This window comes from Kitasatospora sp. NPDC041917 (assembly GCF_055589745.1).
This window is the reverse complement of sequence record NZ_JBVJBI010000007.1, coordinates 57,538-114,516: the sequence shown is the minus strand read 5'-3', so window position 1 is coordinate 114,516 and position 56,979 is coordinate 57,538. Positions and strand designations below refer to the sequence as shown.

Below are 56,979 nucleotides of genomic sequence, written 5' to 3'. Positions count from 1 at the left end.
GAAGCAGGCGCCCCGGCCGGAGCGCACCGAGGGCGGGGACCCGTGGGCCGGGCCCTGGGGGGACAACGAGTCCTGGCAGCGCGCCAAGGAGGAGTTCGCCCAGTTCAAGCTGCAGGCCAAGGAGCAGGCCAAGCGCGCCCGGGAGCAGGAGAAGGCCGCCAAGGCCAAGGCGAAGGCCGCCGAGGCGGAGGCCCGCCGGCTGCGCGAGCAGGCCAAGGCCTCCCGCACCGCCGCGCAGCAGGAGGCGCTGCGGATCAAGCGGCGGGTCGAGCAGCAGGTGCGCGAGCACGCCGCGAAGGGCGACTGGCCGACCGGGCTGGCCGAGGGCCTCTCGGAGCTGACCAAGGGCCTGGCCGGGCTGGCCGACGCGGCCCGCTGGGGCCACGGTGCGCAGGAGGAGTCCACCGGGTCCGCCGAGCGGATCACCGTGTCCCGGATCGACCTGGACAAGGACGGGCCCGCCGCGGACGCCGCGGCCGACCTGCCGCCGTGGGCCCGCACCGACCCGGCCGGGGACCCGGCCCGCGAGCTGGAGCGGCTGCTCGACCGCTTCCGCGACCAGGTCCGCGACGCGGCCCGGGACGGCGGGGTGAGCGCGGACAAGCTGGCCGAGGCCCGTACGGTGCTGGGCGCCGCGGGCGAGCGGCTGAAGCGGCTGCTCGGCTGAGCCGGCGGTCCGGAGGGTGACGGCCCGGTGCCCCCGTTCGGGGGCGCCGGGCCGCCGCGGCGTCAGGGGGTGAGGACGATCTTCCCGAAGACGTCGCCCCCGGCCAGCCGGGCGAAGCCGTCCCGGGCCTCGGCCAGCGGCAGCACCGAGTCGATCACCGGCCGGACGCCGGTGTTGGCGCAGAACGCGAGCAGCCCGGCCAGCTCCTCCTTGGTGCCCATGGTCGAGCCGACCACCTTGAGCTCCAGGAAGAAGATCCGGTTCAGCTCGGTGGAGCTCGGGTTGGGGCCGGAGGTGGCCCCGGAGATGACCACGGTGCCGCCCGGGCGCAGCGACTTCACCGAGTGCGACCAGGTCGCGGCGCCGACCGTCTCCAGCACGGCGTCCACCCGTTCGGGCAGCCGGGCGCCGCTCTCGAAGGCCGCGTCGGCACCGAGCTCCACCGCCCGGGCGCGCTTGGCCTCGTCCCGTCCGGTGACCCAGACCCGCAGGCCGGCCGCCTTGCCGAGGACGATCAGCGCGGTCGCCACCCCGCCGCCCGCGCCCTGCACCAGGACGGTGTCCCCGGGCTTGACCCCGGCGTTGGTGAACAGCATCCGGTAGGCCGTCAGCCAGGCGGTGGGCAGGCAGGCGGCCTGCTCGAAGCTCAGCCCGGCGGGCTTGGGCAGCAGGTTCCAGGTGGGTACGGCCACCTTCCGGGCGAAGGTGCCCTGGTAACGCTCGGTCAGGATGGAGCGCGGCTCGGTCGGGCCGACCCCGTGGCCGCTCTGGCCGATCACGGAGTGGATGACGACCTCGTTGCCGTCCTCGTCGATCCCGGCGGCGTCGCAGCCGAGGATCATCGGCAGCCGCGCGGCGGCGGGCAGGCCGACCCCGCGCAGCGACCAGAGGTCGTGGTGGTTGAGGCTGGCGGCCCGGACGGTGACCACGCTCCAGCCGGGTCGGGCCTGCGGCTCGGGAAGCTCCCCGAGCTCCAGCCCGCTCAGCGGATCGTCGGCGTCGATGCGTGCGGCGTAGGCGGCGAACATGCCCCGGACGTTAGCCCGGTACGGCCGAGGCCGGGAAGCACGCGAGCATGTGACGCGTGTCCCGGCCTCGGAAGGCTCGGCCCCGGAAGGCTCGGCCTCAGGCCCGGGCGACGCCCTCCGCGCGGGCGGCCTCGGCGACGGCCTTGGTGACCGCCGGGGCGACCCGCTCGTCGAAGGGCGAGGGGATGACCTTCTGCGGGGTCAGCTCGTCGGCCACGACGCCGGCCAGCGCCTTGGCGGCGGCGAGCTTCATGCCCTCGGTGATCCGGGAGGCGCGGACCTGGAGGGCGCCCGCGAAGATGCCCGGGAAGGCCAGCACGTTGTTGATCTGGTTCGGGAAGTCGCTGCGGCCGGTGGCGACCACGGCGGCGTACTTGTGCGCGACCTCGGGGTGGATCTCCGGGGTGGGGTTGGCCATCGCGAAGACGAACGCGCCCTCGGCCATGGTCGCGACGACCTCCTCCGGCACGGTGCCGCCGGAGACGCCGATGAACACGTCGGCGCCGGCCAGCGCGTCGGCCAGCGAGCCCTTGAGGCCGGTTCGGTTGGTCCGCCCGGCGATCTCGGCCTTGACGTCGGTGAGGTCGCCGCGGCCCTCGTGGACGACGCCCTTGCGGTCGCAGACCGCCACGTCGCCGATGCCGGCCGCGACCAGCATCTTGGCGATGGCGATGCCGGCCGCGCCGGCACCGGAGATGACGGCCCGCAGCGAGCCGATCTCACGGCCGGTCACCTTGGCGGCGTTCCACAGGGCGGCGGTGGTGACGATCGCGGTGCCGTGCTGGTCGTCGTGGAAGACCGGGATGTCCAGGGCCTCCTGGAGCCGGCGCTCGATCTCGAAGCAGCGGGGCGCGGAGATGTCCTCCAGGTTGACGCCGCCGAACGAGGGCGCCAGCCGGACCACGGTCTCGACGATCTCGTCGACTCCGGTGCAGGCGAGCGCGATCGGCACCGCGTCCACGCCGCCGAACTGCTTGAACAGGATCGCCTTGCCCTCCATCACGGGCAGCGAGGCCTGCGGGCCGATGTCGCCGAGGCCCAGCACCGCGGTGCCGTCGGTGACCACCGCGACGGTGTTGGCCTTCCAGGTGTAGTCGTTGACCAGCTCCGGCTGCTCGGCGATGGCCGTGCAGACCCGGGCGACACCGGGGGTGTAGGCGAGGGACAGGTCGTCCGCGTCGCGCACCGGGACGGTCGCCCGGATCTCCATCTTGCCGCCGCGGTGGAGCGCGAAAACCGCGTCGACCGGATCGTCGGTGTCCTGGGTGCTGCTGATGATCTCCGCTGCCACGATGACCTCTTCGTCATTGATCTGGCGAGGACGCGCGGCCGACGGGCAGGACGACCCGGCCGGAAACCGGAAACCGGGTACGCCGAAGCGGACCCGGGGTCAGGGTCGGGGCGCTGCCGTCGGGCGGCGCCCTCGGATGAGGGTTTTATGGGGTCTTGTGTTGTCCGCGTTGTGCTTCCGGGCCGAGCGTAGGTCGGACGAAGGCATCGCACCTATGCCTTTTCGTCCTCGTCACGTGCGGTTCATCGCCGTGCCGTCGCGTCACAGGGCCCGGCGTCGGAAGCGCCGGGCACCGGCGGCGGCAACGGCATGAGCGCACGCGCACCCGCAGGAGTGAACGCAGATCCGAAGGGGAGTCGGCGCCCCGGATACGGAGCCGCGTGAGGACTTCCGTTCCCGGGCACCCCGAGCCTGTCGGGGCTCGTCGGTCTGGTTCGAGCGTTCGGGGGTCACCCGGTAACGAATTCTGACACACCCGCCGCCGGGCCCGGCAGGCCGGGATGGCAGGATCGCTTGTCCGCCATTTCGCGTACCCGCGCGACACCGTGGCGGCCGCTCGTCCCTCCCACAGGAGCCTCCCTCATGCTTCACGTCCGCCATGCCCGTCGTCCGATACCGGCCGCCGCCGCCCTGGCCACCGCCGGTGCCCTGCTGCTGACCGGCTGCGGCGGCGGGCAGGCCGCCTCGGACGACCCGGTCAAGGACCTCCGCGGCAAGCTGCCGAACGCCCAGCGGACGGCCGGGGCGCTGCGGGTCGGCATGGACGTCAACTACGCCCCGGTGGAGTACCGCGGCCCGGACGGCAAGCCGGCCGGCCTGGACCCGGAGCTCGCCGCCGCCCTGGGCCGGATCCTCGACGTGCGGGTCGAGTTCGTCGACACCCCCTTCGACAAGCTGGTGCCGAACCTCCAGGCCAAGCAGTACGACGTGGCGATGTCGGCGCTCAGCGACACCCGCCAGCGCCGCGACGCCCTGGACGAGAACGGCAAGCAGACCGGCCCCGGCGTGGACTTCGTGGACTACTTCATCGCCGGCACCTCGATCGTCGTCCCGAAGGGCAACCCCAAGGGGATCAAGGGCCTGGACGACCTGTGCGGCAGGACCGTCGCGCTCCAGCAGGGCACCACCCAGGACGAGATCGTCACCCGCCAGGTGGCCGTCTGCGCCCGGGCCGGCCGCCCGCTGACCCCCCACAAGCTGGACACCGACACCAAGGCGCTGGCCGAGGTCGCCTCCGGCGCCGCCGCGGCCGGCCTGAACGACTTCCCGGTGGCCGCCTACGCGGCGAAGACCACCGACGGCGGCGGCCGCTTCGAGGTGACCGGCGGGCAGTCCACCTCCAACCCGTACGGGATCGCGGTGCGCAAGGACGACGGGCAGCTGCGCGACGTGCTGACCAAGGCGATCGACCAGCTGATCCGCAGCGGCGAGTACGACAAGATCCTGGCCAAGTGGAACGTGAGCGCCGGCGCGGCGCAGAACGCGGTGGTCAACGGGGGCATCTGATCCGGCGGGCGACGGGCGCCGGGTGCGGCACGGACTGGTCTGCATACGTATGCGCAGGGTGACAGGGGCACGGAATAAGTCCGAATAGCGGACAGTGCGACCCCTCGTTATCCGATTTTGATCTGGATGAGGGCCACCTGACTGTCATCAGATGGCAGGATTCCCCCCATCTCGGATCGAGCCGGCCACTGGTCGAGGCCGTCCGGTCAACGTCCACCTCGGCGGAGGGTGGCGGAAGCAGTACCGCGTACGACCCCGGGCGGCTCCCCCCGCGCCCGGGAAACTGCACGACCCGGCCTGCACGTACGACGACGTACGGCGACACGCACCCGTACCGAGCCGCGCGGCTCGCCGGTCCGGTGCGCCGCTCCCGCGGCGCGCTCCGCCCGACCTCTCTCCCCCAGGATGGAGATCCCCCTCATGACCACCCGTACCCAGCGCAGCCGGCTCCTCGCAGCCGGTGTGGTCGCCGCGTCGGTCTCCCTCGTGCTGACCGGTTGCAGCAGCAGCAAGAGCGACGGCGGCGGCGCCCCCAACGCCTCCGCCACCGTCAACGAGGTCAAGGCCGACCCCAAGCTGGCCTCGCTCGTCCCGGAGGACGTCAAGTCCGCCGGCAAGATCGTCGTGGGCGCGGACGCCTCGTACGCCCCGGACGAGTTCAAGGACGACAGCGGCAAGATCATCGGCATGGACGTCGACCTGGCCAACGCCATCGCCGCCAAGCTCGGACTGAAGGCCGAGGTCCAGGACTCCGGCTTCACCGCGATCATTCCCGGCATCCAGTCGAACAAGTTCCAGCTCGGCATGTCGTCCTTCACGGACAACAAGGAGCGCGAACAGATCGTCGACATGGTCACCTACTTCAACTCCGGCAGCGCCGTCGCGGTGAAGAAGGGCAACCCGGAGAAGGTCGACCCGAAGGACCTCTGCGGCAAGAAGATCGCCGTCCAGACCGGCACCACCCAGGCCGACGAGATCAAGGACACCCGCGACCCGGACTGCGCCAAGGCCGGCAAGCCGGGCATCCCGAACGGGGGCGACAAGTTCGACCTCCAGACGGACGTCACCAACGCCGTGGTGTCCGGGCGCGACCAGGCGATGATGGCCGACTCCCAGGTGATCGACTACGCGATCAAGCAGTCCGGCGGCCAGCTGGAGAAGGTCGGCGAGACCTACGGCACGGCCCCCTACGGTGTCGCCCTGGCCAAGGGCTCCAAGCTGACCCCGGCCGTCCAGGGCGCCGTCCAGTCGCTGATCGACGACGGCACCTACAAGCAGATCCTCACCAAGTGGGGCGTCGAGGCCGGCGCCATCTCCACGTCGGCCGTCAACGGTGCCGTCAGCTGACCCTCGTACGCTCCATCTTCTCCCCCGAGGCCACACCGTGAACTCTTTGGACAAGGGGACGGCGGAGAAGGGGCGGCCTGACATCATCAAGGCCGTCCCCGTCCGCCACCCCGGACGCTGGGCGGGCGCCGTCGTCATCGCCCTGCTCGCGGCGATGCTGCTGAGCGCCCTCCTCACCAACCCCGCTTTCAAGTGGGACATCGTCGGTCAGTACCTGTTCCACGACAGCATCATGCACGGCCTGCTGGTGACGCTGGAACTGACCGTGCTCGCCATGCTCATGGGTGTGGTCGGCGGCATCATCCTCGCGGTGATGCGCCTGTCCCCGAACCCGCTGCTGGCCGGCGTCGCGTGGGTCTACATCTGGATCTTCCGCGGCACCCCGGTGCTGGTGCAGCTGGTGTTCTGGAACTTCCTCGGCCTGATCTGGGCCAAGCTGTCGATCGGCGTCCCGTGGGGGCCCGAGTTCTGGTCCGAGCAGACCAACGTGCTGATCCCGACCTTCGTCGCCGCACTGCTGGGCCTCGGCCTCAACGAGGCCGCCTACATGGCGGAGATCGTCCGCGGCGGCATCCAGTCGGTGGACGAGGGCCAGAGCGAGGCCGCGCACGCGCTCGGCATGAGCCGGTTCCAGACCATGCGCCGGATCGTCCTGCCGCAGGCCATGCGGGTGATCATCCCGCCGACCGGCAACGAGACCATCTCGATGCTCAAGACCACCTCGCTGGTCTCCGTGATCTCCCTGGAGGAGATCTTCCGGGCCGGCCAGGTCATCTACTCCCGGAACTACCAGAACATCCCGCTGCTGATCGTGGTCAGCCTCTGGTACCTGTTCTTCACCTCGGTGCTGACCATCGGCCAGTACTACATCGAGCGCCACTACGCCCGAGGCTCCAACCGCACCCTCCCGCCCACCCCGCTGCAGCGACTGCGGGGCCTGTTCGCCGGGAAGCCCGCCCCGAGGACGACCGCCGACGTCGTCCCGGGGATCGAGGGAGGTGGTCACGTATGACCGATCTGACCAAGACCCCCGCCGACGCCGCGGCCCCGGCCGAGCCCATGGTCCGCGCCGAGAGCGTGCACAAGTCCTACGGCCCGGTCGAGGTGCTCAAGGGCATCGACCTGGAGGTGGCGAAGGGCGAGGTGTTCTGCCTGATCGGCCCCTCCGGCTCCGGCAAGTCGACCTTCCTGCGGTGCATCAACCACCTGGAGAAGATCAACGGCGGCCGCCTCTGGGTGGACGGCGAGCTGGTCGGCTACCAGCAGAAGGGCGACCGGCTGCACGAGCTCAAGGACCGCGAGGTCGCCCTCAAGCGGCGCGACATCGGCATGGTCTTCCAGCGCTTCAACCTGTTCCCGCACATGACCGCCGTCGAGAACGTCATGGAGGCGCCGGTCCAGGTCAAGGGCGAGAGCAGGGCCGACGCCCGCGAGCGCGGCATGGTCCTGCTGGAGCGGGTCGGCCTCGCCGACAAGGCGAAGAACTACCCCTCGCAGCTCTCCGGCGGCCAGCAGCAGCGCGTGGCGATCGCCCGCGCGCTGGCCATGAAGCCCAAGCTGATGCTCTTCGACGAGCCGACCTCCGCGCTCGACCCGGAGCTGGTCGGCGACGTCCTGGACGTCATGCGCGGCCTCGCCGAGGAGGGCATGACCATGGTGGTCGTCACCCACGAGATGGGTTTCGCCCGCGAGGTCGGCGACGCGCTGGTGTTCATGGACGGCGGTGTGGTGGTCGAGTCCGGCAACCCCCGCGAGGTGCTCACCAATCCCCAGCACGAGCGCACCAGGGCCTTCCTGTCCAAGGTGCTCTGAGCCCGTACCGTCGGCGCCCGGCAGGCCACTCCTGCCGGGCGCCGACGCCCTCCCGCCGGGGAAAAGAGGCCGGAGCTCCGCCCAGGTAATAGGCTGGAGGCAGTCAGCCCGTTACCGAACCTGGAAGGACCCCTGTGGAGCTCGCCGCCTACGCCGATCTCGCCGTTCGGCTGGTGAACACCGAGGAGCCCGAGCGCGGCACCGACACGCTGACCTCCGTGGAGGCCGTGCGCGGCCTGTTCTCCGACTCCGCGCGGGCCGCCGCGCTCGCCGACGAGTCCGACCTGCCCCGGCTGCGGGCGGTGCGGACCCGGCTGCGCGGGGTCTTCGAGGCCGCCGCGGAGGGGGACGAGATCCGCGGCGTCGACCTGCTGAACAGCCTGCTGATGGAGTACCCGGTCAGCCCGCTGGTCTCCGGGCACGACTACCTGGACGACGCCGGACGACCGCGCTGGCACCTGCACCTGGCCGACAACTCCCCCACCGCCACCGCGCACTTCACCGCGGTCGCCTGCATGGGCCTGGCCGTCCACCTGACCGAGCTGGGCGCCGACCGGCTCGGCATCTGCCAGGCCGCGCCCTGCCGCAACGCCTACCTGGACACCTCGACCAACCGCTCCCGCCGCTACTGCTCGGACCGCTGCGCGACCCGCGCCAACGTGGCCGCCTACCGGGCCCGCAAGCGCCAGGAGGCGGAGGCGGCGGCCCGGGGCGGATCCTAGACGTCCTCCACCCAGGCGCCGAGCCGGCGGGCGAGGCCCGGCACCCGGGCCAGCCGCGGGGTGAGCAGCAGCCGCTCCAGCCGGCGCCCCGGCGCCAGCCAGACCGGGCTCGGGCGCAGCCGCAGCAGCACCCGGCCGAGCACCAGCTCGTCCGGCACGGCGCCGTAGCTGCGGCTGTCGCTGTCCACCGGGCGGTTGTCGGAGAGCAGCCACCAGCCCGTGGCCCGGCGCTCGGCGGCCCGCTTCACCACCAGCAGGTCCTGCTGGAAGGGGTGCCGGAAGACCACCACCGCGCCCGGCCGGATCGGCGCGCCGTAGCGGACCAGCAGCTGGTCGCCCTCGCGCAGGGTCGGGACCATCGACGGCCCCGCCACGTCGACCAGTCCGAACGGCAGCGCGCCGCCCCGGTCCGGCCCCCCGGCCCCGGCGCCCTGCGGTCGCGTGCTCCGCGCCACGACTCCTCCTCCTGCTCCGCCCGCCCCCAGTCTGCCGTACGGACCGTCACCGGTCCGATGTCCGGATTACCCCGGTTCCTGGTCCGTCTTTTGCCCTAGGCCCGCCGCCCGATCGCGAAACGGCGAGGCCGGAAGGGTAATCTCGGGCGCGGGAAGACGATCTAAGGAAGGACTCCCATGTTCTCTCGTCTGTTTGCACCTCGCGCCACCGCCCACGCCCACTGCGACCTGCCCTGCGGCGTGTACGACCCGGCGCAGGCCAAGCTGGAGGCCGAGTCGGTCAAGGCCACCCAGGAGAAGTACCAGGCCAACGAGGACCCGCACTTCCGCGCCCGCGCCATCATCATCAAGGAGCAGCGCGCCGAGGCCGTCAAGCACCACATCTCGGTGCTGTGGAGCGACTACTTCAAGGCCCCGCACTTCGAGAAGTACCCGCAGCTGCACCAGCTGATCAACGACACCCTGAAGGCCGCCTCGGCCGCCAAGGCGTCCACCGACCCGGCCACCGGCCAGGCCCTGCTGGACCTGATCGCCGAGGTCGACAAGATCTTCTGGGAGACCAAGCAGGCCTGAGCCTGACGCGTCGCCACCCGACCGCCCCCGTCCGCACCGCCGGACGGGGGCGGTCGCGCGTTCCCGGCCCGCCCAGGGCCGGTAAGGGTTGCCTGCCCTGAGTGGCTGTTATGCTGCCAGGGCGTCCGAGGGGGAAGTCCGGTGTGAATCCGGCGCTGACCCGCAACGGTGAGCACGGCCCGTACCAACCCGTACGGCCCGCGCCAGCCCGATCGCCCCCGGCCGCTGAACTCCCGACAACTCGCCGCGGACTGCGAGGGGAACGGCGCCGCGGCACGCCTTCGGCCGGCGCCCGCCCCGGCGCACCCGCGGCCCGAGGCAAGGCGCACCCGTGGACCGTGCAGTCGTGGACCGTGCAGTCGGCCCGCCCACCCGTCGAATACCCGTCGTCCCGCTCGCCGCCGGCCTCGTCGCCGCCCTGCTGCTGTCGCTGCTCTGCGGGGTCGCCCTCGGCTCCTCCGGACTCGGCCTGCCCCGGGTGCTGCGGCTGCTGGGCGCCGGGCTGACGGGCGGACGGCTGGACGCGGGCGAGGCGGCCGCGTACGCGATCGTCTGGGAGATCCGGCTGCCGCGCACCGTGCTGGCCGCCGTCGTCGGCGCCGGCCTCGCCGCCTGCGGGGTCGCCGTCCAGGCCCTGGTGCGCAACGCGCTGGCCGACCCCTTCGTGCTCGGCATCTCCTCCGGCGCGGCCGTCGGTGCCAACGCCGTCCTGCTCTTCGGCGCCTTCGCCTCGCTCGGGGTGTGGGCGATCTCCGCCTCCGCCTTCGGCTCCGCGCTGGCCGCCATGACGCTCGTCTACCTCGCCGCCCGCACCGCGTACGGACTCACCCCGCTGCGCCTGGTGCTCACCGGCACCGCGCTGTCCTACGGCTTCTCCGCCGCCACCACCCTGATGGTCTTCGCCGCCGACCGCGGCGAGGCCGCCCGGGACGCCATGATGTGGCTGCTCGGCAGCCTCGGCGGCGCCACCTGGGGCAAGGTGCCGATCGCCGCCGTCACGGTGGTGGCCGGCCTCGCGTACCTGGCCTGCGCCGCCGGGCGGCTGGACGCGCTCGCCATGGGCGACGAGACCTCCGCCTCGCTCGGCGTGGACCCGGACCGGCTGCGCCGCGAGCTGTTCGTGGTGACCGCCGCCGTCACCGGCACCGTGGTCGCGGTCAGCGGGGCGATCGGCTTCGTCGGGCTGCTGGTGCCGCACCTGGCACGGATGCTGGTCGGCGCCGGGCACCGCCGGGTGCTGGTGATCGCGCCGCTCGCCGGGGCACTGCTGCTGGTCTGGGTGGACATCGCCTCGCGCACCCTGCTGGCACCCGCCGAACTGCCCGTCGGGGTGTTCACCGCGGTGCTCGGCGTGCCCGCCTTCCTGCTGATGATGCGCCGCCGCGGCCAGGCCCTCGGAGGAACCCGGTGACCGACGTGACCACGGCGACCGGCCCGGCCGACCCGGCCGCGCCCACCCCGGCGCGGGCCCAGGACCTCGCCGTCGACGCCGTCTCGGTGGAGCTGGCCGGCACCCGGCTGGTCCACGAGGTGACCCTGGCGGCCTCCGCCGGGCAGGTGGTCGGACTGGTCGGCCCGAACGGCAGCGGCAAGTCGACCCTGCTGCGCTGCGTCTACCGGGTGCTGAAGCCGGCCGGCGGCGTGGTCCGGCTGGCCGGCGACGACCTGCACGCCCTGAGCGCCCGCGACACGGCCCGCCGGGTGGCCGCGCTGACCCAGGAGCACTCCGCCGAGTTCGACTTCACCGTCGCCGAGGTGGTCGCCATGGGCCGGCTGCCGCACCGCCGCGGCTTCGGCGCCCCGGCCGACGGGGACGCGGAGCGCTGCGCCGGGGCGCTGCGCAAGGTCCGGGCCGGGCACCTCGCCGAGCGCGGCTTCCTGAGCCTGTCCGGGGGCGAGAAGCAGCGGGTGCTGTTCGCCCGCGCGCTGGTCCAGGAGCCGCGCCTGCTGGTGCTGGACGAACCCACCAACCACCTCGACATCGCCCACCAGCTGGAGGTGCTGGCGCTCGCCCGCGAGGCCGGCCCGACGGTGCTCACCGCGCTGCACGACCTCAACCTGGCGGCCGGCCACTGCGACCTGGTCTACGTGCTGCGGGCCGGGCGGATCGTCGCCTCCGGCCCGCCCCACGAGGTGCTCCGCCCCGCCCTGCTGGCCGAGGTGTTCGGCGTCCGCGCCACCCCGGTACGGCACCCGGAGACCGGCGCCCTCCAGCTGCTGTTCGACCGGCTCGCCCCCTCCTCCTGACCCGTCCCGCCTGCCCAGAGGAACCACCTTGCGCACCAAGGCCGTTGCCACCGCCGCCCTGCTCGTCCTCGGGCTCACCGCCTGCGGCGCCGAGATCGCCCCGAAGGAGGCCGCCACCGCCTCCGCCCACTACCCGGTGACGGTGGACAACTGCGGGCAGAAGCTCACCTTCGCGCGGAAGCCCGCCCGGGTGGTGACCAACGACGTCAACATCACCGAGCTGATGCTCTCCCTCGGCCTCGCCGACCGGATGGCCGGCTACGTGATGCCCGACGACAAGGGCCGGATCGACAAGGTGGCCTGGAAGGACGGCTACCAGCAGACCACCTGGCTCTCCAAGAAGGTGCTCACCAAGGAGATCGCCCTGGACGCCCGGGCCGACCTGGTCCTCGCCGGCTGGCACTACGGCTTCGACGAGGGCGCCGGCGTCACCCCGCAGGCCTTCAAGGCGCTCGGCGTCGACTCGTACGTGCTCAGCGAGTCCTGCCGCAGCGGCAAGGGCACCGAGCGCGGCGTGATGGACCCGCTGGAGGCCCTCTACACCGACCTGGCCAACCTCGGCGAGATCTTCGACGTCGAGGACCGCTCCGACCGGCTGATCGCGGACTTCAAGGCGCAGATCGCCGCCGTCCCGCAGCCCGAGCGCCGCCCGTCCGTCTTCCTGTACGACAGCGGGCAGGACAAGCCGTACACCGCCGGGAAGTTCGCCGCCGCCAACGAGATCATCGCCAAGGCCGGCGGGAGCAACATCATGGGCGACCTCGCCGACACCTGGGTCACGGCCGGCTGGGAGGGCGTGGTGCAACGCGACCCGGAGGTGATCGTGATCAACGACTACGCGACGCCCGGGGCCGAGGAGAAGCGGAAGTTCCTGAAGTCCTTCCCGCCGCTGGCCAACGTCTCCGCGGTCAGGAACGACCGGATCTTCGTCATGGACTACGTCGACCTGGTGGAGAGCCCGCGCAACCCGGCAGCGGTCGGCGCGCTGGCCGAGTACCTGCGTACCGTGCCGGCCCGCTGACGACCCCCGGTCCGCTCCTCCGGGGCGGTGGCCGCGGGCGTACGCTCAAGGTACGAGCCGACGGAACCCGACCGGAGGAGCGAGATCATGACCACGATGGCGGCCCCCGGCGCCTTCGACACCCGCGCCCTGCGCGAGGGCATCGAGCGCTGCGACGCCGAGACCCTCCTGGCGCTCTACGCGCAGGACGCCGAACTGCGCATGGTCGATCGCAAGACCCAGCCCAGCCACCCCCTGGTGATGCACGGCCGGGAGGAGATCGGCGCCATGCTGGACGACGTCTACGGCCGCGAGATGACCCACAAGCTGGAACAGGTGGTGGTCCAGGGCGACCACGCCGCCTTCCTGGAGTCCTGCCGGTACCCCGACGGCGTCCGGGTGCTGATGTCCTCGATGGCCGTGCTGCGGGACGGCCGGATCGTCGACCAGACCTCCGTCCAGGCCTGGGACGAGACGGGTCCCGAGCAGTAGGCTCACAGGCATGATCCGCACCGCCGTCGCCACCGACGTTCCCGTCATCCACGCCATGATCCGCGAACTCGCGGACTACGAGCAGGCCCTGCACGAGGCGAAGGCCACCGAGGAGCAGCTGCACGACGCCCTGTTCGGCGAGAACCCGGCCCTGTTCGGGCTGATCGCCGAGGACGACGCCACCGGCGAGCCGGTCGGCTTCGCGGTGTGGTTCCGCAACTTCTCGACCTGGCGCGGCACCCACGGGATCTACCTGGAGGACCTGTACGTCCGTCCGCAGGCGCGCGGCGGCGGCCACGGCAAGGCGCTGCTGCTGGAGCTCGCCCGGATCGCCGTCGAGCGCGGCTACTCCCGGGTCGAGTGGTCGGTCCTGGACTGGAACCAGCCCTCGATCGACTTCTACAAGGCGATCGGCGCGGTGCCGATGGACGAGTGGACGGTCTACCGGCTCACCGGCGAGGCCCTGGCCGAAGCCGGGCGGCGCTGAACGGCCGTCCGGAGACCGGCGAAAGGGTCTGCCACCCTGCGTCGCAATGCCTTACCATGAGTAACTCCCGAACCGGGGTGCGGAAGGCAGAGCGATGGTGGATGCGTGACGCCGGGCCCCCTTCGGGGGTAGCAAGCGGTAACAAGCGGGGTACCAAGAAAGCACAGCGCGCCACCCAGGAGGCAAGGGTGTCCCAGATCGACGGCGATCTCGGTGTTCAGGACTTCGTGGAGGTCCGGCTGCCCGCAGCGGGGGCCTACCTCTCCGTCCTGCGAACAGCGACGGCCGGGTTGGCGGCCCGGCTGGACTTCACGCTCGACGAGATCGAGGATCTGCGGATCGCGGTCGACGAGGCCTGCGCCATCCTGCTCCAGCAGGCGGTGCCCGGGTCCGTACTGTCCTGCGAGTTCCGGCTGGTCGGCGACTCGTTGAAGGTCACCGTCTCGGCCCCGACCACCGACGGCAAGGCCCCCGAGCGGGACACCTTCGCCTGGACGGTGCTCTCCGCCCTGGCCGGCGAGGTCGACTCCTCGGTCGGCGCGGACAAGACCGTGTCGATCAGCCTGAACAAGAAGCGCGGCGGGTCCCCCGCCCACTAGCCGGGCGCCGGACCGAACCGCACGACCGAGCAGCACCGAGCACCACCCGCGCAAGGGCCGTCCGCCGCTCCCCCGACCGGGGTTCCGACGGACGGCTCCCGGTACCGCCACCCACGCGGTACGACCAACGAGACGATTCCGGGGCCACCGGCCCCGGTGCTCCCGGAACGGAACGGGGGAATGGCCGTGAGTGATCTGGACCGTACCGGCCTCGCGACGGCGGGACCCGCCGTACCGACCCAGGCGAGCGTTCCCGGCCTCGCCGCCAACGACGAAGCGCACCCGAAGGACGCCCAGCGGATGAGCCACCCCACCGAGCCGACGTCCGAGCCGACGCCTGCCTCCGTGCCCCCGCCGGACCCGGCGGGCGAGACGGACCCGGCGGTCGAGGCCGAGCCGCACAGCGCCGTGCCCGCCCAGGGCTCGCACCGCACCGGCGCCCCGGACCGGGAGGCCGCCCGCGCGCTGTTCGTCCGGCTGTCCGTACTGCCCGAGGGCTCCCCGGAGCGGGTCGAGTTGCGCAACCAGCTGGTGCGGATGCACATCCCGCTGGTCGAGCACCTGGCCCGGCGCTTCCGCAACCGGGGCGAGCCGCTGGACGACCTGACCCAGGTCGCCACCATCGGCCTGATCAAGTCCGTGGACCGCTTCGACCACGAGCGCGGGGTCGAGTTCTCCACCTACGCGACGCCGACCATCGTCGGGGAGATCAAGCGGCACTTCCGCGACAAGGGCTGGGCGGTGCGGGTCCCGCGCCGCCTCCAGGAGCTGCGGCTGTCGCTCACCACGGCGACCAGCGAGCTCTCCCAGCGGCACGGCCGCTCCCCCACGGTGCACGAGCTGGCCGAGCACCTGGGGATCTCGGAGGAGGATGTCCTGGAGGGCCTGGAGTCCGCCAACGCGTACTCCACGCTCTCGCTGGACGTGCCGGACAGCGACGACGAGTCGCCGGCCGTCGCGGACACCCTGGGCGCGACCGACGAGGCGCTGGAGGGCGTCGAGTACCGCGAGTCGCTCAAGCCGCTGCTGGCCCAACTGCCGCCTCGGGAGCAGAAGATCCTGGTGCTGCGGTTCTTCCGGAACATGACCCAGTCGCAGATCGCCGCCGAGGTGGGGATCTCCCAGATGCACGTGTCCCGGCTGCTCGCCCGGACCTTGGCCCAGCTGCGGGAGAAGCTCCTGGTGGAGGAGTAGGACTGACGGCCGCTCAGCTCCGGCTCGGCGGCCGTCCGATCCCCTGCCCTGCGACCCCCGGCCCTGTACGCCCCTAGTCCTCGGACGGGGCGTACAGGGCCGCCGTCGACTTCGGGTTCAGCAGGCAGCCGATGCCCACCAGGCCGAGCACGCCGATCAGCACGCCGAACGCGATCGCCGTGCCGCCGCTCTCGAACATGTAGTAGGCGACCGGCAGGCAGATCGAGTTGGTCAGCACCGCCGGGCTGCGGCCCCAGCGGCGCTCCTTGAGCAGTGCGAGGGCGGCCAGCACCGGCAGCACGCCGAGCAGCACGATGACCGCTCCGCCGAACTCGTTGAGGGCCAGCTGCTTGGCCTGGCCGGACACTGCGGCCACCATGTCCAGGACGCCGACGACGGCCAGCGCGATGCCCTCCAGGGCCGTGATGGCGGCGCCCAGGGTCAGGGAGGCCGGTCGGCCGGCGCCGGCCGTGGGTGCGGGTGCGGAGGTTTCTGCGGTCACTCCAGCAGGGTAGCCGCCGGTCGGTCCGTACCGACCCGTAGGCTTTCCCCATGCGCGCTCTCCTGGTCGTGAACCACAAGGCCACCACCACCAGTGGCCGGACCAGGGACGTCCTGATCCACGCCCTGCGCAGCGATCTCAAGCTGGAGGTCGCCGAGACCCAGTACCGGGGCCACGCGCGCGACCTGGCCCGCGGGGCGGCGGAGGACGGCACGGTCGACCTGGTGGTGGCGCTGGGCGGGGACGGCACCGTCAACGAGGTGGTGAACGGGCTGCTGGCGCACGGCCCGGGCGAGAAGGTCCCGCGACTGGCCGTGGTGCCGGGCGGTTCGACCAATGTGTTCGCCCGCGCGCTGGGCCTGCCCAACGACCCGGTCGAGGCGACCGGCGCCCTGCTGGACGCGCTGGAGCACGGCCGGGAGCGGCCGATCGGGCTGGGCAAGGCGATGACCGACGGTCTGCCGGACCGCTGGTTCACCTTCACCGCCGGCCTCGGCTTCGACGCCGGCGTGGTCGGCCGGGTCGAGGAGCAGCGCCGGGCCGGGCGCAAGTCCACCCACGCCCTGTACGTCGGCCAGGCCCTGCGGCACTACTTCACCCAGCGTGAGCAGCGCCGCTCCGGCCCGATCTCCCTGGAAATGCCGGGCCGCGAGCGGGTTCCGGGCCTGGTGCTGTCGATAGTCAGCAACACCTCGCCCTGGACCTTCCTCGGCAACCGGCCGGTCTACCCCTCACCGCTCGCCTCCTTCGACACGGATCTGGACGTCTTCGGCATCACCCGGATGACGACGTTCGGCACGGCTCGAACGGTCCGTCAGATCCTGCGGTCGTACGCGCCTTCGGGTGACGGCGCCCCTCCGATGGGCCCTTCCGGGAAGCACGTCGTCTCCTATCACGACGTCAGACACTTCACCTTGGTTTCGGAGGAACCGGCGCCGTTCCAGGTCGACGGGGACCATCTTGGAGACAGGAGTCGCGTCAGTTTCACAGGCGTACGGCGGGCACTGCGTGTGATTGTGTGACTGGAAGGGGGGTTCCTCCTTCTTCTCGAACGCACAAGCCCCCTTCACTCCATAGAAGTACTGGCTGTGAGCTAGGCGACACCGAAGAATCCAAAATTCCTCCCCGAAGGGGGTTGTATCCGAGCCCGAGGTTTGCGAACCTCTACATGGCGATCGGGACACATCGCAGCGACGGCAACTCCGGAACCACAGGAGCGCCGACCGCGGGGTGTCCCTCGAATCGCCGAATCCCCCCCAGCACAGACCACCCGGGCCCGACGGGCCTTTGGTCTCTTTTGCTGTTGCGGGATTCGTGAAAGCGTTCACATTCACAAGCCATTCGATTGTGCCGATCGGGCCACCCCCCGCGGCAGGAGGAGTTGGACGACCATGGACTGGCGCCACCGCGCTGTCTGCCGCGAAGAGGACCCGGAGCTGTTCTTCCCGATCGGGAACACCGGTCCTGCTCTGCTGCAGATCGAGGAAGCCAAGGCCGTGTGCCGCCGCTGTCCGGTGATGGAGCAGTGCCTCCAGTGGGCGCTTGAGACCGGCCAGGACGCCGGCGTCTGGGGCGGCATGAGCGAGGACGAGCGTCGCGCGATGAAGCGCCGCGCCGCCCGCAACCGGGCCCGCACCGCCTGATCGCCCAGCGATCACACGCCGTAGCACCAGCAGTGACCGCAGTACCGATCGACACATGATCAAAGGCTTCCCTGCACCTCCTGGTGAAGCCTTCCGCACAAAGGACCTTGCCCTGCCGGGTCCCGCGACACCGGACCCGCCCAGACACTTGATACTGTTCACTGAGAGCAATATCGTGGAGCTGTGGCGCTCACCGTGTGCAACGCACCGGCGAGGTGTCGCACCACCCAGAGCCCCCGCTCCGGCCGACTCCCCCCGACGGCCGGAACGGGTTGAGAGGCCCTGTCGACCCACCCCCCCCGGTCGACAGGGCCTCGTTTCTGTTTCCGCACCCCGGTTGCGCGCCCCGACTCGGCGCCCCGGTTGCGCGTCCGGCCCCACGCTCTGGTTCCGCACTCCGGAGTGCGGAGCGCGGACCCGGCGCTTGATCCGAGCACGCGCCCCCGCCACACACCTTCGCGCACCGGGCCTCAGCGGACCGGGATCTCCAGGACCACCTTGGTCCCGCCGTCCGGGCCGGCCACCATGTCGAAGGTGCCGCCCAGCTCACCGGTGGCCAGCGTCCGGACGATCTGCAGCCCGAGGTTGCCCGCCGTCTTCGGGTCGAAGCCCTCCGGCATGCCGCGGCCGTCGTCCTGCACCGTGATCAGCAGGTACTCCTCCGGCCGGGCGCCGCCGTTCCAGCTCTCCGACCAGCCCGCGCCGGTCGCCGGCGCCCGCCCGCGCAGGGCACTGACCTCCAGGTTCCCGGAGGCGGTTGGCCCGAACGCGTGTTCAAGGGCGTTCTGGAGCAGCTCGGTCAGCACCATCGACAGCGGGGTGGCCACCTCGGCGGACAGGATGCCGAAGCTGCCGGTGCGCCGGGTCGCCACCCGGCCGTCCTGGGACAGCTCCATCACCATCGCCAGCACCCGGTCGGCGATCTCGTCGAAGGCCACCTGCTCGTCCAGCGCCTGGGAGAGCGTCTCGTGCACGATCGCGATCGAGCCGACCCGGCGCACCGCCTCGTCCAGTGCGGCCCGGCCGGACTCCGACTCCATCCGGCGGGACTGCAGCCGCAGCAGGGCCGCGACGGTCTGGAGGTTGTTCTTCACCCGGTGGTGGATCTCCCGGATGGTGGCGTCCTTGGTCATCAGCTCGCGGTCGCGGCGGCGCAGCTCGGTGACGTCCCGGCAGAGCACCAGCGAACCGGTCAGGGTGCCCTTGGGCTTGAGCGGGATCGCCCGCAGGGTCACCACTCCCCCCTGCGCCTCCACCTCGGTCTGCCGGGGCGCCCAGCCGCTCGCCAGCTTCACCAGCGCCTCGTGGACGGCCGAGCGGGACGGCGGGGCGAGATCGGCGGTGGCCCGGCCGAGGTGGCTGCCGACCAGGTCGGTGGTGAGGCCGAGGCGGTGGTAGGCGGAGAGGGCGTTGGGGCTGGCGTAGGTGACGATGCCGTCCGCGTCCAGCCGGATCAGGCCGTCGCCGACCCGGGGGGCGGCGTCCATGTCGGCCTGCTCGACGTTGGGGTAGGGGAAGGAGCCGGCCGCGATCATCTGGGCCAGGTCGGAGGCGCTCTGGAGGTAGGTGAGCTCCAGCCGGCTCGGGGTCCGCACGGTCAGCAGGTTGGTGTTGCGCGCGATCACGCCCAGCACCTTGCCCTCGCGCCGGACCGGGATCGACTCGACCCGGACCGGGACCTCCTCGCGCCACTCCGGGTCGCCCTCGCGCACGATCCGGCCCTCGTCGAAGGCGGCGTCCAGCAGCGGACGGCGGCCGCGCGGGACGAGGTGGCCGACCATGTCGTCCTGGTAGGAGGTGGGCCCGGTGTTGGGCCGCATCTGCGCCACCGAGACGTAGCGGATGCCGTCCCAGGTGGGGATCCACAGCACCAGGTCGGCGAAGGAGAGGTCGGAGAGCAGTTGCCACTCCGAGACCAGGTGGTGGAGCCATTCCACATCGGCCCCGGTGAGGGTGGTGTGGCGGCGGACGAGTTCGTTCAGCGAGGGCACATGGCGAGGGTAGCGCCGCCGGTCCGGGCGGGGCGCGGCGGACCGGTGGGCGGGCCCCGCGGGACCCTGCCGCACGCCCTTCCGTACCCCCTCCCCCACCGCCTTCCGTGCACCCTCCCGCGCACCCTCCGGAGTTGTTTAGACCAATTTTCCGAGAGGCCTGGACAACCGAGATTGGTCTAGTCCACAATGAAAGAGCACCAAGGAGAGGCCCCCGCGCAACTGCCCTGACCGCGCGCGGCCCCTCCTCGGTCGGACGCCGACGATCGAGGACCCCGCACAGTTCTCGACCGGATCCGGTGCCCGACGACAGCTCCGGGCTGCGGTGCCGCATGGGTTGAGGGTCCCGTGTCGGCGCCGTGGCCCGTAGTGTTTTCGGCCCCCCTGAACCACGTCCGGCCGCTCAGCGATTCGGCCCCGGTCCACAGCCTGTGGACCGGGGCCGAATCGCGTCCGCGGGGGGACCTACCTGGTCTCGGTGACCTTCGCCAGGGCGCGCGGGGCATCCGGGTCCTGGCCGCGGGCGATGGTGATCTCGTAGGCCAGCAGTTGCAGCGGCAGGATCTCCAGGATCGGCTGCACCTCCTCCGGCACGCCGGCCGGCAGCGCGAAGCCCGCCGAGGCGGCCTCCACCTGCGCCTGCTGGCCGACCACCATCAGGTCCGCGCCGCGCCCGCGCAGCCGGTCCAGCACCGGCTGGAGGGCCTCGCCGCCCTTGCCGTCCGGGACGATCGCGATGACCGGCGAGACGTTGTCCACCATGGCCAGCGGGCCGTGCAGCAGGTCGGCGCCGGAGAACGGGGTGGCCGGGATGTAGGTGGTCTCCATCAGCTTGAGCGCCGCCTCGCGGGCGGTCGGGTAGCCGTAGCCGCGCGAGGTGATGACCAGGCGCTGGGCGAAGCGGTAGCGCTCGGCCAGCGCCTTCACCTCCGCCTTGCGGGCCAGCACCCCGGCGGCCAGGCCCGGCAGCTCCTCGGCGGCCGAGCCTCCCCCGGTCCTCGGCCCGGGGTACCCCCATGCCTCCGCGAGGCCCTCGACCAGCAGGTAGAGCGCCAGCAGTTCGGCGGTGTAGGTCTTGGTGGCCGGCAGCGCCTTCTCCGGGCCGGCCAGCACGTCGATGTGGAACTCGGAGACCTCGGCCAGCGGCGAGGCGGCGTTGTTGGTCACCGCGAGCGTGATGGCGCCGGCCTCGCGGGCCGCCTTGGTGGAGGCCACCAGGTCGGGCGAGCCGCCGGACTGGCTGACGGTGACGACCAGGACGTCGGTGAGGTCCGGCTTGGCGCCGTACGCGGTGGTGGTGGACATCGAGGTCAGGCCGGCCGGCTTGCCGAGCAGGATCTCGATCAGGTACTTGGCGTACAGCGCGGCGTTGTCGGACGTGCCGCGCGCGGTGAGCAGGACGAAGCGCGGGTTGCGGGCGGCGATCTGCGCGGCGACCTCGCGGATCTTCGGGGCGCCCTCGTCGAGGATGCGCCGGAGGACGGCCGGCTGCTCGGCCATCTCCGCCGCCATGATCCGGCCGGGGACGGAAACAGTCTGCGGGTCGGACATCTGGGTCTGCCTCCGATGAGACGGTTCGACCCCGCTCGGGCGGCTGCCCGGCGGGGACCTCCACGGCGGCGAGTCCGCACACTCGCTGCGGTCCTTCGTGCGGCAATCCTACGGTCGCACCTGCCGCCGGGCACCTCCGTCCGCACGCCCGCGCGCACCCGGCGCGCCCCAGCGGCGCACGCCCGCGGCACGCGCCCGCACGGTCGGGAGGGGCGCGTGGCCGCGGGCGCGACGGAAGGTCAGGACGCCTTGTTGATCAGCTGGTCGATCGCGGCGTCGGCCTCCTTGGTGGCCTGGTCCACCGACTTCCCCTTGAGGATCGCGGTCAGCATGTCCGGGATGACCTTCTGCTTCTCGACCGCGGCCCAGCCGGGGGCCAGCGGGGTGAACCAGGCGTCCGGGACGGCGTTGGCCGCGGCGGCGGTGGTCGGCTTGTTCTTCAGCGGGTTCAGCTGGGTCAGGTTGTTCGGCAGGATGTCCTTGTCGGCCAGCGCCTGCTCGGACTTGGTGCTGGTGAACATCCGGATCCAGTCGGTGGCCAGCGCCACCTGCTGGGACTTGGCGGTGACGGCGAGGTCGGAGCCGCCGATGAAGGTCGGCAGCGGCTTGCCGTCGGGGCCGGGCATGGTGGCCACCTTGACGGCGTCCTTGAGGCTCGGGTCGCCGGTGACCGGGGCGGTGACGCTGGCCGCCTCGTAGCCGTTGCCGTAGAAGGACGCGGCGTGCCCGCGGGCCATCGACTCGAACTGGTTCTGCTCGTTCACCGTCAGGTCGCCCTTGTTGTACTTGCGCACCAGGTCGACGAAGTGGCTGACGCCCTGCTGGGACTTGGGATCGTGCAGGGTGCCGTGCCAGTTGCCGGAGCTGTCGAACTTGGCGATGCTGCCGCCGTACGCGGCCACGTAGCTCATCGCGGCGTACCAGTACGGGCCGGGCAGGTAGAGCGGGGAGTAGGTCTTGTCGGCCTTGTTGCGGTCCGCGACCTTGTCCAGCGCGGCCAGCAGGTCCGCCTCGGTCTTCGGGAAGTCGGCGCTGCCGGTGGCCTGCTGGAAGGCGGCGGAGTTGTAGATGGCGACCCGGGAGCCGGCGTAGTAGGGCACGCACCAGAGCTTGTCCTGGTAGGTGCAGGTGTTGGCGAGCGCCTTGATCCAGCTGTCGGAGTTGTCGAAGGTGCTGCGGTCCACCGGGGCCAGCGCGCCGGAGAGCACGTACTTCATGGTCTCGGTGTTGCCCAGCTCGACCACGTCGGGGGCGTTGCCGTCGGCGATGGCCTTGTCGAGCTTGCCCACCTTGTCGGCCCAGCCCTGGTACACGAGCTTGAGGCTGACGTTCGGGTACCTCGCCGCGAACTCGTCGTTGACCCGCTGGACCAGGTCCGGCCAGTTCTTCTGGGCGTCGTCCATCAGCCAGACGGTGACGGTGCCGCCGGCGGCCTTCGGGTCCGCGGAGCCGCCCGCGCCGCTGTCGCCCGCCGGCTTCGCGGTCGAGGAACAGGCCGTCAGACCGACTGCCAGTGCCATGGTCCCGAGCGTCGAGATGAGCTGACGCTTCTTCACGCCGTCCTCCGAGGGTTGTAGAGCCGTCTTGCCCGCCGGCAGCGTGATTGGCGCCCGCGGCGGAGAGTCCGGACAGGGGGCGGCGAAGAGCTTCGGGGTGGGCCGATACCACATCCGGCGAGGTTGAATCTCGAACCGGATGACTGGACTCTGGCCTAGACCATAGGTGGTGTCAACGACCAAAAGCCCTCCTTGGGACGGCCGTTGCAGAGCTGTTGTACCGCGTGGCCGCCAGTTGTCGTTCCGTCACCCTAAGTGGGCCTTAAGGTGGATTTAAGGCCCACTTGAGGGAACACGGTCACTCGACGAACCCGCAGGTCAACGCCGGGGAAACGGAACGGGCCCGTCATGCGACATGCGCATGACGGGCCCGTGGGCCGACGCCCACCGGACACGGCCGGTGACGTCTCGTCGAACGGTTCAGCCGATCGCTCCCGGCTGCCCGGTGAGGACCTCCACGGCCGCCAGTCCGCAGACCCGGGCGGCGCCGTGGGTGGCGATGTGGAGCGCCCCGACCGGCTCGGACTGGGGCAGGCCCATCTCGACCACGGCGGCGTCCGGCCGGGCCGCCACCAGACGGCCCAGCGCCGCGGCCATCCACCCGTGCCGGTGCGCGTCGCGGACCACCAGCACCAGGCGGCGGCCCTCGGCGGCGGCCAGCAGCTCGTCGACCAGCGCGTCCAGCAGCTCCGGCGCGGCGTCGGCCGCCGACACCTCGCGGGTGCGGGTGCCGGGGAAGCGGTCGGCCAGCATGCCCGCCACACCCCACGGGGTGACGTCGCCGACGGCGATGTTCGGCTCGTCCGAGAACGAGGCCACGTACGGGCGCTCGCTCACCGGCGGCACGGTCAGGCCCGGCGCCCGGACCACCCTGAGCGCCCGGCGCGCGGCCCGCAGACCGACCGCCAGGTCCGGCTCGACCCGCTCGCCCTGGGCCGCGATCCGGCCCCAGCTGCCCAGCGCCCGCACCCGCGCGGCCGCGTCCGCCAGCCGCTCCTCGGCGAGCCGGCCGGAGCGCACGCCCGCCACGATGGCGTCGCGCAGCATCAGCACGGTCTCCTCGTCGGCGAGCCCGCCGCCGACGCAGATCGCGTCCGCGCCGGCCGCCAGGGCCAGTACGGTGCCCTCGCCCATCCCGAAGGTGTCGGCGATGGCGCCCATCTCGATCGCGTCGCTGACGATCAGGCCCTGGTAGCCGAGGCCGCCGTCGGCCGGGGCCGCGCGCAGCAGGTCGCGCAGCACGGCCGGGCTCAGGGTGGCGGGCAGCTTCGGGTCCAGCGCCGGGATCATGATGTGGGCGGTCATCACGGCCTTGGTGCCGGCCGCGATCGCCGCCTGGAACGGGATCAGGTCACGGGCCCGCAGCACGTCCAGGTCGACGTCGATGACGGGCAGCCCGTGGTGCGAGTCCACCGCGGTGTCGCCGTGGCCGGGGAAGTGCTTGGAGCAGGCGGCCACGCCGGCCGACTGCAGGCCCTCCACCCAGGCAGCGGTGTGCCGGGCGCACAGCTCGGGGTCGGCGCCGAAGGAGCGGACCCCGATGACCGGGTTGCGCGGGTTGGAGTTGACGTCCGCGGTGGGCGCCCAGTTGTAGTTGACGCCGGCCGCGGCCAGCGCCCGGCCCAGCTCGCGGGCGACGTCCCGGGTCAGCGCCGGGTCGTCGATCGCGCCGAGCGCGAGGTTGCCGGGCCAGGACGAGCCGGAGCCCGCCTCCAGCCGGGTGACATCGCCGCTCTCCTCGTCGATCGCGATCAGCAGGTCGGGGTTCTCGGCGCGCAGCGCACCGGTGAGCGCGGACAGCTGGTCGAGGTCGACCACGTTGCGGTCGAACAGCGCGACCGAGCCGAGGCCCGCGGCGAGGTGGCGGCGCAGCCACTCCGGCGGCTCGGTGCCGACGAAGCCGGGCTGGAGGACGGTCAGGGCGTCACGGTGCAGCTGGTCGCTGTCCGGCACGGTGGGAACGAGGATGCTCACGTTGACTCAGCCCTTCACTGCGCCGTCGGTCAGTCCGTTGACCGCCTTGCGCTGCAGGAAGATGAACAGGATCAGGATCGGCACGGCGAAGAGGGTGGACGCGGCCATGGTCGCGCCCCAGTCGGTGCCGAACGCGGTCTGGAACGAGGAGAGCCAGACCGGGAGGGTCTGCGCCGTCTCGTTCTTGTTCAACATGTTGACCAGCGGGAACTCGTTCCACGCGGTGATGAAGCCGAACAGCGAGGTCGACATCAGGCCGGGGGCGAGCAGCGGGAAGATCACCTTCACGAAGGCCTGGGTGCGGGTGCAGCCGTCCACCATGGCCGACTCCTCCAGCTCCTTGGGCACGGCGGCGATGAAGCCGCGCAGCGTCCAGATCGTGAAGGGCAGCACCATCATCAGGTAGAAGGCGGTCAGCGGCACCAGGCTGTTGAGCATCTCGTTGTCGCGGACGATCAGGTAGGCCGCGATGATCATGACCTCCCAGGGCGCCATCTGGGCGGCCATCACGACCAGGACGAAGCCCTTGCGGCCGCGGAAGCGCATCCGGGCGATCGCGAAGGCGGCCAGGGTGGCGATCACCAGCGAGCCGAGCACCGCGCCGACGGTGACGATCAGGCTGTTGCTGACGTACGTCCAGAAGTTCGGGACGTGCACGGCCCGGTCGAAGTGCTCGAACGTGCCGTTCAGCGGCAGGAAGACGGGGTCCCGGCTGACGATGTCCTTGTTCTGCTTGAACGCGGTCGAGAACATCCAGTAGACGGGGAAGATGAAGAAGACGAAGAGGACGACCGCGATCAGGTTCGGCCAGGTGCGTCCGATGAGCGAGCGCCTCACAGCTCGTCCTCCTGCTTGAGAATGATGCGGAAGTAGTAGGCCATCAGCGCGCCCAGCATCACGATGGTGAGCACCGCGATCGCGGAGCCGACACCGAAGTGCTGCGACCCGATGCCTTCGAGGAAGGCGTGCACCGGCAGGGTGCGGGTCAGGCCGTCCGGTCCGCCCTTGTTGATCAGGTAGACCTGGGTGAAGGCCTTGAACACCCAGATGACCTCAAGGAAGGTCGTGGCCAGGAGGAAGGGCTTCATGATCGGGTAGATCACCGAGGTCCAGATCTTGCCCGAGCCGGCGCCGTCCATCCGGGCGGCCTCGTAGAGCTCCTTGGGGATCGTGGTCAGGCCCGCGTACATGTTGAACGCCACGAACGGGACCGACTGCCACACGATCAGCAGGATGATCACGAAGAAGGTGGAGTACTGGCCGCTGGTCCAGTTGAAGTGGGCCATGGCGTGCCAGCCCAGCTTGTCCAGGAACCAGTTGACGACACCGAAGTTCTGGTCGAAGAGCCAGGTGTAGACGGTGGTCGCGGCGACCACCGGCATCGCCCAGGCCAGCAGCAGGCCGACCGAGAGCAGCAGCCGCATCCGCTTGCCGAGGGTGTTGAGCAGCAGGCCGACCAGCGTGCCGAACACCATGATCAGCACGACGTTGACCACCGTGAAGACCACCGTGCGCAGGGTGATCGCCCAGAACTCCGAACTACCCAGCTGATCGGTGTAGTTGGAGAAGCCCGTCCACTCGGTCAGGTGCTGGATGAACTGCCGCCTGTTGAGGTTCTGGGCCGAGACCACCACCGTCTCGATCAGCGGCCAGACCAGCAGGACGAGGGTCGCCGCGATGGCCGGCAGCAGCAGTAGGTAGGGGGCGAACCTGGAGGCCGCACTGGGCCCGTCCGACGGTCTGCCGCTCCTCCTCGGGGTGCGCTCGGCACCGGGGGTGGTGGACTTGTCTGTCGACGCCACCACGGAATTCGTTGGTTCCGGGGACTGTGTCTGCACCCGTTCCGACTGCGCAGCCATCGTTCTCTCTTCCTTGCAAACCCGACCACGACGGAAGGCGTCGCTCACCGACCCCCCGCCGGGAGCCGGTGAGCGACGCCGCTCGACTGCCTTACTGCTTCTGGTTGAGACGCTTCGCGATCTCGTCGTCGGCCTTCTTGGCCGCGGCGGCGTAGTCGCCGTTCAGCGCCGAGGTCAGGAAGTCCTTGATCGGGTTCGGCTCGTTCTCGACGTTGGTCCAGGTCGGAACGTTCGGGGTGGTCGCACCGTTGAGCGAGGCCGGCAGGGCGGCCTTGGCGAAGTCGCCGGTGACCTTGCTGTTGAGCGCGACCTTGTTCGGGATGAGACCCGAGGAGGCGATCAGGCCCTCGTTCTTGTCGTTCATGGCGATCTTCAGGAAGCCCTTGGCGAGCTCCGGGTTCTTGCTCTGCTGGGCGATCGCCAGGTTCGAGCCGCCGAGGAAGACGCTGGAGGGCTTGTCCGCGGTCGCGCCGGGGAGCGGGAAGTAGCCGATCTTGTCGGCGGCCAGCTCCTCGGGCTTCGGGACCTCCCAGCCGAGACCGATGATGGCGCCGATGTCACCCTTGGCGAAGACGTCCTTCTGCTGCGGGGTGGCCTCGTCCTTGTCCTTCGGCGCGGTGGTCGAGTGGCTCTGCAGCTTCTTGTAGGTGTCGAAGGCCTTCTGGGCCTCGGGGCTCGACAGGCCGCCGACCCACTTGTCGCCGTCCTTCTTGGCGAGCTTGCCGCCCTCGCTGGTCAGCAGGCCGAAGTAGGCGTACCACTCCTGGCCGGGCATGTAGAGGGCGTCGGTGACGCCCGGGACGGCCTTGACCTTGTCCAGGTCGGTGTAGAACTCGTCCAGGGTCTTCGGCGGGGTGGTGATGCCGGCCTTGGTCCAGATGTCCTTGTTGTAGGTCACCACGCGGTTGGTGAAGTACCACGGGGCGGCGTACTGCTTGCCGTCGATGATCGAGGACTCGTTCAGGTTGGCGGCCCAGTCGGCGCCACCCAGGTCGGCCTTGTCCTTGGTGATGTCGAGCAGACCACCGGTGGCCGCGTAACCCGCGGTCTGGGTGTTGCCGATCTCCAGGACGTCCACCGAACCCTCGGAGAGGGCGGCGGTGACCTTCTGGCCGATGCCGTTCCACTTCTGGGTCTGGATGTCGAGCTTGGCACCCGGGTAGGCGGCGGCGAAGTCGGCCTTGACGCTGTCCTCCCAGCCCTTGGGGGCCGAGCCGTCCATCAGCCACACGGTCAGGGTCTTGCCGTCGTAGTTCTTGGCCGCCGCGGACGAGCCGCCCTCGGTCTTCTTGCCGTCCGAGCTGCAAGCCGCCAGGCCGACGACCATTGCTGCGACGCCGACCGCCGCGATGAGCTGACGCTTCACGCCATCCTCCTGAGGGATGCCTGGGTTGCCCCCGTCGGGCGGCAGCGGCAGACCCACACAAAGCGGGGGGAAAGGTGCCGCGGACCCCATCGAACGGGTGGGGGGATTCATAGTTACCGGTCTAGTGGTGTAGACCAGCTGCCTGGAGCTTGGCCTAGACCAATGGGCCTGTCAACGGCTGTTCGACCGATCTCGACCACCCGTTATCAAGCCGACACCGCACATCGTTCATCGCGTGATGAGGTATTCGTTCCGTAGCCATACATGCAACGATGTGAGCCGTTAACGATGTGGCGGGGTCGCTGAAGGCCTCGCGAGAAGCGGGAGAACAGGTCCGATGAGCAGCGACGGGGGATCCACCGCCCAGGTCAACGACCCCGAGGTGAACAACCTCCCGACGCAGGCCGGCACCGACCCGACCGCGCGCGTCCCCAAGTACTACGGCCTGAAGCGGCACCTGCTGCAGCTCACCGAGACCCAGCCCGCCGGCACCCCGGTGCCGCCCGAGCGCGCGCTGGCCGCCCAGTTCGACACCTCGCGCACCACCGTGCGCCAGGCCCTCCAGGAGCTGGTCGTCGAGGGCCGGCTGGAGCGCATCCAGGGCAAGGGCACCTTCGTCGCCAAGCCCAAGGTCGCCCAGGCCCTCCAGCTCACCTCCTACACCGAGGACATGCGGGCGCAGGGCCTGGAGCCCGCCTCCCGGCTGATCGAGATCGGCTACATCACCGCCGACGACCGGCTCGCCCCGCTGCTCGACATCAAGCCCGGCGGCCGGGTGCTGCGGATCGAGCGCCTGCGGCTGGCCAACGGCGACCCGATGGCCATCGAGGTCGCCCACCTGTCCGCCAAGCGCTTCCCGGCCCTGCGCCGCAACCTGGCCAAGCACAACTCGCTGTACGCGGCGCTGCGCGAGGTGTACGGGGTCACCGTGGCCGAGGCCGAGGAGACCATCGAGACCACCCTGGCCAACCCCCGCGAGGCCGGCCTGCTCGGCTCCGACCTCGGCCTGCCGATGCTCCAGCTGTCCCGGCACTCCTTCGACGCCGAGGGCGACCCGGTCGAGTGGGTCCGCTCGATCTACCGCGGCGACCGCTACAAGTTCATCACCCGGCTGAAGCGTCCGGAGTAGCCGGAGTCCGGGCCAGCCGCAGCGCCCGGAGCAGCCGCACTCCCCCGCCGCACCTCGGGCGCCGGCGCGCAAGACCCGCGCGCCGGCGCCTTTCGCGTTCCGCACCGCACGTACGGTGACGGCGCCTCACGTCCCGCCGCGGCAGCGCGTTTCCGCCGCCCGGCGGTGAACAACCGGTCGGTTGCGTCCGACTGGCGGGAAGTTCCGTCAATTCCGGTGACATGGATCACCCCATGCTCTAGATTGCGCAGCCGTACTGACCTGACTGCCGATCACCGATGGTGCTGCTCGGCGGGCCCGTGCGGCGCTCGGCGCCGACCGGGCTGCGGCGCCGACGGGGAACCCTCCGGAGCGGAGCCGAAGATGCCGTCTGATCCCCTCACCCTCGAAGATGTCATGCCCGAGCCAGCCGGGAGGCCCGTCCCGGCCGTGACGCCCGAGCGGGTGCTGGCCGGCCTCGCCCTGCTGGTGCCGATCGTCGCGATGCTCTGGGTGTCCTCGTACGACAAGAGCGAACCGGCGGTGGCCGGGGTGCCCTTCTTCTACTGGTACCAGCTGCTCTGGGTGCCGGTGTCGGCCGTGTTCACGGTCGCCGCCTACCTGCTGATCACCCGGGACGAGAAGGCCCGCAAGGCGGCCCGGAAGGGCGGTGCGCGATGAAGGACGTCAACGTTCCGGCCCTCGTGGTCTTCGTGCTGTTCTTCGCCCTGGTCACCGTGATGGGCTTCCTCGCCTCGCGCTGGCGCCGCGCGGACAACGCCGCGCACCTGGACGAGTGGGGCCTGGGCGGGCGCAGCTTCGGGACCTGGGTGACCTGGTTCCTGCTCGGCGGCGACCTCTACACCGCGTACACCTTCGTCGCCGTCCCCGCGGCGGTGTACGCCACCGGCGCGGCGGGCTTCTTCGCGGTGCCGTACACGATCGTCGCCTACCCGCTGGTCTTCCTCTTCCTGCCCCGGCTCTGGTCGGTCTCCCGGGTGCACGGCTACGTGACCCCGGCCGACTTCGTGCGCGGCCGGTACGGCTCGCGGCCGCTGTCGCTGGTCGTCGCGCTGACCGGGATCCTGGCCACCATGCCGTACATCGCCCTGCAACTCGTCGGCATCCAGGCCGTGCTGGACGTGCTGGGGGTCGGCGGCGGGGAGAACGCCAACTGGTTCGTCAAGGACCTGCCGCTGTTCATCGCCTTCGGCGTGCTGGCCGCCTACACCTACTCCTCCGGCCTGCGCGCCCCGGCGCTGATCGCCTTCGTCAAGGACGCCCTCGTCTACATCGTGATCATCGTCGCGGTGATCTACATCCCGATCCGGCTCGGCGGCTACGGGCACATCTTCGACGCCGCCGCGCACAAGTTCAGCGCGCCGGGCGCCAAGGGATCGCTGACCGTCCCGCACGGCAGCCAGTGGACGTACGCCACGCTGGCCCTCGGCTCGGCGATGGCGCTGTTCATGTACCCGCACTCGGTCACCGGCGTGCTGGCCTCCAAGTCCCGCAGCACCGTGCGCCGCAACATGGCGATCATGCCCGCGTACTCGCTGATGCTGGGCCTGCTGGCGCTGCTCGGGTTCATGGCGATCGCGGCGGGCGTGGGCAAGGGCGTCAAGGGCTACAACGCCCAGCTCTCGGTGCCGCAGCTGTTCGCGGACATGTTCCCGGACTGGTTCACCGGCGTGGCCTTCGCCGCGATCGGCATCGGCGCGCTGGTGCCGGCCGCCATCATGTCCATCGCGGCGGCCAACCTGTTCACCCGCAACGTCTACAAGGACTGGCTCAAGCCCTCCGCCACCCCCGCCGACGAGACCCGGATCGCCAAGCTGGTCTCGCTGCTGGTGAAGGTCGGCGCCCTGGCCTTCGTGCTCGGCATGGACAAGCAGGCCGCGATCAACCTCCAGCTGCTGGGCGGCCTGTGGATCCTGCAGACCTTCGTGGCGATCGTCGGCGGCCTGTTCACCCGCTGGTTCCACCACTGGGCGCTGTTCGCCGGCTGGGCGGCCGGCATGGTGTACGGCACCTGGAAGGCGTACGGGATCGCCAGCCCGGCCACCAAGCACTTCGGCGGCAGCGCGGCCGGGATCCCCGGCATCGGCGAGATCGGCTACATCGGCCTGACCGCGTTCGCGCTCAACCTGATCGTCGCGGTGGCGCTCACCCTGGTGCTGCGGGCGGTCAAGGCGCCGGAGCTCCCGGACGAGACCAGGCCGTCCGACTACAGCGCCGAAGCCGGTGACGAAGAGCTGAAGAACGCGCCGGAGCCTGTAGCGGCGCACTGATTCGCGCGGTACGCGCCCTGTGATCGCGCCGCCTTCTCCGTGAACACTGGAGAAGGCGGCGCGATCATATGTATGAACAGGCGTGCACGCCGGGCACCACCAGACCGGACCGGCATCCGGCCGGAACCTGATCGACCACGGGGAGCTCGCGGCCATGGCAGAACTCGGCACCACCCTCAACGGCCAGCACCAGTCCACCCAGGGCCAGCACGGCGCCGCCCAGGGTCAGCGCGGTGCCGCCCACGGCCAGCACCCCGGCGGGCAGGGGCAGCACCCCGGCGGCCACGAACAGCACGGCAGCACCCACCGCCCGGCCGCCGCCGGCCGGCTGCCGTCCCTGCTGATCGCCACCCGGCACGGGGAGTCCACCGCCAACGTCGAGTTCCAGCTGGCCGAGGCCGCCGGAGCGCTCAGCGTCCCGATCAGCTGCCGCGACGCCGACATCCCGCTGTCGCTGCACGGCCGGCAGCAGGCCCAGGCGCTCGGCCACTGGTGGGCCGGCCTGCCCAGCGCGGACCGCCCGCGCAGCGTCTGGTGCTCCCCGTACGTGCGCACCGCCGAGACCGCCCGGATCGCGCTCGCCCAGGCCGCCGGGCTCGGCGCCGTCCCGGTCACCCTGGCCGTCCGGTACGACGAACGGCTGCGCGACCGAGAGCTCGGCATCCTGGAGATGCTGCCGAAGGCCGCGATCGAGGCCAAGCACCCGGAGGAGGCGGCCCGGCGGCGCAAGATGGGCGAGCTGTACTACCGCCCGCCGGGCGGCGAGTCCTGGGCCGACGTCGCGCTGCGGGTGCGCAGCCTGCTGCGGGACCTCTGCGAGGAGGAGGCCGGGCGGCCCGTCCTGCTGGTCGCGCACGACTGCACGGTGCTGATGCTCCGCTACGCGCTGGACCGGCTCACCGAGGAGCAGCTCACCGCGCTCGGGCCGGTGCACAACTGCTCCACCAGCCTGTGGCGGGCCCAGGACGGGCGGCTGCGGCCGGACGGCTGGAACGGGGTCGGGCACCTGGTGCCCGGCGGGGACTGACGCCCCTCGGCCCGCCCGGGGGTCCGGTCGGCCCCGCCCAGGGGGTCCCCTCAGCCCGCCCGGGGCTCCGGCTCGGCGAAGCAGCGCCGGTAGGCCAGCGGCGTGGTGCCCAGTCGGCGGCCGAAGTGGTGTCGCAGGGCGGCCGCGTTGCCGAAGCCGCAGCGGGCGGCGATCGCGTCCACCGGCTCGGCGGTGGACTCCAGCAGCCGCTGGGCGAGCAGCACCCGCTGCCCGACCAGCCAGCGGTGCGGGGTGGTGCCGGTCTCCTGCTGGAAGCGGCGGGCGAAGGTGCGCGGCGACATGTGCGCCCGGGCGGCCAGCTGCTCGACGGTGGCCTCCTCGGCCAGGTGGTGGCGCATCCAGTCCAGCAGCGGGGCCAGCGAGGCGTCGGCGGCCTCGGGCAGCGGGCGGTTCACGAACTGGGCCTGCCCGCCCTCCCGGTGCGGGGCCACCACCATCCGGCGGGCGATCTCCCGGGCCACCTCGGCACCCTGCACCTTGCGCACCAGGTGCAGGCAGGCGTCGATGCCGGCCGCCGTCCCGGCGGAGGTGATCACCGGGTCGTCGTCGACGTACAGCACGTCCGGCTCGACCGCGGTCAGCGGGAAGCGCTCGGCCAGCGCCGCGCTGTGCCGCCAGTGCGTGGCGGCGCGACGGCCGTCCAGCAGCCCGGCGGCGCCCAGCACGAAGGCGCCGCTGCAGATGGACAGCACCCGGCCGCCGCCCTCGACCACCCCGCGCAGCGCCGCCAGCAGCGGCTCCGGGTAGTCGCGGCGGATGCTCGCCGCGGTGACCACCGCGAGGTCCGCCCCGGCGAGGCGCTCCGGGCCGTACGGGACGTCCACCGCGAAGCCGGAGTGGGTGGCGTGCGGCCCCGGACGGGCCCCGGCGATCGCGAAGTCGTAGCCCGGCAGCCCGTCGGCGGTGCGGTCCAGGCCGAACACCTCGCAGGCCACGCCCAGTTCGAAGGGGTGGACCTCCTCCAGCACCACCGCGACCACGTTCTTCAGCATGCCCACCAGGATGCCCCCGGTGCCCGCCCCGGCGGAAGGAACCGGATGGCAGGATTTCGAGGTGATCGGTCGTTCCTGCCACTCGTGGCCACGGCGCCGCCCGGCCACAGTGGTGCCCATGGACAGCGACACCCTCATCGGCGCACTCGCCATGACCGCGGCCGTCGGCGGTTTCGGCCTGCTCGGCCTCCTGATCGGCCGCGAGACCTCCAGCGGCCCGGCGGCCGGCCGCGACAACTACCACCGCCCGGGCGGCTACCCGGGCGACCCGGCCCGGCCCGAGCGGCTGTACGGCACCGCCGACCCGGCCGCGGCCCCGGTCCCTACGAGCCGTTCGACCCCGGAGGACCGCCCCGACCAGGGCTCCGGCACACTGGCCCGATGGACTTCCTCATCCGCCAGGCCCTCCCCGAGGACCTCACCGACGCCGGTCGGATCACCGTCGAGGCCTTCGTCGGCGACGGCTTCACCAACCCCACGAGCACCTATGTCGAGCTGCTGCGCGACGCCGGGCGACGGGCCCGGGAGGCCGAACTCCTGGTCGCCGTCGACGCGGCCGGTGCCGGGGTCCTCGGCTGCGTGACCTTCGCCGTCGGCGGCACGGAGTGGGCGGACATCGCCTCCCCCCGGGAGGGCGAGATACGGATGCTGGCCACCGCCGGCGCCGCCCGGGGCCGGGGCGTCGGCGAGGCCCTGGTCCGCGCCTCCGTCGCCCGCAGCCGCGACCTCGGCCTGGCCGGCATGGCCTTCTCCACCCGCCCGGAGATGACCACCGCCCACCGCCTCTACGAGCGGGTCGGCTTCCGCCGCACCCCCGAGCGCGACTGGGCCCCGTACCCGGGGATGGACCTGATGGTCTACACGATGGCGTTCTGACCCGGCATCGACTGCCGCACGCACTTGGTGACTTGAAATGACCATCCGATCGGCTCGCTGCTAGTATCCGCCGCATGACGACGGGGAGTGTGCCCAGCGGCTGGTACGAAGACCCTTCCGGGCAGGCCAACACGCTGCGCTGGTGGGACGGTTCGACCTGGACCGACAAGGTTCAGGCCAAGCCGGGGGGTGGCACGCCCGCGAACCCGTTCCCCGGCCATACCGCCCAGAGCGCCGCCGCGCCGACGGCCGCCGCCCCGGTGGCACCGGTTCGACAGCCCGTTCCCCCGGTGCCGGCCGCGCCGACGCCGCCTTCCGTACCGACCCAGCCCGTCGCACCGGCGGCGCAGGCCGCGCCCGCCGTGCCGGGTCCCAGGCCGATTCCCACCTCGGTGGTGTTCGAGACCGTCGAGCCGGACCGCACCAAGCGCCGGGTACTCCTGGCCGTCGGCGCCGTGGTGCTGTCGGTGGCCATGGCGGGAGCCGGCTACGTGGTCGGTCACAAGACCGCCAAGCCCGGCTCGGCGAAGGCCGATCCGACCGCGTCCCCGACGGTCGCCGCCGACCCCAAGAGCCCGAACGGCTTCATGGGCACCGCCCTGACCGGCGGCCAGCAGCTGCCCGGCGGCCGGCAGATCGTCGGCCAGGACTCGAAGATGAACTTCATGCTGCCGCAGGACTGGCAGGTCCAGGTCGACGCCAAGGCCCCGAACGAGGTCCGCTACGCGGTCAGCCCGTACGCCTGCGTGGGCCACGGCAGCGGAGCCTGCACCCGCGGCCTGGTCGTCCAGAACCTCCGGGTGTTCAACGGTGGTTGGTCCGATCCGAAGTCGCTGGTGCTCGGCATGGGCCAGCTGCTCTACAACACCCGCTACGGCGCCGACGCGCCGGCCCCGCCGGAGCCGGTCAAGCAGTCGGCCGTCAAGATCCAGGGCTTGGACGGCTACCTCGCGCTGTGGCACGTCCCGATGTCCAGCGCCTCCTCCACGCCGGACAGCTACTGCGGCGTCCTCCAGGTCACCCCGGCGGCCGGGGCCACCACCGTCCCCGTGCTCCAGATCTGCCTCGACCAGTCGGCGGAGGCTCCCCCGCTGGCGCTGATGGACCAGATCGCGAACTCCGTCAAGATCACACCCTGACGCTCGCCCCACCCGCGGGCCCGCCCTCCCGCGGAGCCTGCGGGCCCTGGCGCGCCCGGCCCCGGCCCCGGGCTGAGATCGCTCGACCACGGCCCGTATGCTGACCGATTGAACGACTATCAGCGAGGCCCCTGAGGGGCGCCGACACGCCGTTGCCGCCGAACGGCGGCCGGGTGTCCGGCGCCGGTGGGCGGTGACAGAGCAGGGAACCAGCGCTTCGGTACGACGGAGCGGCTGTACGGGGGTTGACTGGTGGATTCCACCGACGAACGGGCGGCGAAGCGGAGCAGCCGGGTGCGCGGACGCCACGGACGCGTCCTGCCCCGGTCCCGGCACGAACGGCGCATCGTCCGCCGGGACCTGCGCAACAGCGCGGCCCAACGGGCCTACGTCGCATGTGCCGAGACCGTCGGCCCGCTGACGACCGGTGAGGACGGCGCCGCCGTTCGCTACCGCTCGGTCTCCTCGCGCGGCGTCACGTTCGTCACGACCCTCCTGGTGACCGTCAACGCACTCGCCGGCCTCGCCTTCGTCGGCTGGCTGCTCCTCCCCGAACACATTCCCGGCTCCGGTGTGGGCTGGTCCCCGGACTGGCGGATCAACCTCGCCAGAATCTGCTTCTGTGCAGTTATCACGGTGGAAGTCATCCGCTTGGTTCAGAACCTCGCGGTCTGGGTCTTCGCGTTCCGTGCCAAGGACCCGGTGCCGGTCACCCCGCCGTCCGGTCTGCGGGTCGCGGTGCTCACCACGATCGTGCCCTCCAAGGAGCCGATCGAGATCGTCGAGCGCACCCTCGCGGCGATGCTGCGGATCGAGTACGACGGTCAGGTCGACGTCTGGATCCTCGACGAGGGCGACGACGACCGCGTCAAGAAGATGGCCGCCCGACTCGGCGTCAACCACTTCAGCCGCAAGGGGCGCCCGGAGTACAACCAGGCCGAGGGCGAGTTCCGCGCCAAGACCAAGTCCGGCAACCACAACTCCTGGCGCGCCGAGCACGAGCACGGCTACGACGTGGTGGCCCAGATGGACCCGGACCACGTCCCGCTGCCCTGCTTCCTGGAGCGCACCCTCGGCTACTTCCGCGACCCCGACGTCGCCTTCGTGGTCGCCCCCCAGGTGTACGGCAACATGTACGACAACTGGGTCGCCCACGGCGCCTCCGTGCAGCAGTACCTGTTCTCCGGTCTGGTCGAGCGCGGCGGCAACGGCATGGACGCCCCGCTGCTGATCGGCACCAACCACCTGTACCGGCCCAGCGCCTGGCAGCAGATCGGCGGCTACCAGGACTCGATCATCGAGGACCACCTCACCAGCATGCGGGTCCAGGCCTCCGTCAATCCGGGGACCGGCCAGCGCTGGAAGGGCGTCTACACCCCCGACGTCCTCGCCGTCGGCGAGGGCCCGACCTCCTGGACCGACTACTTCAACCAGCAGAAGCGCTGGGCCTACGGCATCTGGGAGATCCTGCTCAAGAGCCGGCTGCGCTCGGGCATCAAGCTGCGGCTCCGCCAGCGCGTGCTCTACGGCCTGGTCCAGTTCTACTACCCGAGCGTGGCGCTCACCACCGTCCTCGGCAGTCTCGCCACCTCCGTCTACCTGGCCCTCGGCATCACCTCCATCCACCTCAACAGCACCCACTGGATGGCCCTGTGGGGCGCCAGCATGGGCAGCTGGCTCGTGCTGTGGCTGTGGCTGCGCCGGTTCAACCTGGCCGCGCACGAGCGGCGCGAGATCGGCATGGCCGGCATGGGCCTCGCCCTGTTCGCCGGCCCGGTCTACGTGGCCGCCGCGATCGCGGCACTGCTGCGCCGCCCGCTCGCCTACGCCGTCACCGCCAAGGGCGACCTGCGCAGCGCCGAGTCGCTGTCGACGTTCCGGCTGCACCTGCTGTGGGCGGCGGTCGCGGGCGGGCTGCTCGGCGCGAGCTTCACGCTGCACCACGACATCTGGATCCTGCGCTTCTGGGCCGGGGTCAGCCTGTTCACCGGCCTCGCGCCGCTGGCGATCTCCTTCGTCGGCGCCCGCCGCGAGGCGCGGGCCCAGCGGGCCGTCGCCGCCAGGGCCGCCGACACCGCCGAGGAACTCGTGACCGCGTCCCTGCCCGTCCAACGGACCGAACCGCCGCACGCCGGGGAGCCCGCCCCGACGGCCGTGGAGGAGGACGGGTTCGAGGAAGGGCCTGAGCCCGCTCGGGTCGGCGGCCGGCCCGAGCGGGGGGCCCGCTGATGCTGCGGATCACCGTCCCCCGGATCGCCGCCCTGCTCGCCCTGGTGCTGATGGTCGGGTACACCTTCGTGCTCGCGCCCCGGCTCTCCCGCAACCACGACCAGGACCCGTACAGCTTCGCCGGTGCGGCCCCCACGGCGATGCCGGGCTGGCTGACCAGCGCCCTGGCCGCGTCGCCGTCCCCCTCCGTCACCCCCACCACGCCGGGCGCGACCGCCGTCCCGCCGCCCCCGCCGCCGCAGTTCCCGCCGGCCGGCGGCGCCTTCACCGGCATCATGACCAAACCCGGCCCGTACGACCTCGGCCCGCTCGACGAGTTCACCGCCGCCGTCAAGCACCAGCCGAGCGTGCTGGAGTTCTCGGTCGGCTGGTGGGACCGGAAGTTCGACCGCCGGGTGTTCGACACCGTCGCCGAGCGCGGCATCATGCCGATGGTCGCCTGGGAGCCGTGGGACTACCGCAAGGAGGCGAAGGAGGACAAGCTCCGCGGCGAGCAGCCGGAGTACGCCCTCTCGAACATCATCGACGGCAGGTTCGACGACTACATCAGGACCTGGGCCGAGGGCGTCAAGGGCCTCGGCTACCCCATCGCCCTGCGCTTCGCCCACGAGATGAACGGCTACTGGTACCCCTGGACCGAGCAGGCGAACGGCAACCGGAAGGGCCAGTACGTCCAGGCGTGGCAGCACGTCCACGACATCTTCAAGCAGGTCGGCGCCACCCGGGTCACCTGGGTGTGGAGCCCCAACGTCGACTACGAGAACGCCACCAGCCTGAACACGCTCTACCCGGGCGAGGACTACGTCGACTGGGTCGGCCTGTCCGGCTACTACGGCACCACCGGCGTCGAGAAGTACAAGTCGTTCGACCAGATCTTCCAGCCGACCATCGAGCAGATCCGGGCGTTCACGAAGAAGCCCGTGGTGATCACCGAGACCGGGGCCACCGACACCTCGGGGCTGAAGGCGCAGTGGATCACCGAGATGTTCGCGCAGCTCCCCCAGCACCCCGACATCATCGGCGTGATCTGGTACGAGTCGCGCAAGGAGGTCGACTGGAGGGTCGCCGCGTCCGGCGCCGCGTCCGAGGCGTTCGCGGCCGGGGTCTCCGCGCCCCGCTACAACACGCCCTGGACCATCCGCTCCCAGCCGGCCCTGACCGCCGCGCCGCCGGCCCCCGCGCCCGCCCCGACGACCGATCCCCCGACCACTCCGAGCCCGACGGCCGGCTCCACCACGAAGCCCCCCGTCAAGAAGCCGACCTCCCCCGCGACCCGGCCCCGGTCGAGCTCCACCCCCGCCGGGTGAGCGCGCCGCCGAGCCGGCCCTCGTACCGGCCGACAACACCGCAGCAGGGAGGCGAGAACCCCATGACCACCCCCGCCGTACCCGGAACCGGGCGCGCGACCCGGCGCTCGTGGTGGTGGCTCGCGCCGACCATCGTGATCGCGCTGATCCTGTGCGCCGTGCTGCTCCCGCGGGACCGCAGGCAGCCCGACCAGACCGCCCCCGCGGTCGCCCCGCTGCCGGCCGCCACCGCCGGCGAGATCTGCTCCACCGGGGAGAACCGCTACCCCGCCCAGGCCGTCGACTCCGGCCGCTACCTGATCAACCCGAACGAGTGGAACGCCACCGGGGGCCTCTGCATCAGCGGCACCGACGGCGGAAGCGGCTTCCGGGTGACCCGCAGCGGCATCGGCCCCGCCAGCCTGACCGACCCGGACCGCGGCCCCGGCGCGTACCCGCACATCAGCACCCAGCTCCAGCCCGGCACCGGCCCGCTACCCATCGCGGTCGACAAGTTGCGCTACGCCACCAGCAGCTGGCGGACCACGCAGATCGACAGCGGCGTCTACAACGCCTCGTACGACGTCTGGTACAGCAACAGCCGGACCAGCTGCTCCTTCACCGAGAGCGCCGAGCTGATGATCTGGCTGCGCGGGAACGGCAAGACCCCGTTCGGCCGGCAGGCCGGCGAGCTCCAGGTCGGCGGCGCCTCCTACCGGGTGTACGAGGCGCCGAAGAAGAGCAGCCACACCCTGATCACCTACGAGATGGCCACCAGCGCGACCTCCGTCACCGACCTGGACCTGCGGGCCTTCACCCGCGACGCCGTCCAGCGCGGCTACGTCCCGGCGGGCTCGTACCTGTGCGCCGTCCAGGCCGGGTTCGAGATCTGGGACGGGGGCGCCGGGCTCAGCAGCGACTCGTTCTCGTTCCAGGCCGCCGCCGGGCAGCCCAGCGGCGCGATCACCTCGGCCCTGCCCGGTCTCTGCCTGGACAGCCGGGTGGCGGGCGATCCGGCCGCGATCGGCGCCGGCACCTGCGACGGCTCGCCCGCGCAGGCGTGGACGATGGGGGACGACGGCTCGGTGGGGCAGAACGGGCGCTGCGTCGAGGATCCGGGCCTCGGTTTCCCCGTCCTCACGGACTGCACCTCGCGCCCCGATCAGCGCTGGCGGGTGACCCCGACGGGGCAGCTCGCGAACCAGGGCACCGGGCGCTGCGTCGAGAATCCGGGCGCCGCCGCGAGCGGGACCGCCCAGGTCCGGATGCGCCCGTGCGAGGCCCGCACAGGCCAGGAATGGCACCCTCCAGCCTGAGCAGTTTATCGCACACACAGTCGAACAACTGTACTTCGCGACACAACATGTGGGGCTGCATCGGACTCACGGCACTAGATGTATGCTCGTCCCTGCTGTCGATGCAGGGGAACCCGGTGCGAATCCGGGACTGCCCCGCAGCGGTGAGCGGGCGGCTCCACGAGCCCTCCCCGCGAGTCCGAACACCTGCCGACGGTGTGCCACGGGCCCTCCCGCAGAGGCCGGCAGCACGAGCAGTTTCCTTCCGGGCCTCGCGGGCGGGCCGGGGATGCCACCGTCGCGCGGACGCCGCTTGCGCCCGCGTGCGTGCTCCCCTGCCCCGATCGGCCCGGTACCCCCGATCACCGCCGCCGATCGCCGCCAGGAGAGAGCGCCTTGACCATCGCCGCCTCAGCCACCCTGCCCGCCCAGGGCACCGGCACCGCCTTCACCGACCCGACGGTCTCCGACCCCGGCGGCGCCCTGTTGCGGCTGCTCACCGACCGCAGCACCGACCTCACCGAGGTCGACCCCGGCCATGTCGCCGCCGCCGCGCTGCGCGGCCGCCACGCCGGCTCGGACTTCGCCGAGCTGCGCGGGCTGGCCGTGGATGCCGCCGCGTCGATGATCGCCGAGGACCCCCAGTACTCGAAGCTCGCCGCCCGCCTGCTCGCCCTGGAGATCGTCGACGAGGCGAACAGCCAGGGCTCGGTGTCCTTCTCCGCCTCGATCGCCGTCGGCCACGCCGAGGGCCTGATCGGCGACACCACCGCCGCCTTCGTCACCAAGCACGCGGCCGCCCTGGACGCGCTCGTCGACACCAAGGGCGACGACCGCTTCGAGTACTTCGGCCTGCGCACGGTGCAGTCCCGCTACCTGCTGCGCCACCCGATCACCCGCAAGGTGATCGAGACCCCGCAGCACTTCCTGCTCCGCGTCGCCTGTGGCCTGGCGGTCGGCGACAGCGAGCAGTCCGTGCGCGAGGTGGCCGAGCTGTACGGCCTGATGAGCCGCCTGGAGTACCTGACGTCCTCGCCGACGCTCTTCAACTCCGGCACCCGCCACCCGCAGATGTCGAGCTGCTACCTGCTCGACTCGCCGCTGGACAACCTGGACTCGATCTACAACCGCTACGCGCAGATCGCCCGCCTGTCCAAGCACGCCGGCGGCATCGGCCTGTCGTACTCGCGCATCCGCTCGCGCGGCAGCCTGATCCGCGGCACCAACGGCAAGTCCAACGGCATCGTGCCGTTCCTGCGCACCCTCGACTCCTCGGTCGCCGCCGTCAACCAGGGCGGCCGCCGCAAGGGCGCGGCCTGCGTCTACCTGGAGACCTGGCACGCCGACATCGAGGAGTTCCTGGAGCTCCGCGACAACACCGGCGAAGAGGCCCGCCGCACCCACAACCTCAACCTGGCGCACTGGATCCCGGACGAGTTCATGCGCCGGGTCAACGCCAACCAGGACTGGTCGCTGTTCTCCCCGGCCGACGTGCCCGAGCTGGTCGACCTGTGGGGCGAGGAGTTCGACGAGGCGTACCGCAAGGCCGAGCTGGCCGGCAAGGCCGTGCGCACCATCCCGGCGCAGACCCTGTACGCCCGCATGATGCGCACCCTCGCGCAGACCGGCAACGGCTGGATGACCTTCAAGGACGCCTCCAACCGCGCCGCCAACCAGACCGCGCTGCCGGGCCGCACGGTGCACTCCTCCAACCTGTGCACCGAGATCCTGGAGGTCACGGACGACTCCGAGACCGCCGTCTGCAACCTGGGCTCGGTCAACCTGGGCGCCCACGTCGCCCCGGGCGCCACGGCCGACGACCTGATCGGCGCCATGGACTGGGAGCGCCTCGACGCCACCGTCCGTACGGCCGTGACGTTCCTCGACCGCGTGGTGGACATCAACTTCTACCCGACCACCGAGGCCGGGACGTCCAACTCCCGCTGGCGGCCGGTCGGCCTCGGCGTGATGGGCCTCCAGGACGTCTTCTTCCAGCTGCGGATCGACTTCGACTCCGCCGAGGCGAAGGTCCTCTCCACCCTCATCGCCGAGCGCATCATGCTCACCGCGTACGAGCGCTCCGCCGACCTGGCCGAGCAGCTCGGCCGCCACGAGGCGTACGGCGAGACCCGCGCCGCCCGCGGCGAGCTGCACATCGACCACTTCCCGACGGCCGCCCCGCAGTGGGCCGACCGCTGGACGGCGCTGCGCGCCCGGATCGCCGAGACCGGCCTGCGCAACTCGCTGCTGCTGGCCATCGCGCCGACCGCGACCATCGCGTCCATCGCCGGCGTGTACGAGTGCATCGAGCCGCAGGTGTCCAACCTGTTCAAGCGCGAGACGCTGTCCGGCGAGTTCCTCCAGGTCAACCCGTACCTGGTGCGCGAGCTCAAGGAGCTCGGCGTCTGGGACCAGCAGACCCGCGACGCCCTGCGCGACGCCAACGGCTCGGTGCAGGAGCTGAACTGGCTGCCCGCCGAGGTGCGTTCGCTGTACCGGACGGCCTGGGAGCTGCCGCAGCGCGCGCTGATCGACCTGGCCGCGGCCCGCATGCCGTACCTGGACCAGAGCCAGTCCCTGAACCTGTTCATGGCGGCGCCGACCATCGGCAAGCTCAGCTCGATGTACGCCTACGCGTGGAAGGTCGGTCTGAAGACCACCTACTACCTGCGTTCCCGCCCGGCCACCCGCATCGCCCAGGCCGCGTCCGGTGCCGCCCGTGCCGCCGCGCCGGCGCCCGTGCCCGTGAACACCCCGACCCTCACCCCGGAGCAGGAAGCCGCCCTCGCCTGCTCCCTGGAGAACCCCGAGTCCTGCGAGGCCTGCCAGTAATGTCCCAGTCCGAAGACCGCAAGATGCTGCTCGACCCCGGCTTCGAGCTGACCCTGCGCCCGATGCGCTACCCGTCGTTCTACGACCGGTACCGGGACGCGATCAAGAACACCTGGACCGTCGAGGAGGTGGACCTGCACTCCGACGTCGCCGACCTGGCGAAGCTCAGCGAGGGCGAGCGCCACCTGATCGGCCGGCTGGTCGCGTTCTTCGCGACGGGCGACTCGATCGTCTCCAACAACGTGGTGCTGAGCCTCTACAAGCACATCAACTCGCCCGAGGCGCGGCTGTACCTCTCGCGGCAGCTGTTCGAAGAGGCCGTGCACGTCCAGTTCTACCTGACGCTGCTCGACACCTACCTGCCCGACCCGGAGGACCGCAACGCGGCCTTCGCGGCGGTGGAGAACATCCCCTCCATCCGCCAGAAGGCGCAGTTCTGCTTCAAGTACATGAACGCGGTCGACCACATCGACTCGCTGCAGACGAAGGAGGACAGGCGGGCGTTCCTGCTCAACCTGATCTGCTTCGCGGCGTGCGTGGAGGGACTGTTCTTCTACGGCGCGTTCGCCTACGTGTACTGGTTCCGGAGCCGGGGCCTGCTGCACGGCCTGGCCACGGGTACGAACTGGGTGTTCCGCGACGAGTCCATGCACATGGACTTCGCGATGTCGGTGGTCGACACCGTCCGCGAGGAGGAGCCCGACCTCTTCGACGACGAGATGGCCAAGCAGGTCACGGAGATGCTGGAGGAGGCCGTCGAGGCCGAGCTCCAGTTCGCCCAGGACCTGTGCGGTGAGGGTCTGCCCGGCATGAACACCGCCTCGATGCGGGAGTACCTGCAGGCCGTGGCGGACCAGCGCCTCGCGCGCCTCGGCCTGCCGATCCGGTACGGGTCGACCAACCCGTTCGGCTTCATGGAGCTCCAGAACGTCCAGGAGCTGACCAACTTCTTCGAGCGCCGCGTGTCGGCGTACCAGGTGGCCGTCGAGGGCACCGTCGCCTTCGACGACGACTTCTAGGAAGTACGAACCAACAGAGGTGCCCCGCACGGCCACAGCCCGTGCGGGGCACCTCTGTCATGTCAGTCGGTCGGAAACTCCCCGGACTTGACCCCGGAGAGGAAGGACGACCAGGCATCGGCCGGGAAGACCAGCGCCGGCCCACCCGGGTCCTTGGAGTCCCGGACAGCCATTCCGCCCAGGATCAGCCGGCCGGTCTCCACGCACTCGTTCGCCTGAGCGCTGTAGCTGCTCTTGCGCCACTCACGTCCGGGGATCGCAACGACCCCAGCCACCTCGATGCAGTCGCTCTGCGCACCCGAGTACGACGACTTACGCCACTCAAGTCCGACAGCGGAAGCGGACGGCAGGAACATACTCGCCATTTCTAGATCTTGTCCTTTGCGCGCTCGATGAGTGCGACCGATTCGGTACGCGGCAATGACTCCGCCAGGGCACTGCGGAACAGGTTGGTGTACTTGAACACTTCCTCCGGCTCCTCGATGTAGAGCGTGCTGAGCAGGCTGTCGACGTACACCACGTCCGTTTCCGTCGCCTCGGGGAAGCTCAAGATGGCGACGGGCCCAAAGAGCGCAGCATGAACGTCTGACTCCTCCGGCAGGACCTGGATGTTGATGTTCGGCTGTTCGGCACTCGCCACCAGGAAGTCGAGCTGCTCACGCATAACCGATGGTCCACCAATCCGGTGCTTCAGCACGGACTCCGACAGAACGACCCACATCCGAAGCGGCGCCTCACGCACCAGCACGGCGCGCCGCTCCTGGCGAACCTTCGTGAGTCGCTCGACCTGCTCCGACGTCGCATCCTCTATCTGGGCACGGACCACCGCACGCGTGTAGTCCTCTGTCTGAAGCAGGCCCGGCACCAGAAATGTCTGGATGCTGTACATGTCCGACGCATCGGATTCCAGTGCGATGAAGTCGGCATAGAGCGGCGACAGCGTGTCCGAGTATCGATCCCACCAGCCGCGAAGACGACCTTCGCGAGACAGAGCCTCCAACCGGCCCCGAACCGCTGAGTCCGTTACCCCGTACAGGTCGAGCAGCAACCGTAGATCCACCAGCCTGATACCCGACTGGGCGGCCTCGATCCGGCTGATCTTGCTCTCGGCGCACGCAAGATGCCGCGCCGAGTGAGCGATCGTCAAATTGGCGTCCACCCGTAGCTCTCTGAGTGTTCGAGCCAGCCGCCGCTGCCGAACGGTCGGCTTCTTGTTGACGGGCACCGCCGCGACCTCCCCACTTCTGTCGAGCTGCCAGCCTGCCCCCCTCTCGGCGTCGACAACAATCTTTGATCACTTCCAAAGTAGGGACTTGCACTTTGGAAGTTCCCAGGCGCGTGCTACTCAACGTAGCTCGACGGTCGACGCATCGTGATCACACTGGGCTACTCACCGGGCATCCCCATGCCTTCTTCAGCCGCTCTCACCTGCACACTCCATAGGTGGCCCCGCCATGCCTGAAGACCTCTCCCCCTCCCCCTCCCCCGTCCCCGCCGAGCGGACCTGCTGGCTGCCCCGGCACCGCAAGGCCCCCCGCGCCGCCCGCTGGGAGCTCCACGACTTCCTCCTCCCCCACCCGTCCGGCGAACTCCTCGTCTTCACCGGCGAGTTGCTGGTCAGCGAGCTGGTCACCAACGCCGTCCAGCACTGCCGTGCCCCGCGCGACCGGCTGATCTTCCTCCGCTTCCGCCTCTCCCCGGACGACACCCTCCGCATCGAGGTGCACGACGCCGACAGCGAGAAGCCCTCTCTCTCCGCCCCGCCGCCGTCTCCACCTCCACCGAGACCGGCCGGGGCCTGTTCCTCGTCCAGAAGTTGGCCACCCAATGGGGCTGCTGCCCGCGCGAGGGCGGCATCGGGAAGTTCGTCTGGTGCCACATCTCCCCCGAGGCGGACGCCGCGTGAGCGCCGTCCGGGCCGGGATCGCCGGCATCATGCTCCCGACCGACTTCCCCAGCCTCGACCACGCCCTCCCCGTCCTCTGGGAGCGCGTCCGCGGCCTCCCCGTCCGGGAGGCCCACCGGGACTTCATCCGGATCTGCATCGGGCCGGGCGGCGGCCAGGGCGTCGCCAACCGCCTCGCCCGCAACGACAGCTGGAGCGTCACCCCCTACGTCGGCGAGATGACCGACTGGACCTCCCACCTGATCACCATCACCGCCCACCAGCCCTGAATCCCGCCCCCGTCCCCGCCCGGGGTTCGCGCCGGGCGGGGACGACCCGACCTCATCGCGGAAGTTCGGCCCTCATCGCAGAAATCCGCCCTCACCGCAGCCACGCACGGCGCCCGCCGTCACTCGGCCTCACCGGTCCCGGCCCACCGGCCGGCGGTGAGCGCGGCGTCGGCGCCCCCACGGCCACCCGTCCGGATGAACTCCTCGGCCGCACCGACGGCATGCGTCCGTGCGCGATCCGCCTCCGGCTACGGTCCGGCGCACAGCCGAACGAAAGGTGACCAGCGTGACGACCGGAATCCTGGACTACGAGAGCGACGCGATCGTCCAGCTCATGAACATCGCCGAGGAGGACTGGACCGAGCAGGAGCTCAAGGACGCGCTCCAGCGGGCGATCATGCTGGAGCTCTCCACCATCCCGCCCTACGCCACCGCGCTCTGGTCGATCACCAGCCAGGACGACGGCCAACCCGTCCACCACACGATCCGGGAGATCGTCTTCGACGAGATGTCGCACTTCGGCCTGGTCTGCAACATGCTCACCAGCATCGGCGGCACCGTCGTCCTGACCGACCCCGCCACCGTCCCGAAGTACCCGGGCGAGCTGCCCGGCGGGGTCAACCCGGGGCTGATCGTCTCCCTCGGCGGGCTGACCAGGGAGTCGGCGGGCCTCTTCTCCGACATCGAGAAGCCCGAGAACCCGCTCGCGTTCGCCGCCGACGGCAACACGATCGGCGCCTTCTACCAGCGCATCGCCGACGTCTTCCCGAGGTTCGCGCACCTGCTCACCGGGCGGAACCAGGTGACGTTCCCGCTGGGGTCGCAGCACGGCGCCGGCAACAACATCGTCGCGATGAACACCATGGACGACGTGCTGAAGGCGATCGACGTCATCCGGACCCAGGGCGAGGGCACCGACGCCTCGCCCGACAACCCCTTCCCCGGCCCCCCTGGCGAACTCGCCCACTACTACGCGTTCAAGGAGATCGCCGTCGGCAGGAAGCTGGTCGAGAACCCCGCGACGGGGAGGTTCGAGTTCACCGGCCCCGACGTACCGCTCCCGGACACCTCGCCGGTCGCCCGTGTTCCCGCCGGCGGCTGGGCCAACGACCCCGCCAACGCGCCCGACCAGCCCACCGCCTCCGCACTGCACGACTTCAACACGTCCTACAGCGCCATGCTGACATCCCTCGAACACGCCTGGGGCGGCAACGGGAACGAGCTCTTCGACGCGATCGGGCACATGAGTGATCTGGGCGACGCCGCTCGGCTCATCAACGCCATCAAGCTCCCCGCCGATCCCCGCCTCACCTACGGCCCGGAGTGGCTCTTCGTCCAGCAGGGGTCCTGAACCAACGCCGGAGGCCGGTGTGGCAGATTGACCGGACGGCCCCGCCCCGGGGCGGGTGATCGAGAACCGAGGTCTTCCGTGTCCGCAGACAGAGCCGCGCCGCGAACGGTCGTCGAGGCCTGCTTCGATCCGCAGGGCACGGCCTCGCTCGACTACGTCTACGACGTCGCCGCGGCGGTCGGCCTGTCGGACCAGCCGGTGCGGCTGGCCGTCCGCCGGCTGGAGGCGGCAGGCGTCCTGCGGCAGGAGGGGCGGGGCCGCAAGGGCCGGCTCGTCCTGACCGACGCGGGCAGGCTCCGCTCGGACATGGACGTCCGGTTCGTCGCGCTCGCCTACGCGCAGGACGCCGGCCTCGTCCCCTGGGACGGGCTCTGGCGCCTCTACACCTTCTCCGTCCCCGAGCGGCACCGGTCGGAGCGCGACGCCCTCCGCGCCGCGCTGACCCGGCTCGGTGCCGTGCCGCTCGCGCCCGGCGCCTACGCGAGCCCGCACGACCTCCTCGACGAACTCACCGCCGAGGCCTCGGCGGCGACGGTCGGCGCCTACCTGATCACGGCGGAGGCCACCCGCCTGACCGGCCCGGGCTTCACCGACCCCGCCTCCACCGCAGAGCACCTGTGGCCCTCGGCCGAGACGGTCGAGGCCTACCGGCCCCTCGCCGACGCGCTCGCCGCGGAACCCCTCGGCCCCGACCTCGGCTCCGTCGAACTCGTCGCCGTCGCGCTGCGGCTGGCCGAGGCCTTCACCCACGCCCTGGAGCGCGACCCGCTCCTTCCCCCGGAGCTGAGGCCCACCCCCTGGCCCCCGTCCCGGATCCGGCGCGACTTCCACGAGGCCTGGACCACGATCCGCGGCCGCACCCCCGACCTCTCGCTCTTCCGCGCCTTCGACACCGGGCCGACGGCCGCCCACCGGGCCTGACCTCCACTCCGGGACAAACCCCGCTCGCCCGATATTCACCCGGACGGACGCGATTTCGAATTCCCGGATCGCTTATGTGTTCTAGGCCTGATATATCGATTATATGCTCGAAGAATACGACAAGGTCTTGGTGTCGGGCGGATTGGGTTTCGTCGGAAGGCACCTGACCAGCGCTCTTCTCTTTCTGGGGAAAGAGGTGTCGATCATCGACAACGCCCGGACGGCCACGAGCATCTCGGCGCCGTCCGGGACCACCCTGCACCTGCTGGACATCCGCGAGGTCGACGCCGTCGCCGAGGCCGTGGACGACGCGGACCTGGTCTTCCACGTCGCCGCGAACGCGAACGGCACGTTGTCGGTGACGCAACCGCGCCTCGACTTCGAGATCAACGCACTCGGCACGCTGATCTTCGCCGAGGCCCTCCTCAAGGCGCCCGTCCGTCGGGTCGTCTACGTCTCGTCCGCGTCCGTCTACGGAACGCCCCGGAAATTCCCCATGGACGAGGACCACCCGACCCGCCCCTTCGTGCCGTACGGCGCGTCCAAACTCAGCGGCGAGATCACCTGCCTGGCACTCCACCGCGCCTGCGGCCTCCCGGTGGTGGTCGGCCGCCCCTTCTGCGTCTACGGACCGGGCGAGAACCCGCACGAGGCGATGGTCGAGGTCGGCCGCTTCCTGCGCTGGCACCTCAACCACCAGCCCATCCAGATCGTGGGCGACATCGACCGGAAGACCCGCGACTTCGTCCATGTCACCGACCTGGTCCAGGGGTTGCTGACGATCGCCGACCGGGCCGAACTGGGCGAGGTGTTCAACATCGGCTCCGGCACGGAGGTGTCGATGCGCGAGCTCGTCGACACGATCGGGGAGGCCACCGGCAAGACGCCCGAGGTCAGCGTGATCCCGGAGATCGAGGACGACACCTACCGGCTGGTCGGCGACATCTCCAAGCTCCAGGGCCTGGGATACCGGCCGTCGGTCTCGCTGGTCGAGGGGGTGCGCGACCTGGCCGACCACCTCGGCGCGAATCCGGAGCTCCCCGGCAGCCCGACCATCTTCTCCCGCGGCCAGCACGGCGAATCCTGACCCGCCGCCCGCACGGGCCCCCTGTACGGGACCCACCACCCCGCCCCGGACGTCGTCGGCGTCCGGGGCGGCAGGCTACCCGTGCTCAGCCCTTGACCGATCCCGCGGTCAGCCCCTGGGCCAGGTAGCGCTGGAGGAACTGGTAGACCACGATCACCGGCAGCGAGGTCGCCAGCGCCCCGGCGGCGAACGGGCCGTAGTTCTGGTCCTGTCGGCCGGAGATGATCCCGTAGAGGCCGACCGCGACGGTCTTGGAGTCGTTCGACCCGCCGCTGACCACCGTGCGCCAGCCGATCCAGGAGACGGCCGCGGCCGTCGCCGAGGCCCTGTGGCGCCGGCTGGAGGGGCACGGCGGCCAGGTCAGGGACTACCTGTTCAGCCCGGAGCTGGTCGCCCGCGGGTCCACCGGCCGGCTGCGGCACGGCTGACCCCACACCGAGGGCCGGGACACCAGCGGTGTCCCGGCCCTCGCGCGTACCGCACCGTCAGGCGTTCGACACCGTCGCGTACTTCGGGGTGCCCTCGGCCATCTGCTGCAGGGCGTCCTTGCGGTCCCGCTTCGACAGCTTGTCGATGTAGAGGGTGCCGTACAGGTGGTCGGTCTCGTGCTGGAGGCAGCGGGAGAAGAAGCCGGTGCCCTCGACGCGGATCGGCTTGCCGTCCTTGTCGACGCCGGTGACCGCGGCGTAGTCCGGGCGGGCCAGCTCCGCGTAGGCGGTGGGGACGGAGAGGCAGCCCTCGTTGCCGTCGTCCAGGACGCGGCGGCGGTCGGCCGGGTACTCCTCCAGCACCGGGTTGATCACGTGGCCGATGTGGCGCACGCCCTCGTCGTCCGGGCAGTCGTAGACGAAGACCTTGAGGTCGACGCCGATCTGGTTGGCGGCGAGGCCGACGCCCTCGGCGGCGTACATCGACTGGAACATGTCGTCGATCAGTGCGGACAGCTCGCCGTCGAAGACGGTGACGTCCTTGACCTCGCGGTGCAGCACCGGGTTGCCGACGACGGTGATCGGGCGCGCGGTGCCCCTGCTGAGGTCGGGCTCCTCACCGATCACCTTCACGGGCGTCTCGGGCGCCTCCCCCTCCACGTCGTGCTCGTGCTCGTGCTGCTCGGCCTGCTCCGCCATGTCTTCCGCTTCCGTCGGTGTACGCGTTACCTCACCAGGGTACTCAGCACACTTCTTCGAGATCCCGGTACGCCCGGCTTCCCGGGGCGGCCGCGACCCAGCGGTCCAGCAGGGTGCGCACCAGGTGGGCCGGTGCGGCGATCCCGCACTCGCGCTCGACCAGCCAGGACATCCCGGCCGCGCCGCCCTGGCTGAGGTGGCTGAGGTGGCCGGGGTGGGCGGCGTCGCCGTCGTCGTGCGGGTCGTGGTGGGCGGCGACGCCGTCGTCGGAGGCCATCCGGCTCTCCGAGCAGGCGCGGCACAGCAGCCGCACCGAGGAGGTCCAGTCCTCGGCCGCGTAGCCGGCGTCGGCGACCAGCCGCTCCAGCGCGTCCCGGTCCCCGGCGGTGGCGGCCTGGAGCAGCACCACGTACGTCGGCACCGGGGAGGGCGCCCACAGCTCGATCTCGTCGAACACCGGGTAGGCGACGCCGTCGGTGACCCGCTCGCCGTGCGGGGCGCCGTCGTGCAGCACCACCTCGCCCCAGCGGCGGCCGGAGGAGGGCAGCGGGATGGACAGCACCTCGATCCGGGCCGGGTCCAGCCGGCGGCCCCAGACCACCTCGGACTCGCCGTCCGGGGAGAGCCGTACCGGGGTGGTGCCGAGGTCCAGGCTGACCGGGCCGTCCTGCTGCCCGCCGGGGCCGCCGGGGCCGCCGGGCAGCTTCAGCCCGTACGCCTGCCAGGCGCGGCGGGCCAGCGGCCAGTCCTGGAGGGCGGTGGCGGTGATGCCGAGGTTCCACCAGTCCGGGGCGCCGTGCTCGCGGTCCAGCAGGGCGACGGCGCGCAGCCCGGCCGAGCGGGCCTGCTCCCAGTCCCGGCGGAACTTGTGCAGCAGGGCGAGGTTGAACCAGGAGTCGGAGAGCCACGGCTCCAGGTCGGCGGCCATCACCAGCAGCGCGCCGGCGTCCTCGTAGCGGCCGTCGCCGATCAGCGTGAAGGCCCGGTCGGTCGTCTGCCGCCAGGTGGCGGACGGCCGGTGCCGTGCCCGGTGGAAGATCCTCACGTTCGTCCCTGCCGTCGTCGTCCGCTCAAGTCCCGTGCCACCGTGCCCGTACCGCCTCGGACGGTGTTCGGGGCCCGGTGCCCCGGGTCGGTGTTCCACGCTACGACCGCATCCAACCACGCCCGCCCCCGCCCGCGCTCCCCACCGCCGAGGTTGGGGTCCGCCCCTCCCCAGCCTGCCCGTCCGATCCCACCCGCTCAACCCCTGACGGCCGGAACCCGGTTTTCCCGGTCCCGCGACGGCGGCGCACGGCCCGTACCGTGCGAGCCCCGCGCGCCCGGGCCCGCCCCTCAGCGACGGGCCTGGCCGCCCACCCTGGCGAGGGCGTCCACCACGCGGGGGTCGTAGACCCGGCCGCGGCCCAGCCGCAGCACCTCCAGGGCCTCCAGCCGCCCGACGGCCTCGCCGACGCCCCGGCCGCGGGCCGACGTGAGCAGGTCGTCGTGGGCGTTGGCGACCCGGATGATCCGGGACGCGAGCGGCACCGGCCCCTCGCCGGGGGCGGGTCCGGTGTACGGGTCGGCCAGCCGGGCGACCTGCTCGGCGACCTGCCGGGGCACTCCGGTGCGGCTGATCACCTCGCTGCCGAGGCGGGCGATCCGCTGCTGCTCGGCGTACGGCAGCAGGGCGGTGGCGCCGTCCGGAACCGGTTCGACCAGGGAGAGCTGGCCGACGTCGTGCATCAGCGCGGCGTACTCCAACAGGGCGAGCTCGCGGGTGCCCATACCCAGCTCGCGGCCCAGCGCGCACGCCGTGTCCGCGACCCGGCGCGCGTGCCCGTGCGGGGTGTAGCCGGCCACCTCGGTGGCCCGGGCGAGGCTGGCGATGGTCTGCCCGGTGGTGGCCCGCACGGCGGCGGCGCGCCGGAAGGACACCTGGGCGAGCAGCAGCGGGGTGCAGAACAGCGGCAGCGCCCACAGCCCGACCTCGCCCGCCGCGAGGCTGACCAGCATCCCGGTGGCGACGATCGCCGAGCCGATGCCGAACAGCGAGCGCAGCTCGTCCTCCAGCGCCGCCGGGAACCGCAGCCCGCCGCCGGAGCGGCGCAGCAGCGCCGCCAGGGTCGCGTCGCAGAGCGCGGCCAGCGCGGCGACGGCGGTCAGGAACGCCCCGTACGCCGGGCCCTCGGGCGAGAAGCGGTCGACCGCGCCGCCGTTGTAGAGCGGCTGGAAGACGGCGGCCGCGAAGCCGACGGCGAGCAGCCGGCGGGCGGCGCCGTCGCGGCGGGCCGGGTCGGCCCAGGGCGGACGGCCGTGCGGACGGCCGGGGCCGCCCGGCAGGACGCGGCGCGGCAGGACGAGGCAGGCCAGCCAGCCCAGCAGCAGACCGGCCCCGGTCACCGCGACCACCTGGAGCGTCCCGTGCGCGGTCGGCACTCCGCGCAGCGGCCCGAGCAGCGCGTACGCCAGCGCGCCGGCCGCCCCGATGGGCGCCTGCTCCCGATCCCCCGGAAGGGTGATCCGGACGCACTCGCCGAGCGCGATCAGCGCGGTGAACGCCAGCACGACCCCGGGCTCCGCGACCCCGCGCACGGCGACGGCGCCCAGCGCGAGCGCCAGCAGCACGGCGGCCACCGCGTGCACCGCGCGCGCGGTGCGCCCGCAGGGCGTGCGGCCGAGGAGTACCCGCCGCAGCGCCCGGGGCCCGAACGCCCCCGCTCCGCACACCGCACGCCCGAACGCCCCCGCTCCGAGCACCGCACGCCCGGAAGCCGCGCGCCCGGGGGCCCTCACGGCTGCCCGGCCGCGGGGACGCTCCCGCCCTGGGGCGGCACCCGGCCCGGCGCCGCCCGGACCGGCTCGGGCACCCCGAGCGGGATGTCCGGCACCGCCTCGATGCCGTCCTCGGAGTGCACCACCGGCTGCCAGTCGTGCCCGGCCAGCGCGTCGATCAGCGCCCGCACCATCACCGGGTCGAACTGGCTGCCCGAGCAGCGCTCCAGCTCCGTGACCGCCTCGCCGACCGGGCGGCCGCGCCGGTAGGACCGGGTGGAGGTCATCGAGTCGAAGGCGTCGGCGACCGAGATGATCCGGGCGAACTCGGGGATCCGCTCGCCGGCCAGCCCGCTCGGGTAGCCCCGGCCGTCCATCCGCTCGTGGTGGTGCAGGATTCCGGCGTGCGCCTCGCCGAGGAAGTCGATCCCGCGCACCAGCTCGTACCCGTACACCGGGTGGATCTCCACCGCCCGGCGCTCCGCCTCGGTGAGGGGACCGTTTCTGCGCAGCAGTTCGGTGGCCACCCCGAGCTTGCCGACGTCGTGCAGGATGCCGGCGAAGCGCAGGGTGCGCAGCCGCTCGGCCTCCATGCCGAGCTGAGTGGCGATCAGCACCGAGGCCCGGCCGACCCGTTCGCTGTGGCCCCGGGTGTAGGAGTCCTTGATCTCCACGGCCTGCACCAGCGACTGAACGGTGGCCTGGTGCGCGTCGCGCTCGCGCTGGCCCTGGGCGAACACCCAGGCCGAGATGGACAGCGGCAGCAGGGCGAGCAGCGCCGCGAACGCGCCGTACGGGCCCTGCCAGAGCACCGCGACCATCAGCCCGCCGGCCGCGTGCACCAGCACCGGCAGCCCGCACACCGCGCGCGCCCCGCGCAGCAGCACCCCGGGGCGGCGCCCCTCGCCGAGCATCAGCATGACGCCCACCACCACCCCGTTGACCAGGCAGAACACCGCGACGGCGGCGAATCCCGGCAGCAGCGCGGCCGGGAAGCGGGAGCCGAGCAGCAGCTGCGGGCCGTGCAGCAGGTGGAAGGCGGCCGAGGAGGCGAAGGCGCACAGCGCGAGCTGGGAGCCGTTGAACAGCTGGCGCGGGCGGCAGCCGCGCCCGTTCGGGCCGCCGAGCAGCGCGGCCGGGGCGGCGACCAGGGCGGCGGCGGACGGCGGGAGCATCAGCACCCCGGCGAACAGCACCGGGAAGAAGGCGTTCACCCCGGGCCGGGCCGGCGTCCGCTCGGGCAGCGCGGGCCGGTGCAGCAGCCGGCGCACCAGCACCAGGCAGGGCGTGGGCAGGCCCTGGGCCAGGGACTCCCAGCAGCCGTGCAGGAAGGCCAGCAGCCCGACCTTGGGCCAGTCCACCGGAGCGCCCAGCCAGTGCGGCACCCCGGGGACGGCCGCGGCGGGCAGCAGCGGCACCAGGCAGCACAGCGCCGCCACCGGGACGGCCACCAGGTAGCGCGCCGCCCCTCGCGGCAGGGTCGATCCTCCACAGTCGGTAGCGATCTCGACCTCCCCGCCGTACGGACCCCGTCTTGCCTCAACGCGTCGGGCGGACCGACGGTGAGTGTCCGTCAGGAGAATAGGCCGCCGTCCGGACATGGGGACGCATGATGGCGCAACGGCGCAGTTGGCGCACCGCCAACTCACTCGAACGAGTGAGGGCGTGTGCGAGCGGAACGGGAGCGGCCCCGGGAGCACACACTCCCGGGGCCGCTGGTACTCCTTGCCCGACCTGCGCGAACCGCCCACCCCGCCCTCACCGGCGGGCCGGCGGACCACCGCTCCCGGCGGTCGACCACCCGCCCGTCCGTCGCACGGACGTTCGCCGCGCGGGCGTTCGTCAGCGGGCCGTCACTCCGCCTGGGCGCCGGCCTCGACCGGCGCGCCGGGGCGCTCCGTGGACTCCCGCTCGGCCGCCCCGCCCAGCCCGGGCGCCGGACGGGCCGACTCGGCGTGCACCTCGACGGTGGTCTCCACCGCGACCACCACCTGCTCGCCCGAGCGCTGCCCGGCCCGGATCGAGTCGATCCTGGCCAGCACCTTGCTGCGCAGGTCGGTCGGGGTGTCGTCGCACCCGCAGGAACGCTTGATCAGCGCCTTGATCGCCTGCTCCAGCCCGTACTGCTTCAGGCAGGGCGAGCACTCCTCGAAGTGGACGCGCAACTTCGCGCAGTCGCCCTCGGGCATCTCGTTGTCGAGGAATTCATAGAGGTGGTCGAGGACCTCGCCACACTCGGTTTCGTGCGGATCGCCGCAGCTCATGAGCCCGAGCCCTTCGCTTCCTGCCCTGCCCCGCTGCCGGCCGGGACCAGCCCGCGCTCACGGGCGTAATCCTCCAGCATGCCGCGCAGCTGACGACGGCCGCGGTGCAGCCGGGACATCACCGTACCGATGGGAGTACCCATGATGTCCGCGATCTCCTTGTACGCAAAGCCTTCTACGTCCGCGAGATAGACGGCGATCCGGAATTCCTCCGGGATGGCCTGGAGCGCGTCCTTCACATCACTGTCGGGAAGGTGGTCGAGCGCCTGGGTCTCGGCCGAGCGCAGACCGGTCGACATGTGCGACTCGGCCCGGGCCAGCTGCCAGTCCTCGATCTCCTCCGCCGCGGTGCGCTGGGGCTCCCGCTGCTTCTTGCGGTACGAGTTGATGAACGTGTTGGTGAGGATGCGGTACAGCCAGGCCTTGAGGTTCGTGCCCTCGCGGAACTGGTGGAAGGACGCGTACGCCTTGGCGAACGCCTCCTGGAGCAGGTCCTCCGCGTCGGCCGGGTTGCGCGTCATGCGCAGCGCCGCCGAGTACATCGGATCCAGGTAGCCCAGGGCGTCGCGCTCGAAGCGCTCCCGCCGGGCCTCCTCGCTCTCCGCCGCCGACACCCGGTAGGTGTCCTCACCGATCGCCTCGGCCAGCTCCTCACCGGTGAGCGCCTCGCCCGCGGGCAGGGCGTCGCCCGGGCCACGGCCCGGATCGGCCTCGTGCTCGGTCCCGACGACCGGACCCACCTCCTCGGCATGACGGGCACGGCCCACGGCGGGCCGCCCAGAAATGGAGGATATCGGGCTGACGGGCTTCTCGCCCGCGTCGAGCCACTCCGACCACGAGGGGGCGAACGCCGTGGTGGCCTCGCGCTCCTCAGGCCGCTCGGGGCACGCGATCGAACCCATCTGCCCTGCCTCTCACACCGGTGACTCGTGCTGACGGACACGACAACCACACCGGCCCCGGCCGCATTCCCGCCCCCGGGCACCATTCGCTCGCACGAGTGATCGAGCGGAAACTCCCCGCTCACGGCCTCACAGCAGCCGCAGCACCCAGTCCCCCACCGACGAACAGATCAGGTCCAGCACCTCGTCCTGCCCCACCGGCGCCCGCTTGGGCACCTCGAAGCCGTGGCTGCCGTACGGCACCGCCACCAGTTCGTGCCCCGCCGGGAGCTCCGGGAACTCCGCCGGCCCGCCGAACGGGTCCGCCGCGCTCTGCACCACCAGCGTCGGCAGAGCGGACTCCAGCAGCTCCCCGGCCCGGCTCTTCTCCGGCTTGCCCGGAGGGTGCAGCGGGAACGCCAGGGCCACCACCCCGACC

The 56,979-nt window shown here is 71.7% G+C and carries 54 protein-coding genes and 1 riboswitch (2 of these 55 cut by a window edge); of the genes, 32 read left to right on the top strand and 22 right to left on the bottom strand.

All coding sequences use genetic code 11. The features are described from left to right. Window positions 1-667: the 3' portion of a PadR family transcriptional regulator gene (locus tag ACZ6EM_RS10950; protein WP_452180662.1), read on the top strand. Its footprint begins 374 nt before the window's first position; only the last 667 of its 1,041 coding nucleotides appear in the window; the start codon falls outside the window, past its left edge; its stop codon occupies window positions 665-667. Between the two features lie 62 nt (window positions 668-729). On the opposite strand, the gene ACZ6EM_RS10945 is transcribed toward ACZ6EM_RS10950, so the two are convergent. Together ACZ6EM_RS10945 and ACZ6EM_RS10940 are read right to left on the bottom strand one after the other, a co-directional pair. Further along, window positions 730-1,695 (bottom strand): zinc-binding dehydrogenase, encoded by a 966-nt coding sequence (locus ACZ6EM_RS10945; RefSeq protein ID WP_465772252.1) that lies wholly within the window; start codon window positions 1,693-1,695, stop codon window positions 730-732. A 97-nt stretch (window positions 1,696-1,792) separates the two neighbouring features. After that, on the bottom strand, window positions 1,793-2,986 hold the full coding sequence (locus ACZ6EM_RS10940) for an NAD(P)-dependent malic enzyme (RefSeq protein WP_452180663.1): 1,194 nt from the start codon (window positions 2,984-2,986) through the stop codon (window positions 1,793-1,795). 582 nt (window positions 2,987-3,568) lie between these two features. On the opposite strand from ACZ6EM_RS10940, the gene ACZ6EM_RS10935 reads away from it, so the two are divergent. From ACZ6EM_RS10935 to ACZ6EM_RS10915, 5 genes are all read left to right on the top strand, one after another. Beyond that, window positions 3,569-4,492 carry an ABC transporter substrate-binding protein gene (locus ACZ6EM_RS10935; RefSeq protein ID WP_452180664.1) on the top strand — a complete coding sequence of 308 codons (924 nt, stop codon included), beginning with the start codon at window positions 3,569-3,571 and terminating at the stop codon, window positions 4,490-4,492. A gap of 420 nt (window positions 4,493-4,912) precedes the next feature. After that, a complete protein-coding gene (locus ACZ6EM_RS10930) occupies window positions 4,913-5,839 on the top strand; it encodes an ABC transporter substrate-binding protein (RefSeq protein ID WP_359904494.1) in 927 nt (308 codons plus the stop codon). A gap of 37 nt (window positions 5,840-5,876) precedes the next feature. Further along, complete coding sequence (locus ACZ6EM_RS10925; protein ID WP_380550074.1) at window positions 5,877-6,851, top strand: amino acid ABC transporter permease; 975 nt, start codon at window positions 5,877-5,879, stop codon at window positions 6,849-6,851. Further along, a complete protein-coding gene (locus ACZ6EM_RS10920) occupies window positions 6,848-7,651 on the top strand; it encodes an amino acid ABC transporter ATP-binding protein (RefSeq protein ID WP_401054938.1) in 804 nt (267 codons plus the stop codon). Before ACZ6EM_RS10925 ends, ACZ6EM_RS10920 begins: the two co-directional genes overlap by 4 nt. A 134-nt stretch (window positions 7,652-7,785) precedes the next feature. After that, window positions 7,786-8,373, top strand: coding sequence for a CGNR zinc finger domain-containing protein (locus ACZ6EM_RS10915; protein WP_359904503.1), 588 nt, complete (start codon window positions 7,786-7,788; stop codon window positions 8,371-8,373). On the opposite strand, the gene sodX is transcribed toward ACZ6EM_RS10915, so the two are convergent. Further along, window positions 8,370-8,732 carry a nickel-type superoxide dismutase maturation protease gene (sodX, locus tag ACZ6EM_RS10910; RefSeq protein ID WP_380355836.1) on the bottom strand — a complete coding sequence of 121 codons (363 nt, stop codon included), beginning with the start codon at window positions 8,730-8,732 and terminating at the stop codon, window positions 8,370-8,372. The two genes, ACZ6EM_RS10915 and sodX, sit on opposite strands and share 4 nt — an antisense overlap. A 273-nt stretch (window positions 8,733-9,005) precedes the next feature. Here sodX and sodN point away from each other — a divergent pair, with 273 nt between their 5' ends. From sodN to ACZ6EM_RS10870, 8 genes are all read left to right on the top strand, one after another. Then, complete coding sequence (sodN, locus tag ACZ6EM_RS10905; RefSeq protein ID WP_045699892.1) at window positions 9,006-9,401, top strand: superoxide dismutase, Ni; 396 nt, start codon at window positions 9,006-9,008, stop codon at window positions 9,399-9,401. A 346-nt stretch (window positions 9,402-9,747) separates the two neighbouring features. Beyond that, entirely contained in the window at window positions 9,748-10,812 is a 1,065-nt protein-coding gene (locus tag ACZ6EM_RS10900) for a FecCD family ABC transporter permease (RefSeq protein WP_401047466.1), read from the top strand. Window positions 10,813-10,898: 86 nt separating this feature from the next. Further along, complete coding sequence (locus ACZ6EM_RS10895; protein ID WP_465772302.1) at window positions 10,899-11,648, top strand: ABC transporter ATP-binding protein; 750 nt, start codon at window positions 10,899-10,901, stop codon at window positions 11,646-11,648. 28 nt (window positions 11,649-11,676) lie between these two features. Continuing rightward, entirely contained in the window at window positions 11,677-12,669 is a 993-nt protein-coding gene (locus tag ACZ6EM_RS10890) for an ABC transporter substrate-binding protein (RefSeq protein ID WP_401047463.1), read from the top strand. 87 nt (window positions 12,670-12,756) lie between these two features. Continuing rightward, window positions 12,757-13,140: a nuclear transport factor 2 family protein gene (locus ACZ6EM_RS10885; RefSeq protein ID WP_380548204.1), complete on the top strand. Its 384-nt coding sequence runs from the start codon at window positions 12,757-12,759 to the stop codon at window positions 13,138-13,140. A 10-nt stretch (window positions 13,141-13,150) separates the two neighbouring features. Next, a complete protein-coding gene (locus tag ACZ6EM_RS10880) occupies window positions 13,151-13,627 on the top strand; it encodes a GNAT family N-acetyltransferase (protein ID WP_380548207.1) in 477 nt (158 codons plus the stop codon). 188 nt (window positions 13,628-13,815) lie between these two features. Further along, window positions 13,816-14,226 (top strand): ATP-binding protein, encoded by a 411-nt coding sequence (locus ACZ6EM_RS10875; RefSeq protein ID WP_359904520.1) that lies wholly within the window; start codon window positions 13,816-13,818, stop codon window positions 14,224-14,226. Window positions 14,227-14,412: 186 nt separating this feature from the next. Further along, window positions 14,413-15,420, top strand: coding sequence for an RNA polymerase sigma factor SigF (locus tag ACZ6EM_RS10870; protein WP_452180763.1), 1,008 nt, complete (start codon window positions 14,413-14,415; stop codon window positions 15,418-15,420). 73 nt (window positions 15,421-15,493) lie between these two features. Here ACZ6EM_RS10870 and ACZ6EM_RS10865 read toward each other — a convergent pair whose 3' ends face one another. Further along, the gene (locus tag ACZ6EM_RS10865) at window positions 15,494-15,922 is read right to left on the bottom strand and encodes a hypothetical protein (protein ID WP_401047456.1); all 429 of its coding nucleotides are present in this window, start codon (window positions 15,920-15,922) and stop codon (window positions 15,494-15,496) included. Between the two features lie 50 nt (window positions 15,923-15,972). On the opposite strand from ACZ6EM_RS10865, the gene ACZ6EM_RS10860 reads away from it, so the two are divergent. Together ACZ6EM_RS10860 and ACZ6EM_RS10855 are read left to right on the top strand one after the other, a co-directional pair. Beyond that, complete coding sequence (locus tag ACZ6EM_RS10860; RefSeq protein WP_401047454.1) at window positions 15,973-16,944, top strand: diacylglycerol/lipid kinase family protein; 972 nt, start codon at window positions 15,973-15,975, stop codon at window positions 16,942-16,944. Between the two features lie 369 nt (window positions 16,945-17,313). Next, window positions 17,314-17,565, top strand: coding sequence for a WhiB family transcriptional regulator (locus ACZ6EM_RS10855; protein ID WP_014138019.1), 252 nt, complete (start codon window positions 17,314-17,316; stop codon window positions 17,563-17,565). 470 nt (window positions 17,566-18,035) lie between these two features. Here ACZ6EM_RS10855 and ACZ6EM_RS10850 read toward each other — a convergent pair whose 3' ends face one another. The 7 genes from ACZ6EM_RS10850 to ACZ6EM_RS10820 form a co-directional block, all read right to left on the bottom strand. Continuing rightward, the gene (locus ACZ6EM_RS10850; RefSeq protein WP_359904532.1) at window positions 18,036-19,556 is read right to left on the bottom strand and encodes a sensor histidine kinase; all 1,521 of its coding nucleotides are present in this window, start codon (window positions 19,554-19,556) and stop codon (window positions 18,036-18,038) included. Between the two features lie 465 nt (window positions 19,557-20,021). Next, the gene (locus ACZ6EM_RS10845; RefSeq protein WP_452180968.1) at window positions 20,022-21,107 is read right to left on the bottom strand and encodes an SIS domain-containing protein; all 1,086 of its coding nucleotides are present in this window, start codon (window positions 21,105-21,107) and stop codon (window positions 20,022-20,024) included. A 239-nt stretch (window positions 21,108-21,346) separates the two neighbouring features. Further along, window positions 21,347-22,627: an extracellular solute-binding protein gene (locus ACZ6EM_RS10840; protein ID WP_359904537.1), complete on the bottom strand. Its 1,281-nt coding sequence runs from the start codon at window positions 22,625-22,627 to the stop codon at window positions 21,347-21,349. Window positions 22,628-23,083: 456 nt separating this feature from the next. Next, window positions 23,084-24,637 (bottom strand): glycoside hydrolase family 3 protein, encoded by a 1,554-nt coding sequence (locus ACZ6EM_RS10835; protein ID WP_387695201.1) that lies wholly within the window; start codon window positions 24,635-24,637, stop codon window positions 23,084-23,086. A 6-nt stretch (window positions 24,638-24,643) separates the two neighbouring features. Then, a complete protein-coding gene (locus ACZ6EM_RS10830) occupies window positions 24,644-25,474 on the bottom strand; it encodes a carbohydrate ABC transporter permease (RefSeq protein WP_380548221.1) in 831 nt (276 codons plus the stop codon). After that, complete coding sequence (locus ACZ6EM_RS10825; protein WP_452180969.1) at window positions 25,471-26,496, bottom strand: carbohydrate ABC transporter permease; 1,026 nt, start codon at window positions 26,494-26,496, stop codon at window positions 25,471-25,473. Before ACZ6EM_RS10825 ends, ACZ6EM_RS10830 begins: the two co-directional genes overlap by 4 nt. Window positions 26,497-26,587: 91 nt before the next feature. Continuing rightward, window positions 26,588-27,862 carry an extracellular solute-binding protein gene (locus tag ACZ6EM_RS10820; protein ID WP_401056129.1) on the bottom strand — a complete coding sequence of 425 codons (1,275 nt, stop codon included), beginning with the start codon at window positions 27,860-27,862 and terminating at the stop codon, window positions 26,588-26,590. Window positions 27,863-28,199: 337 nt separating this feature from the next. On the opposite strand from ACZ6EM_RS10820, the gene ACZ6EM_RS10815 reads away from it, so the two are divergent. From ACZ6EM_RS10815 to ACZ6EM_RS10800, 4 genes are all read left to right on the top strand, one after another. Next, window positions 28,200-28,991, top strand: a complete 792-nt coding sequence (locus tag ACZ6EM_RS10815) for a GntR family transcriptional regulator (RefSeq protein WP_355261095.1) — start codon at window positions 28,200-28,202, stop codon at window positions 28,989-28,991. Between the two features lie 396 nt (window positions 28,992-29,387). Further along, entirely contained in the window at window positions 29,388-29,651 is a 264-nt protein-coding gene (locus ACZ6EM_RS10810) for a DUF3311 domain-containing protein (RefSeq protein WP_452177958.1), read from the top strand. Then, entirely contained in the window at window positions 29,648-31,261 is a 1,614-nt protein-coding gene (gene mctP / locus ACZ6EM_RS10805) for a monocarboxylate uptake permease MctP (protein WP_359904553.1), read from the top strand. The genes ACZ6EM_RS10810 and mctP overlap by 4 nt, the downstream gene beginning before the upstream one ends. A gap of 154 nt (window positions 31,262-31,415) precedes the next feature. Next, entirely contained in the window at window positions 31,416-32,288 is an 873-nt protein-coding gene (locus ACZ6EM_RS10800; RefSeq protein ID WP_452177959.1) for a histidine phosphatase family protein, read from the top strand. Between the two features lie 50 nt (window positions 32,289-32,338). Here the strand turns inward: ACZ6EM_RS10800 and ACZ6EM_RS10795 are convergent, their stop codons facing one another. Further along, entirely contained in the window at window positions 32,339-33,301 is a 963-nt protein-coding gene (locus tag ACZ6EM_RS10795; RefSeq protein ID WP_452177960.1) for a helix-turn-helix domain-containing protein, read from the bottom strand. A 381-nt stretch (window positions 33,302-33,682) separates the two neighbouring features. On the opposite strand from ACZ6EM_RS10795, the gene ACZ6EM_RS10790 reads away from it, so the two are divergent. The 7 genes from ACZ6EM_RS10790 (at window position 33,683) to ACZ6EM_RS10760 (ending at window position 43,977) form a co-directional block, all read left to right on the top strand. Next, window positions 33,683-34,177, top strand: coding sequence for a GNAT family N-acetyltransferase (locus ACZ6EM_RS10790; RefSeq protein WP_452177961.1), 495 nt, complete (start codon window positions 33,683-33,685; stop codon window positions 34,175-34,177). Window positions 34,178-34,251: 74 nt separating this feature from the next. Next, the gene (locus ACZ6EM_RS10785) at window positions 34,252-35,316 is read left to right on the top strand and encodes a DUF2510 domain-containing protein (protein ID WP_465772251.1); all 1,065 of its coding nucleotides are present in this window, start codon (window positions 34,252-34,254) and stop codon (window positions 35,314-35,316) included. 252 nt (window positions 35,317-35,568) lie between these two features. Then, window positions 35,569-37,545: a glycosyltransferase family 2 protein gene (locus tag ACZ6EM_RS10780; RefSeq protein ID WP_465772250.1), complete on the top strand. Its 1,977-nt coding sequence runs from the start codon at window positions 35,569-35,571 to the stop codon at window positions 37,543-37,545. Next, window positions 37,545-38,852, top strand: a complete 1,308-nt coding sequence (locus ACZ6EM_RS10775) for a glycoside hydrolase family 26 protein (protein WP_452177962.1) — start codon at window positions 37,545-37,547, stop codon at window positions 38,850-38,852. The genes ACZ6EM_RS10780 and ACZ6EM_RS10775 overlap by 1 nt, the downstream gene beginning before the upstream one ends. A 62-nt stretch (window positions 38,853-38,914) precedes the next feature. Beyond that, window positions 38,915-40,147, top strand: coding sequence for a GH12 family glycosyl hydrolase domain-containing protein (locus ACZ6EM_RS10770; protein WP_452177963.1), 1,233 nt, complete (start codon window positions 38,915-38,917; stop codon window positions 40,145-40,147). An 82-nt stretch (window positions 40,148-40,229) separates the two neighbouring features. Continuing rightward, window positions 40,230-40,355: riboswitch (cobalamin riboswitch) on the top strand. A 191-nt stretch (window positions 40,356-40,546) separates the two neighbouring features. Next, complete coding sequence (locus ACZ6EM_RS10765; protein WP_401050610.1) at window positions 40,547-42,958, top strand: ribonucleoside-diphosphate reductase subunit alpha; 2,412 nt, start codon at window positions 40,547-40,549, stop codon at window positions 42,956-42,958. Further along, entirely contained in the window at window positions 42,958-43,977 is a 1,020-nt protein-coding gene (locus ACZ6EM_RS10760; RefSeq protein WP_401050605.1) for a ribonucleotide-diphosphate reductase subunit beta, read from the top strand. Before ACZ6EM_RS10765 ends, ACZ6EM_RS10760 begins: the two co-directional genes overlap by 1 nt. 62 nt (window positions 43,978-44,039) lie before the next feature. Here ACZ6EM_RS10760 and ACZ6EM_RS10755 read toward each other — a convergent pair whose 3' ends face one another. Both ACZ6EM_RS10755 and ACZ6EM_RS10750 read right to left on the bottom strand, forming a co-directional pair. After that, on the bottom strand, window positions 44,040-44,342 hold the full coding sequence (locus ACZ6EM_RS10755) for a DUF397 domain-containing protein (protein WP_465772249.1): 303 nt from the start codon (window positions 44,340-44,342) through the stop codon (window positions 44,040-44,042). 2 nt (window positions 44,343-44,344) lie between these two features. After that, window positions 44,345-45,202, bottom strand: a complete 858-nt coding sequence (locus tag ACZ6EM_RS10750) for a helix-turn-helix domain-containing protein (RefSeq protein ID WP_465772248.1) — start codon at window positions 45,200-45,202, stop codon at window positions 44,345-44,347. A 677-nt stretch (window positions 45,203-45,879) separates the two neighbouring features. On the opposite strand from ACZ6EM_RS10750, the gene ACZ6EM_RS10745 reads away from it, so the two are divergent. The 4 genes from ACZ6EM_RS10745 (at window position 45,880) to ACZ6EM_RS10730 (ending at window position 49,511) form a co-directional block, all read left to right on the top strand. Next, window positions 45,880-46,152, top strand: coding sequence for a hypothetical protein (locus ACZ6EM_RS10745; protein WP_465772247.1), 273 nt, complete (start codon window positions 45,880-45,882; stop codon window positions 46,150-46,152). Window positions 46,153-46,438: 286 nt separating this feature from the next. After that, the gene (locus ACZ6EM_RS10740; RefSeq protein WP_465772246.1) at window positions 46,439-47,503 is read left to right on the top strand and encodes a ferritin-like domain-containing protein; all 1,065 of its coding nucleotides are present in this window, start codon (window positions 46,439-46,441) and stop codon (window positions 47,501-47,503) included. Window positions 47,504-47,581: 78 nt separating this feature from the next. Beyond that, window positions 47,582-48,424, top strand: a complete 843-nt coding sequence (locus ACZ6EM_RS10735; protein ID WP_401055371.1) for a transcriptional regulator — start codon at window positions 47,582-47,584, stop codon at window positions 48,422-48,424. A 103-nt stretch (window positions 48,425-48,527) separates the two neighbouring features. Next, window positions 48,528-49,511: an NAD-dependent epimerase/dehydratase family protein gene (locus ACZ6EM_RS10730; RefSeq protein WP_401055370.1), complete on the top strand. Its 984-nt coding sequence runs from the start codon at window positions 48,528-48,530 to the stop codon at window positions 49,509-49,511. Window positions 49,512-49,596: 85 nt separating this feature from the next. Here ACZ6EM_RS10730 and ACZ6EM_RS10725 read toward each other — a convergent pair whose 3' ends face one another. Further along, window positions 49,597-49,791, bottom strand: coding sequence for a hypothetical protein (locus ACZ6EM_RS10725; RefSeq protein WP_452177969.1), 195 nt, complete (start codon window positions 49,789-49,791; stop codon window positions 49,597-49,599). Between the two features lies 1 nt (window position 49,792). Between ACZ6EM_RS10725 and ACZ6EM_RS10720 the strand changes: the two genes are divergently transcribed. Beyond that, window positions 49,793-49,939, top strand: coding sequence for a hypothetical protein (locus tag ACZ6EM_RS10720; RefSeq protein WP_465772245.1), 147 nt, complete (start codon window positions 49,793-49,795; stop codon window positions 49,937-49,939). A gap of 57 nt (window positions 49,940-49,996) precedes the next feature. Here ACZ6EM_RS10720 and def read toward each other — a convergent pair whose 3' ends face one another. The 7 genes from def to ACZ6EM_RS10685 all read right to left on the bottom strand — a co-directional run. After that, on the bottom strand, window positions 49,997-50,638 hold the full coding sequence (gene def, locus ACZ6EM_RS10715; RefSeq protein ID WP_401055352.1) for a peptide deformylase: 642 nt from the start codon (window positions 50,636-50,638) through the stop codon (window positions 49,997-49,999). A gap of 43 nt (window positions 50,639-50,681) precedes the next feature. After that, on the bottom strand, window positions 50,682-51,683 hold the full coding sequence (locus ACZ6EM_RS10710) for a tetratricopeptide repeat protein (protein ID WP_401055351.1): 1,002 nt from the start codon (window positions 51,681-51,683) through the stop codon (window positions 50,682-50,684). 290 nt (window positions 51,684-51,973) lie between these two features. Further along, window positions 51,974-53,266: an HD-GYP domain-containing protein gene (locus ACZ6EM_RS10705; RefSeq protein WP_465772244.1), complete on the bottom strand. Its 1,293-nt coding sequence runs from the start codon at window positions 53,264-53,266 to the stop codon at window positions 51,974-51,976. A 146-nt stretch (window positions 53,267-53,412) separates the two neighbouring features. After that, entirely contained in the window at window positions 53,413-54,846 is a 1,434-nt protein-coding gene (locus ACZ6EM_RS10700; protein WP_401046887.1) for an HD-GYP domain-containing protein, read from the bottom strand. A 402-nt stretch (window positions 54,847-55,248) separates the two neighbouring features. Next, window positions 55,249-55,659 carry a mycothiol system anti-sigma-R factor gene (rsrA, locus tag ACZ6EM_RS10695; RefSeq protein ID WP_401046889.1) on the bottom strand — a complete coding sequence of 137 codons (411 nt, stop codon included), beginning with the start codon at window positions 55,657-55,659 and terminating at the stop codon, window positions 55,249-55,251. Continuing rightward, entirely contained in the window at window positions 55,656-56,306 is a 651-nt protein-coding gene (locus ACZ6EM_RS10690; RefSeq protein ID WP_401046905.1) for a sigma-70 family RNA polymerase sigma factor, read from the bottom strand. Before ACZ6EM_RS10690 ends, rsrA begins: the two co-directional genes overlap by 4 nt. A gap of 384 nt (window positions 56,307-56,690) precedes the next feature. Next, window positions 56,691-56,979 carry the final stretch of an alpha/beta hydrolase family protein gene (locus ACZ6EM_RS10685; RefSeq protein ID WP_465772243.1) on the bottom strand. Its footprint extends 350 nt past the window's final position, so 289 of the gene's 639 nt are visible here — the last part of the coding sequence; the start codon falls outside the window, past its right edge; its stop codon occupies window positions 56,691-56,693.

What these genes read in the sequence shown, in the direction of transcription:
- ACZ6EM_RS10945 (WP_465772252.1), bottom strand. Translation starts at nt 1,695, where the DNA reads ATGTTCGCCGCCTACGCCGCACGCATCGACGCCGACGATCCGCTGAGC.
- ACZ6EM_RS10935 (WP_452180664.1), top strand. Translation starts at nt 3,569, where the DNA reads ATGCTTCACGTCCGCCATGCCCGTCGTCCGATACCGGCCGCCGCCGCC.
- ACZ6EM_RS10930 (WP_359904494.1), top strand. Translation starts at nt 4,913, where the DNA reads ATGACCACCCGTACCCAGCGCAGCCGGCTCCTCGCAGCCGGTGTGGTC.
- ACZ6EM_RS10920 (WP_401054938.1), top strand. Translation starts at nt 6,848, where the DNA reads ATGACCGATCTGACCAAGACCCCCGCCGACGCCGCGGCCCCGGCCGAG.
- sodX (WP_380355836.1), bottom strand. Translation starts at nt 8,732, where the DNA reads ATGGTCCCGACCCTGCGCGAGGGCGACCAGCTGCTGGTCCGCTACGGC.
- sodN (WP_045699892.1), top strand. Translation starts at nt 9,006, where the DNA reads ATGTTCTCTCGTCTGTTTGCACCTCGCGCCACCGCCCACGCCCACTGC.
- ACZ6EM_RS10885 (WP_380548204.1), top strand. Translation starts at nt 12,757, where the DNA reads ATGACCACGATGGCGGCCCCCGGCGCCTTCGACACCCGCGCCCTGCGC.
- ACZ6EM_RS10880 (WP_380548207.1), top strand. Translation starts at nt 13,151, where the DNA reads ATGATCCGCACCGCCGTCGCCACCGACGTTCCCGTCATCCACGCCATG.
- ACZ6EM_RS10860 (WP_401047454.1), top strand. Translation starts at nt 15,973, where the DNA reads ATGCGCGCTCTCCTGGTCGTGAACCACAAGGCCACCACCACCAGTGGC.
- ACZ6EM_RS10855 (WP_014138019.1), top strand. Translation starts at nt 17,314, where the DNA reads ATGGACTGGCGCCACCGCGCTGTCTGCCGCGAAGAGGACCCGGAGCTG.
- ACZ6EM_RS10845 (WP_452180968.1), bottom strand. Translation starts at nt 21,107, where the DNA reads ATGTCCGACCCGCAGACTGTTTCCGTCCCCGGCCGGATCATGGCGGCG.
- ACZ6EM_RS10840 (WP_359904537.1), bottom strand. Translation starts at nt 22,627, where the DNA reads ATGGCACTGGCAGTCGGTCTGACGGCCTGTTCCTCGACCGCGAAGCCG.
- ACZ6EM_RS10825 (WP_452180969.1), bottom strand. Translation starts at nt 26,496, where the DNA reads ATGGCTGCGCAGTCGGAACGGGTGCAGACACAGTCCCCGGAACCAACG.
- ACZ6EM_RS10815 (WP_355261095.1), top strand. Translation starts at nt 28,200, where the DNA reads ATGAGCAGCGACGGGGGATCCACCGCCCAGGTCAACGACCCCGAGGTG.
- ACZ6EM_RS10810 (WP_452177958.1), top strand. Translation starts at nt 29,388, where the DNA reads ATGCCCGAGCCAGCCGGGAGGCCCGTCCCGGCCGTGACGCCCGAGCGG.
- mctP (WP_359904553.1), top strand. Translation starts at nt 29,648, where the DNA reads ATGAAGGACGTCAACGTTCCGGCCCTCGTGGTCTTCGTGCTGTTCTTC.
- ACZ6EM_RS10800 (WP_452177959.1), top strand. Translation starts at nt 31,416, where the DNA reads ATGGCAGAACTCGGCACCACCCTCAACGGCCAGCACCAGTCCACCCAG.
- ACZ6EM_RS10795 (WP_452177960.1), bottom strand. Translation starts at nt 33,301, where the DNA reads ATGCTGAAGAACGTGGTCGCGGTGGTGCTGGAGGAGGTCCACCCCTTC.
- ACZ6EM_RS10790 (WP_452177961.1), top strand. Translation starts at nt 33,683, where the DNA reads ATGGACTTCCTCATCCGCCAGGCCCTCCCCGAGGACCTCACCGACGCC.
- ACZ6EM_RS10785 (WP_465772251.1), top strand. Translation starts at nt 34,252, where the DNA reads ATGACGACGGGGAGTGTGCCCAGCGGCTGGTACGAAGACCCTTCCGGG.
- ACZ6EM_RS10775 (WP_452177962.1), top strand. Translation starts at nt 37,545, where the DNA reads ATGCTGCGGATCACCGTCCCCCGGATCGCCGCCCTGCTCGCCCTGGTG.
- ACZ6EM_RS10770 (WP_452177963.1), top strand. Translation starts at nt 38,915, where the DNA reads ATGACCACCCCCGCCGTACCCGGAACCGGGCGCGCGACCCGGCGCTCG.
- ACZ6EM_RS10760 (WP_401050605.1), top strand. Translation starts at nt 42,958, where the DNA reads ATGTCCCAGTCCGAAGACCGCAAGATGCTGCTCGACCCCGGCTTCGAG.
- ACZ6EM_RS10755 (WP_465772249.1), bottom strand. Translation starts at nt 44,342, where the DNA reads ATGGCGAGTATGTTCCTGCCGTCCGCTTCCGCTGTCGGACTTGAGTGG.
- ACZ6EM_RS10730 (WP_401055370.1), top strand. Translation starts at nt 48,528, where the DNA reads ATGCTCGAAGAATACGACAAGGTCTTGGTGTCGGGCGGATTGGGTTTC.
- def (WP_401055352.1), bottom strand. Translation starts at nt 50,638, where the DNA reads ATGGCGGAGCAGGCCGAGCAGCACGAGCACGAGCACGACGTGGAGGGG.
- rsrA (WP_401046889.1), bottom strand. Translation starts at nt 55,659, where the DNA reads ATGAGCTGCGGCGATCCGCACGAAACCGAGTGTGGCGAGGTCCTCGAC.